Origin of the sequence: Methylobacterium bullatum (assembly GCF_014845095.1) — a bacterium.
In the GTDB taxonomy this organism is placed as follows: Bacteria; Pseudomonadota; Alphaproteobacteria; order Rhizobiales; family Beijerinckiaceae; genus Methylobacterium; species Methylobacterium bullatum.
In genome coordinates this window covers 1-51,525 of record NZ_NKUG01000014.1, presented here as the reverse complement: position 1 = coordinate 51,525, position 51,525 = coordinate 1, and the positions used below count along the sequence as shown (strand labels likewise).

Sequence of the window (51,525 nt, the reverse complement as noted above, 5' to 3'; positions counted from 1 at the left end):
CGTAGTTGATGCTGGCGAGCGGCGAGCGGCCGGAGCCGGCGAAGATCTCCCGCGAGCCGGACAGGACCTGCGTGAGCTTCGGCAGGATACCGTGATCGCCGCGCCAGAAGCCGCGCACGCTGTCCCGGAACTGGTCGTTCCACTCGGCCCAGCCGCGCGGATAGGCGCCGAGCTGGTAGCCGCCCATGCCGATATCCCACGGCTCCGCGATCATCTTGGCGCGGGAGAGGATCGGATCCTGGGCGATGGCCTGGAAGAAGGCGGCTTTGGCGGTGAAATCGTGCGGCGTGCGTCCGAGGCTGGTGGCGAGATCGAAACGGAACCCCGCGACGCCGTAGGCGGTCACCCAGTGCCGCAGGGAATCGAGGACGAGCTGCATCACCCTCGGGTGGTCGAGGTCGAGGGTGTTGCCGCACCCGGTGCAATCGATCTCCTGCCGCCGGTTCTCCGGGTTGAGCTTGTAATAGCTGGCGTTGTCGATGCCCCGGAACGACAGGGTCGGTCCGGTATGATCGGCCTCGCAGGTATGGTTGTAGACGACGTCGAGGATGACCTCGATCCCGGCGGCGGCGAGTTCGCGGATCGCCGCCTTGAGGCCGCCGGTCCCGGCCGCCCCGAGATAGCGCGGCTCCGGCGCGAAATAGCCGAGCGGCGAGTAGCCCCAGAAATTGACGAGCCCCTTCTCCACCAGGAACCGGTCGTCGGCGAAAGCCTGGATCGGGAGGAGCTCGATCGCCGTCACGCCCAGCTTCAGCAGGTGCTCGACGATCGCCGGATGGGCCAGGGCGGCGTAGGTGCCGCGCTCCGCCTCGGGGATCGCCGGATGACGCTGCGTCAGCGCCTTCACGTGGGCCTCGTAGATCACCGTCTGGCCCATGGGCCGGCGGATGGGATTGAGCGCGAGATCCGGCAGGTCGGGCGCCGTCACCACCCCGCGCGGCATGAAGGTCGCGCTGTCGCGCCGGTCGATCTGGTCCTCCCGCTGGAGGCCGCGACGGTGCCCGTAGAGGGAATCGTGCCAGCGTATGCGACCCTGGATCTCGCGCGCATAGGGGTCGAGGACGAGCTTGGCCGGATTGAAGCGATGGCCGTTGGCGGGCTCCCACGGCCCATGGACCCGGTAGCCGTAGAGTTGGCCGGGGAACACGCCGCGCAGGTAGCCGTGCCAGACATCGTCGGTGCGGCAGGGCAGCGGGACGACACGGCTCTCATGGCGCTCGCCCGGCTCGAACAGGCACAGATCGACGCCGGTGGCGTTCTCCGAGAACAGCGCGAAATTGACACCCCGGCCGTCGAAATGCGCCCCGAGAGGCCCGGGCACGCCATCGTCGATGCCGATCATAGATGTCTTTCGCAGGTACATCGGCTCGCCGAACGCGAGCCGGAAATCGGAACGGGGTTAGGCAAGAACGATACCCCGGTCTCCCGCCCGCTGCCTATCCCGTCACGCTGCCGATAGAGACAATCAGGCCCTCCCTGTCGTACCGACGGGGAGGAAACCGCTACTCGGCGGCAGCGGCCGCGCGGGGTGGCTCGCGTTCGATGGTCCGGAAATTCTCGAGGTCGGTGAGGAAATTGCGCGCCCACCAATCCACGTCTTCGCGGGTCATGCGGTCGACCATGGGCTTCCAGCGCTCGATCCGCTCGCCGCGCGGCATGTAGAGCGCCGTGCGGATCGCTTCCGCCACCTCGAACCGGTCGTAGGGATTGACCAGCAGGGCCTCGGGCAATTGCCGGGACGCGCCGGCGAATTTCGACAGGACGAGGACGCCCGGATCGTCCGCCGTCTGGGCGACGATGTATTCCTTGGCGACCAGGTTCATGCCGTCGCGCATGGGCGTCACGAGGCCGACGCGGGCGGCGCGATAGAGACCCGCCAGGACGGGGCGCGGATAGGCCTTCGTCACGTACTGGATCGGCGTCCAGTTGGGCTCACCGAGGGCGCCGTTGATCTCGCCGACGGTCTCGTTCACCTCGCGGCTGAGCTCTTCGTATTCCGGCACCTCGGTGCGGGATTTCGGCGTGATCTGCAGATAGACGACGTTGCCGCGCTGGTCGGGATTCGAGGCGAAGAAGCGGTCCACCGCCTCCATCCGCTCGGGCACGCCCTTGGAATAATCGAGCCGGTCGACGCCGATGAGGAGCTTGCGGGTGCGCAGGCCCGCCATGGTCTCGCGCACAGTCTTGTTGGCGCCGGCATTCTCCGCCGCCTCCTTGAACCCGGCGACATCGATGCCGATGGGGAAGCTGCGGATGCGGGTGCGGCGCCCGTCGACCATCAGCGAGCCGCCGCCGAGGGGGATCGCCCGCAGCTCGTCGATGAGGTTGCGCGAGAGGTTGTGCACGTCCGGGTCGGTCTGCAGGCCGATCAGGTCGTAATCGGCGATGCCGCGCAGAAGATCGTTGCTGGCGGGAAGCGTGTTGAACACGTCCGCGGCCGGCCAGGGGATGTGGTGGAAATAGCCAATGGGGTTGGCGATGCCGAGGCCGCGCAGCTCCGAGGCGAGCGGCAGCAAATGATAGTCGTGGACCCAGATGATGTCGTCGGGCTCGATCAGCTTGGCGAGCGCCCGCGCGAAGATGCGGTTAACGCGCTGGTAGCCGGCATAATCCGAGCGGGAGAACGCACCGAGGCCGAGCCGATAATGCATGATCGGCCAGAGGGCGCGGTTGGCGAACCCGCTGTAATATTCCCGGTGGTCCTGGGGCGAGAGATCGACGACGGCGTACTGGACACGCCCACGATCGATGAGCTCGGGCTCCTCGGACGGGTCCTCGACGACTTTGCCGCTCCACCCGAACCACAGACCCTCATAGGAGGTGAAGGCCTCCTTGACGGCGACCGCCAGGCCTCCGGCGGCAACGGATTTCCCGCTGTCCTCGGGGATGGCCACACGGTTCGATACGATGACAAGGCGTGCCACTCAGCGGGCTCCGGTCCTCAGCGTGCAGCGCACCAGGGGCGCGCCGGACAAGACATTCCGATGTTCAACGCGCGTAACGCGACCGTGATCCGTCCGATACAGCCACGTCTGTTCATATTCCGTCAGTCAACCTAACCGACCGCATCGCCCACGGCCAGGGCAGGCAAGGACGAATGTCGGTTCCGCAGTGGATCACCCGACCCGTCCCCCGCCCGACGATGCCGGTCCGTCGTCGGTTTTGCGACGCCGAACGGTCTTATGGGAAGGCGGCCCGGCGCGCATCGGCGGGGATGTCGCGGCCGGTCCCTCGCCCACCGTTCGACGATGAGCATTCCTTGCGGAACCGCGTCTGTTTCCATGTTGTTGAAGAGCCACAAGTGACACAGCCCACAAGTGATCGAGGAGTATGCGCGTGAACGCAAATCAACCCACTGGCCCGGCATCCGCGGCGAACGCCCCCGGGATCGGCTCCGGCGAGGCTGCTGCTCCGACCGGTGATTGGCGTGCGCTGAAGGGCGATGTCGAGGGCATCGCCGACGTGGCCGTCGAGCGCGGCCGGGGCTTCGTCGCCGCCGCGCGAGCCCAGGCCACCGACTATGCCGATCGCCGCAAGGGCGACGCCGCCCAGTCGGTGAACGATATCGCCCAGGGCTTGCGGGATTCGAGCAAGTCCTTCGAGGAGCAGCCGAACATCAAGGCGTTCTTCGACAGCGCCGCCGAGGGGCTCGAGCAGCTCGGCACCTCCATCGAGAACCGCAGCTTCGCCGAGTTCTACGACGAGGCGGAAGCCTTCGCCCGCCGCGCTCCCGTCGCCGTTGCCGTCGCGACCTTCGTGACCGGCTTCGTCGTCTCGCGCTTCATCAAGTCGTCGAGCATCGCGCCCCACCGCGATGCCCGCGACGCGTTCCGCAGCTAGGCCGGACGTCATGTCGAACGGCCCGCAATCCAGCATTCAAAGCCTCGTCGGCGATGCCCTGCGCGAGACCAGCGAACTCGCGCGCAAGGAAATGGCGCTCTTTCGCACCGAGATGACGAGCAACGTCCGGACGCTGTTCATCGGCCTCGCGCTGATGGTCGGCGCCGGCGTGTTCGGAGTCGTCGCCCTGTTCGTCCTCGTGGACGCCCTGGTGAAGTGGCTCGCCACGGTAGTGCATTCGGAAGCGCTGTCCGCCCTCATCGTCGGCGGCGTGCTTCTGGTGGTCGCCATCGTCTTCGCCCTGATCGGACGGAACGCCATGTCCCTCTCCACCCTGGCGCCGACCCGCACGACACGGCAGATGCGCCAGGACGCGCGCGCATTGTCGGAAAGGGTATCGGGATGAGTGAATCGTTGAACGACCTCGAAAAGGACATCGAGGCGAGCCGTGCCCGCCTCGACCAGACCATCGACCGCATCCAGGACAGGCTCTCCGTCCCCAGCATCGTTGACGACATGCTGGGCAATGTCCGCCGGACACCGTTGAGCGGAGCCTATGACGGCGCCCTCGATGCGATCCGCCGCAACCCCGTTCCCGTCCTGCTCATCGCGGCCGGCATCGGCTGGCTGCTGCATCGCACCGGAAAGGATCGGCAGACGCTGACCAAGCGTTCCCTCATCGATCCCGACGGTGCGCTGCCGGTGACGCCGGGCGCCGCCGCCAAGGCCTACGACCCCGACCAGCCGACACGCCAGCCCGTGAAGGAACTGGCGGAGGAAACACAGATTTAGGCCTGCGAAGGCCGATCGAAACCTGACCGACCCGGCAGCGGCATCGCCGCTCCATCTCCCATCCGACAGGAGTCGCCTCCATGAGCCACAGCAGCATCCCAGGCGAGCCCAAGAGCTCGCTTCCCGACGACATCGCCCTCGCGGCCGGCCTTCCCCATGGCGCCGCCAGCCTTCCGCACGGCGATGAGACCGCTCGTTCGCTCCATGACATCTCCGACCGTGCCCGCAGCGAAACACGGACGACGGCCGGCGACCTTCGCCACCAGGCCGGCGACCTCGCCGACGATGCCCAGGCCAAGGCCGAGGGCTATGCCGACCGAGCCAAGGCGGCCGCACTCGATGCGCGCGACACCGTGAAGGACAAGGCGGAGTCGCTGATCGACCGTGCGTCGGAGACCTATGACGACGCACGCGACTGGGCGGCGGACACTCACCGGTCCACCCGCCGCAGCATCGGCGAGTTCGCCGAGCGCGGCAGCCAGCGCCTCGACCGGGGCAAGACCAATGTGGAGCAGTTCGTCACCGAGAACCCGCTTCTCGTGGGCGTCGTCGGCCTCGCGGCGGGTCTGCTCCTCGGCGCCCTCCTTCCCCGGACGCGCCGCGAGGACGAAACGGTGGGTCCGTGGGCCGACGAGGTGAAGGACCAGGGCATCCGCTACGCCCGCGACTTCGCCGACCGTGGCCGCGAGTTCGTGGAAAGCGCCCTCGACCCCGAGAACCTGAACGCGGCGACCCAGGGCGGTTCCGAGCCGTTCCGCAAGCCCGACGTATCGCCGGGGCGGTCGCACTGAGACCTGGTTTCCCCAAGGGGTTACAGGATGAAAGAGGGGGCGGCGCTCGACAGCGCCGCCCCTTCGTGTTGGGACTGGGGAGACGATCCGACGAGCGAGGCCTTGCGACCCGTGGCAGCCCCTCAGCCCCGCCTGCTCTGGTGCGGCGATACCGCGATCACCGTCGAGTTCGGTGAGACCATCGACCCCGAGGCCAACGCGCTGGTCCTGGCCCTCGACCGCGCCGTGCGGGATGCCGGCATACCGGGGCTCATAGAGGCCGTTCCCACCTACAGGTCGCTCACCGTCCACCTCGATCCCTGCGCGGTCGAGCCCGGCGCGCTTGAATCCGCGCTCCTCGCCCTGGTCGGTACGGTCCCCGCCGGGACGACGCCGCGCCGACTCTGGCGCCTTCCCGTGGTCTATGGCGGTGCGTTCGGCATCGACCTCGCCGATGTCGCCGCCCATCACGGGTTGAGCGCCGACGAGGTCGTATCCCGGCATGCGGCCGCCGATTACCGTGTGGCCATGAACGGCTTTCTGCCGGGCTATGCCTATCTCTCCGGCCTCGACCCGAGCCTCGCTCTCTCGCGCCGGGAGAGCCCAAGGCCGGTGACGCCGGCCGGGACCATCTCCATCGGCGGCGTGCAGGCTCTGGTGGCGAGCATCGCCGCCCCCAGCGGATGGCATCTCCTCGGCCGGACCCCCGTCCGCTCGTTCCTGCCGGGGCGCGACCCGGTCTTCCTGTTCGAGCCCGGCGACGCGATCCGCTTCCTGCCCATCGAGCCGGAAAAATGGGACGAACTCGACCGGGCCGCGGGGGCCGGGGAGCGCATCGTCGACTGCGAGACAACGCCGTGAGCGGGCGTCTCGTCATCGCGCGATGCCACGGCGCGCTCAGCCTTCAGGATGGCGGACGACGGGGCTACCAGCGCTACGGCCTCTCCGGCTCCGGCGCCATGGATCGCCTCGCCATGGCGACCGCGAATGTCCTCGTCGGCAATGCCCCCGACGCGCCGGTCCTCGAACTCGGCTTCGGCGGCGGTCGCTTCGTCGTGGAGGCGGGACGGGGTTGGTTCGCCTGTGCCGGCGCGCCCTGCACCCTGCGTATCGACGGAGCCCCCCTCACCGGCCACCGCACCGCGACTCTGGCGGAAGGCGCCGAACTCATCGTGGACCCGCCCCGTGAGGGAGCGTTCGCCTACCTCGCCGTGGCCGGCGGGTTCGAGGCGGGCGCCGTGCTCGGCAGCGTTTCGCTCCATCTCCGCGCCGGGATCGGGGGTGCCGACGGCCGGCTCTTCCAAGCGGGCGACCATCTGACCTTCGCCACTGCGGAGGGCAACACACCGGGCGACCGGACCACCGATGCCGTTCCCCTCGACCGCGACGCGCCGATCCGCGTCATGCTCGGCCCCCAGGCCGACCGCTTCCCGCAAGGCGGGATCGACACCCTGCTGGGCTCGACCTTCACCGTGTCGCACCGCGCCGACCGGATGGGGTACCAACTCGACGGCCCCGCCATCGCCCATGGCGAGGGGGGCTACAACATCGTCTCGGACGCCACCGTCATGGGTTCGATCCAGGTGCCGGGCAACGGCCTGCCCATCGTGCTGATGGCGGATCGGCAGACCACGGGCGGCTATCCGAAGATCGCCACGGTGATCTCGGCCGATCTGCGCCGCCTCGCCCAAAGCCGGCCGGGCGATCCGATCCGGTTCGAGGCCGTCACCCTGGCAACGGCGCGGGAAGCCGCGCTCCGGCGGCAGCGCGACATCGCCGACCTGCCGGGCCGCATTCGGCCGCTGGGGGGCTTCGACGCCGAACGTCTGCTGGGAGCCAACCTCGCCGGTCACGCCGTCGATGCCCTGCGGGAAGGTCCATAGGGCGCGATCCCTTCTGTCTCGTCCCTCTGCGATGCGAGATGAATACCACCGGCTGCACCGAGCGGTTCACGGTGTGGAGCGGCCCGGGCCTGGTCCATTTCCGGAGGCCCTTCCTCATGGCCGTGTCGGGGCTGGCCGATGGTCTGGGACGGCCGTGGTCGGGCGCAGCTCTAGCCAATGAAAGCCGCGCCGGAATCGAAGGGAGCCGTCGCCCCCTCGTCTCGTTCACGCTTCACGGGGACTGCCATTCGACGCCGGCATGCTCGCGGATATCACCCGGCGCGGACCCGGTATCGGCATCGCTGACCCAGTCGCTCGGCTCGACCACATCGACGATCTCATCGTCGGGATAGGCCGCGGCGAGAAAGACCTTGGCCTCACCTTCGGCGGCAGCCCGGACCGTGACCAGCGGGCGAAAGCCCTTGGCTGTGCGGATATTGGCGATGAAGAGCTTCGTCATGTCCATCCTCCTGGGCACGCCTGAGCGCGCGACACTCGGCTAACGCGGGAAACCGTGATCCGCGCGGGCGCTCGGTGAAAATGATGGGCCGCCGCCTCTCGCAGCCCGGAGGCCCTTCACCCAACGCTGCGATGCCTGCCGAATTCCCCTCACCCGTCTCGACGCCGCGCGAGCGAGCCGCTATCGGGGCAGAATGAAGCTCGCCGATTGCGACATCCTCATCCTCCCCGGCTATGCAGGCTCGGAAGACGGCCATTGGCAGGCCGGCTGGGCCGCCCGCATGGCCAATGCCCGCATCGTCGAGCAGGACGACTGGCACCATCCCGAAGCGGCATCGTGGCGCGCACGCATCGTCGAGGCGGTGGAGGCGGCGACGCGGCCGGTGATGCTCATCGCCCACAGCCTCGGCGTAGTCGCCTCCATCCAGGCCGCGCCTGCCTTTCCCGAGGGCAAGGTGCGGGGCGCCCTGTTGGTGGCGTTCCCGGACGTGGAGCGGACGCCGGACCTGCCCTCCAGCGTCACGGATTTCGCGCCGGTGCCGCGCGATCCCCTGCCCTTCCCGTCACTGCTGGTGGCGAGCCGCAACGACCCCTATTGCGCCTATGACCGGGCCGAGGACTTCGCCTATGCCTGGGGCTCCGCCCTGGTGGACGCTGGCGAATCCGGCCACATCAACGTGGCGAGCGGGCACGGTCCGTGGCCGGAAGGTCTGATGCGCCTGGCGGGGTTCCTCAAGGGGCTCTGAGTCACGCCTTCTCGGCACCGCCCATCGGCTTCAGCAACTCCCCGGCCACGTCCGCCAGGCGCGGAGGTTCCTCCCTGACGAAGGGGAGCGGGCGGCAGACCGCCAGGGCGGCGAGGCCGAACCGGGCGGTCATCAGGCCGTTGAGCACGCCCTCGCCGAGCTTCGCCGAGACCCGCGCGGCGATGCCGAGGCCGAGGACCTGCTGGATCATGCTCTCTCCCACCGCCATCCCGCCCGTGACGGTGAGATGCGCGAAGGCGGCGCGGGCAAGACGCAGGAAGCCGAGGAAACCCGGCCGCCCGCCATAGATCGTCGCGATCTGGCGCAGGAGGCGCACGGCGGCGAAGACCACGAAGGCCACGTCGACGATGGCGCGCGGGCTGAGCGCCGTCACCGCCGAGACCTGCTTGGCGGCCGAGGCGATGGCGTTGCGGGCCTGCCGGTCGAGGGGTTCGAGCAGTTCGTGCTCGGCGAGCCCGATCCGGTCGTCCACGTCGAGGATGGTATCGCCCAGGGCCTTCAGGCGCTGGCGGCCGGCCGCCAGCCCGGTCCGGGTGGCGTAGAGGGTGCAGAGTTCGGCCACCACGGCCTGCGCGCCGGTGTGATCCCGCGTGGCGATGGCCTCGATGGCCTTCGCCCGGAGCTTCTCGATCCGGCGCTCGCGCCAGATGCCCGCGAGCTCGCGCATCACCAGGGCGAGGAAGGCGATGGCCGCGAGGACGAGGAGAGCCAGGGCGACCCCGCCGAGCCAGGGCGCGGCGGAGAACAGGTCGGCGATCATCCGCTCCAGCGACAGGCCGACCCCGAGCGAGACGAGGCCGCCCAAAGCCAGCATCAGCACCGACAGCCAGGGCGCCCGCGATTTCGGAGCCACCGGCACGGCGGTGCCGTCCGCCGCCTCGACGATCTCGAACGGCTCTTCGACGATCCTCACCGCGTTCGGCGGCACCGGCGGCGGAACGATGCCCTCCAGTCCCTCGGCCGGCTCGGCGGCGGGGATGCGGAAGGCGCGGGGGCGGTTCGGAGAGGTCATGGGTGGACCCTGTCTGAGGCGTAATAGGCAAACTGCGAGACCGGCCTTCCCCCATCCGCCCACCTCATCCTGAGGTGCCGGAGCGGAGCGGAGGCCTCGAAGGAGCCCTCCAGTTCGCGCAGCGGAGCCTGGAACCCTCCTTCGAGGCCGCTGGCGCGGCACCTCAGGATGAGGTCGGCGGGCGGGATGGGATGACGGACGGCGGCGCTCACGTCAGCTTGTCGCCGATGAGGAACTGCATCGCACGGTCGAGGCGGATCTGCGGCAGGTGGCCGGGGCGGCCATGGGCGTCGGGTCGGACCAGCGGGGGGCGAAAGCGCGGAAAGCGAAGGGAGCCGGGCGGCACCGCGCCCTCAAGCACGGATTCGGGCCGGGACGGCAACTCACCGGGGAACACCGCCGCCTCGCTCCGACCGTCGAAGACCTCGTCGCCCACGTGTTCGCCCGCCTCGGGCGTTCCCGACACAGCGCGCAGGGTCATGCCGTCATCGTGGACGGTGGTCTCCCGCGTGGCCCGCACGGAAGCCAGCGCAACGGTGCCGACGCGGGCGCCGGCCGCCTCGGTCCGGCGCATGGCGCGGGAGACGAGGAGCCGTAGCAACGCCTCCAGGCGGTCGTGGCTGGTCTGGTGCAGGTGATCCGCCTTGGTGGCGGCGAACATGATGCGGTCCGCTCTCGGCGCGAAGAGACGCGACAGGATGGTGTTGCGGCCGATCCGGAAGCTGAGGAGCACGGTATCGAGCGCCTCTTCCAACTCGGCGAGGGCGGCCGGCCCGGCATCGACGGCGGCGAGCACGTCCACGAGGACGATCTGCCGGTCAACCCGCTGGAAATGGTTGCGGAAGAACGGCTCCACGACCTTGGCCTTGTAGGCCTCGAAACGCCGTTCCATCAGCCCCGCGAGGCTGTTCGGGACGATCGTCTCCGGGAGCGCGTCGAGGGGCGCGAAGGTGAGAGCCGGCGATCCGGCGAGGTCGCCGGGCATGAGGAAACGGCCCGGGGGCGTGGTCGCCACCGATTCCGGCCCGGCGCGCAACGCGGTGAGGTAGGCGGTGAAGGCGATGCTGGCGCGCTCGGCCACGACCTCGTCGAGGGGGCCGGACGGGTCGAGGTCCTTCAGCACCGCCAGCCAGGGCGCCGCGATGGCGGCGCGCCCGGTGCGGCGGGTGCCCGCGATGGTGGCGGCGGACCATTCCGCGTAGCTCTGGTCGATCAGCGCGAGGTCGAGCAGCCATTCGCCGGGATAATCCACCACGTCGAGCATCAGCGTGCCCGGCCCGGAGCGCCAGCCGCCCTTGCGCTCGTACTCGATGGCGAGGCGGAACTGGCTGATCCGGTCGGTGGAGCGAGGCCACAGGCGCTGCTCCGTCAGGGCCGCGAAATGATCCTCGTAGGGGAAGCGCGGAACGTCGTCGTCGGGTTGCGGCACGAGGCGGGCCCGGCGCAGCCGTCCCTCATGCGCGGGCGCGAAGGCCGGCAGCGCATGGGTCTCCACCAGATGATGGATCAGCGCCGTCGTGAACACCGTCTTGCCCGACCGCGCGAGACCGGTGACGCCGAGCCTCAGGGTCGGCTGGATCAGGAGATCGCTCGATGCCTCGGCGAAGGCCTGGATCGCGGAGCCCGCGCGCGAGGCGAAGCTGATCATGAAGCGAGGGTCTCGTTTGGCAGGAGGGGGAGGATGGGTGGCGAATGCAGGGGTGAGGTGGCGCGCGTCTCAGGCGAACGCAAGAACCGGACGCGTCATCGCTCCACCGCGCCGGGATCGACTTGGCCGGGATCGACTTCGCCAGGATCGACCTGGGCGGCGGCGAGCCGTGCGATGGCGGCCTCGACCAGATCCGGTCCTGCCCGCAGCACGCCGAGTTCCACCGCCGACATGGCGAGCATCACCGGGGCGAGACGGGGCGAGGGCCGGCCATCCGCATCGAACAACGCCAGATCGTCCTCGACCTTGAGGCCGACGCTGGCGGCGATACGGGCGGCGTAATTGCGGATGCGGACCTCGTCATTGCCGCAGAGGGGCGCCGGTGCCGCCAAATCCTGCAGCCGAAGGCCCGGCATCCCGGCCGCGAGGGCGGGCAAAGCCGCGGATTCTGCTGCGAACCGGTCCGCCAGCCGGGAGGACGGCGATGTCGCCCCGGTCTCGGACGGACTCGCGATGATCGGCGTGATCGCCGGCCTGCCGATCGTCTCGGCCGCCCCCGCGACACGGATGGGCCGGGGCTTCGGCCCACCCGCCATCCTCGCCAGCGGCGACCAGGGCTGGACCCGCAGCGGACCGCCCCGCGCGACCGTGCGGGGCTTGCGCCCGCCTCCCCGCGCATGGCGGGCGAGGTAGCGGGCGCGAACCGTCTTGCCGAGACCGAGCGGCGCGAGGCCGGTGGAGACCTTTCCGCCCGATCCCCCGCCGCTGGAAACAGCGCATTCCGCCGGCGCCCATCGCCGGACGATGGACAGGGCGTTGCGGCGGCCGAATTCGCGGTAATAGCGCCGGAGCAGGGAGGCCGCCGCATCGGCGCCGTCGCCGGCGGTGGCGAACCCGGTATGCCCCTCGGCATCGCTGCCGATCTCGCCCCGCCAGCGGGCGCTCTTGATGCACCAGTAATTGTTAAGCTTGACGCAGCGCGCGACGAAAGCGGGCGGGACCGGCGCATAGCGGGCCACCAGGGCGAGCGAAGCGGGACGCAAGGTCGTCCCCGCCTCCGCGCGCCAGTTCGACACCGCCCTCTCGCTGGCGAGAAAACTCGGGGTCTCGGAGGGAGGGACTACCATCGCCACGGCCGATTCCGCGCGAGCGAGGCCGGACGTCACGGCGTCGAGGCCGATACCCATGCGCGGTATCAGGGATGTCAGGACGAGAAGCGTGGTGACGAACACGGGATCAGCGGTGGCGGGCCATGGCACTGACCAACGGCCCAGCCGGTGATCCGTTCAATCGATCCACATGGCCTCAGGCGGCGTCGTCGCGGTCGAGGCCCTTGGGCGTGACGAACCGTTCGAGCCGGCCCGCGCCGGGACGGAACCCGGTCCAGGCCTCGCCCTCGATATCGATGATGGCGAGCGCCGCGGTCGGGAATTCCACCGAGAGCCGCGCCCTCGCCTCGCGGGGACCGTCGCCCACGAGATCGAGGGAGAGATCCTGCAGGCCGGGATTGTGCCCGATCATGAGCAGGGTCCGGATGTCGGCGGGCGTCGCCCGGATGACCTCGAGCAGCGCGCTGTCCGGTGCTTCGTAGATCGCGTCGACGATCTCGGTTTCGGGATTGCCGAGGGCGGCGGCCATGCCCTCCCAGGTCTGTCGCGTCCTCAAGGACGGAGAGACGACGACCTTCTGGGGGATCAGATCCCGCGCCGCGAGATAGGCCCCCATCTGCGGTGCGGCCTTGAAGCCGCGCGGGTTCAGCGGACGGTCGATATCGCGCACGCCCGGAGAACGGTCGGACTTGGCGTGGCGCAGGAGCATCAGGCGGCGCATGGACGATGACCCTTACTGGAAGCCGACGACGGGGTGCGGCGTGTAGAGCGCTTCGAGGGCGGACATCTCGTCGGCATCGAGCGCGAGGTCGAGGGCCGCCACGGCATCGGTCAGGTGTGTGGGTTTCGACGCCCCGATGATCGGCGCGGTGACGATCGGCTTCTGGATCACCCAGGCCAAAGCCACCTGCGCCCGCGACACGCCGCGCGCTCGCGCGATCTCCGCCACCTTGCCGACGATGGCCCGGTCCGCCTCCTCCGCGGAGGCATAGAGCCGCTTGCCGACCTCGTCGGAATCCTGGCGGGCGCTGCGCTCGTCCCAGTCGCGGGTCAGGCGCCCGCGCGCCAGCGGGCTCCAGGGCAACACACCGATTCCCTGGTCGGCGCAGAGCGGCAGCATCTCGCGCTCCTCCTCGCGGTGGAGGAGGTTGTAATGGTCCTGCATCGTCGCAAACCGGGTCCAGCCATGGAGATCGGCGGTGAACAGGGCCTTGGCGAATTGCCAGGCGTACATGGAGGACGCGCCGATATAGCGGGCCTTGCCGGCCTTCACCACGTCGTGGAGGGCCTCCATCGTCACCTCGATGGGGGTGCCGTAATCCCAGCGATGGATCTGGAAGAGATCGACATGGTCGGTGCCGAGGCGCTTCAGGCTGGCATCGATGGAGGCGAAGATCGCCTTGCGGGAGAGGCCGCCGGCATTGGGCTGGTCCTTGAGCGGATAATAGCACTTCGTCGCGAGCACGACGCTGTCGCGGTCGGCGAAGTCCTTGAGGGCGCGCCCGACGATCTCCTCGCTGGTCCCGTCGGAATAGTAGTTCGCCGTGTCGAAGAAGTTGATGCCGAGCTCGATCGCCTGCCGGATGAGCGGGCGGCTCTCGTCCTCCCGCATGGTCCAGGGATGGGGGCCGCGCTCGGGAATGCCATAGGTCATGCAGCCGAGGCAGAGCGGCGACACGTCGAGGCCGGTGCGGCCGAGCTTCTTCATCTTCATGGGAGCGGTCCGCTTGCAGGATGGGGACACGAGGTCGGGTTTGAATGGCGCCGGCGAGCGCAGCTCGGCCGAAGGTGGTCCTCAGCAGGTTTTAAAACGCAAAACCGGTGACCACCTTTGCTAAGCTTGCTTAGCCGCCCCGCCCCTCCCGCCGCATCATGAAGGCCAGCTTCTCGAACAGGCCGACATCCTGCTCGTTCTTCAGGAGCGCCCCGTGGAGCGGCGGGATCAGCTTGCGGCCATCGCGCTCTCGCAGGGTCTCTGGCGAGACATCCTCCGAGACGAGGAGCTTGAGCCAATCCAGCAATTCCGAGGTGGAGGGCTTCTTCTTCAGACCCGGCACCTCCCGCGTCTCGAGGAAGACCCGTAGGGCCTCCTCCACGAGGCGGTGCTTGATGCCGGGGTAATGCACCTCGACGATGGCCTTCAGCGTCTCGGCGTCGGGGAACTTGATGTAGTGGAAGAAACAGCGGCGCAGGAACGCGTCCGGCAGTTCCTTCTCGTTGTTCGAGGTGATGATGACGATGGGGCGGCGCTCGGCGCGGATCGTCTCGCCGGTCTCGTAGACGTGGAACTCCATCCGGTCGAGTTCGGTCAACAGGTCGTTGGGGAACTCGATATCGGCCTTGTCGATCTCGTCGATGAGGAGAACCGGCCGCTCGGGATGCGTGAACGCCTCCCACAGCTTGCCACGCCGGATGTAGTTGCCGATCTCCGACACGCGCGGATCGCCGAGCTGGCTGTCGCGCAGGCGCGAGACCGCATCGTATTCGTAGAGGCCCTGCTGCGCCTTGGTGGTGGATTTGACGTTCCAGGTGAGGAGCGGCGCGCCGAGCCCCTTGGCGATCTCTTCCGCCAGCACGGTCTTGCCGGTGCCGGGCTCGCCCTTCACCAGGAGCGGCCGTTCCAGCACGATGGCCGCGTTGACGGCGGTGGTGAGATCCGAGGTGGCGACGTAATCGGCGGTACCGGTAAAGCGCATGAGGCGTCGGCTTTCTGTTGCGGCTTCATCCATTGGGAAGCTTCAGCCTCTGCAGAGCAGCCGATGCGCGCTTCCCCGAAGCGGGATGGCGACTGGTGCCCTCCCACTACCGAAATTCGGCTGAAGCGTAGAGCCCTCAGAGCGACTTCCCGTCGCTCCACACGCAGTTCGAGGCCAGGATCGCGAGGTTCACGTCGGATTTCTGCGGTTGCGGCAGAACCTTGCCGTCCATGGCGAGATCGATCTTCATCTCGACCTGGCCCTTGGCCTCGTTGGTCCGGCGGGAGAAGTAGCAATATTGCTGGAAGGGCACTTCCTCGTTGGCGCGGAAGTTCCAGCCGGTGACGATCTGGCCGTCCATGTAGGGGACCTGTTTGAACACCGTGAAGGTGGTGTTCACCGTGGCCTTGGAGGCGGGGGCGGCGTCCTTGCCGAGCTGGGCCTGGGTCGGCGACGGGGAGGAGCGGACGGGTCCGCCTTCGAGCTTCAGGACGTTGTCGGTGAGCGTCACCTCACCCTTGGTCTTCAAGGTCACGTCGGACAGCGCGGCCTGCATGGCGGCGGCGATCTTCTCGGCGGCCGAGTCGAACTGGTTCATGTAGGCGTAGCCGTAGGACGCCGCGCCGATGCCGATGCCGGCGAGCGCCGCGAAGGCTCCCGCCCCGATGGCCCGGAACAGGAAGGCCCGGGCGGCGGTGATCCGCGTCTCGGCCCGGAGGCGGCCATTGACGCTCTGGGCGAGAACCACGTTCTCCGGCGTCCCCGATGCGTGGATGCTCATGCGCCGGCTCCCGCGCTGGCCACGGGCGGTAAGTTGGCACTGGGCGCGGTCCGGCGATCCAGCGGGATCACCTCACCCGTCGGCGTCACGTCACGCACGGGCTTGGGCGGCGTAAGGCCCATCTCCTGGCGAATGGAATCGGTGATCGAGTCGAGCATGTAGGGCGTCGCCTCGAGATTTACGGCGGCGCCGAGATCGTCTTCGTCCATGAAGGTCTTGCGCACCGAGACCGCGCAGAGCGCCAGGATCGTCGAGGCGAAGGCGGCGCAGAGGGCCGGAACGAACACGAAGATGCGCAGGAAGGCGTGGACCTGCGCGTCGGTCACATCGATCGGGTCGACGCCGTAGACCATGGCGGTGAAGGAGTGGAGCTGCGAGCGGTTCACCGAATTGCGGTAGGCCTGCTCGGCATCGGCGACCTTGCGCTCGGCCATGCCGCGGTCGAGTTCGGCGCGCGCCTTGCGCGCTTCCTCGAGGGATTTCGTCACCACCGCCCGGTCGGCGCCGGCCTTGCCGACACTGGCATTCAGGGTGGCGGTGCGCGGATCGGTGACGCATTTCAGGTTGGAATAGCGCTGGCCCTTGCTGTTGGTGCCCGAGACGCGCTCACATCGCTGGGCGGGCAAGGCCGAAAGCTGGCTCGCGTTCTCGGCGGCGCGCTTCTCGATCTGGTCGAGTTCCGTGGTGTACTGGGCGACGCGGGCATCGGCGGCGGCGATGCGGTTGTCGATGGTCGAGCGGTCGGCCTGCGCGTCCTTGAGGGCGGTCTTGGCCTTGGCCGCATCCATCAGGCGGGGGTGGAACATCATCTCGCCGAGCTGCGACACCGATTTTGTGGTGACGCCTGCGGCGAAGATGATGCCGACGATGGCCAGCGCCCGGATGAAGTAGGAGCGCTGCGTGCGGGCCAGAATGCCCAGCGGCACGCGGCAGAGTTCCACCGCCGCGTAGACCAGCGGCGCGAGGAGCATGAAGTAGAAGGCCTTGTCGTCCCCGTCGCTGTAGACCCCGGCGAACAGCCAGGCGCCCCAAAGGGACGCGCCGATGACCATGAACTCGACGAGATACGCGATCCCGACATAGCCCCACTTGATCCGGTACCCCTTCTCGAGATGGCGCTCGTGCGTCCAGCGCTCGGACTCACGGATCCAGTCACGTCGTTCGCGCTGAACATCCCGGTTGGGCGGCGACTTTCGCATGAGGCACTCGTGTCTTCAAAAAACGCGACGAACGACGCAACAAACCGTGAGGTAGGCTGGGACTTAACCGATCGTTAAGTTCCGCCCTATGCGGCCATTGTGCCGTTTTTGCGCCATTCCGTATCGCAGCGCAAAACCCCGTCCGCGCCAGCGCGTCCCGCATGCATGGCTGAGTACGGCGAAGGATCAAATCCGCATGGGCCGGCAAAAAGCCGGTTGCCCAGGCGGCACATGGGCTTGCATGCTCTCATCGCTGCCGGCGACCCGATGGATTCCCGCGGCCGGAGTTCCCTGTGCAGAACTTCGGCTGCCCCGTCTCGGCCAGCGTCGCGCACCACCCTCGGGAGTTTGCCCAGCTCGATGACGGACGTTCACGCCGGATCCTACAAGGAAGCGATCATCTTTCTCGTCACCGCAGGCGTGGTGGTGCCGCTGTTCCACCGGCTGCGCATCAGTCCGGTTCTGGGCTTCATCGGAGCGGGCGCGATCCTTGGGCCGTTCGGCCTGGGGCGGTTGGCCGACACGGTGCCATGGGTCTCGATCTTCACCATCGGCAACCGGTCCGAGATCGCGCATCTGGCCGAATTCGGCGTGATCTTCCTGATGTTCATGATCGGCGTCGAGCTGTCATGGGAGCGTCTCCGCACCCTGCGCCGCCTCGTCTTCGGGCTCGGTTCGGCGCAGGTGCTCGCCTCCTCCCTCGTCATCGGCATCATCCTCTTCGCCCTCGAAGTGCCGTTGGCCGCCTCCGTCATCGTCGGCCTGGCGCTCGCCCTGTCCTCCACCGCCGTGGTCCTGCCGGTCCTGGCCGAACAGAAGCGCCTGAACACGCCCGCGGGCCGCGCCAGCTTCGCCGTGCTGCTGTTCCAGGATCTCGCCGTGGCGCCGATGCTGTTCGCCATCGCGGTGCTCGGCCGCAGCGACGGGGCGGATGTCGGCGGCGCACTCGCCCTGGCGCTCGGACAGGCGGCCATCGCCCTCGTGCTCATCGTGGTGGCGGGCCGCCTCGCCTTGCGGCCCCTGTTCCAGCTCGTGGCCCGGACGCGTTCGCCGGAACTGTTCATGGCCGCCTGCCTCCTCGTCATCGTGGCGACCGCCCTGACGGCGGCGGCGAGCGGCCTCTCGATGACACTCGGCGCCTTCGTCGCGGGCCTGCTCCTGGCGGAGACGGAGTATCGCCGGGCGATCGAGGCGACGATCGATCCGTTCAAGGGCCTGCTGCTCGGGGTCTTCTTCGTGTCGGTAGGCATGAACCTCGACCCGGCCCAGCTGATGGCGGCGCCGAAGACCATCCTCGGCCTGTCCATCGGGCTGATCCTGATCAAGGGCGCGGTGATCCTCGTGGCGGCCCGGTTCCTGCGCATCCCGCGCGGCGTCGCGCTCGAAGCCGCACTCCTCCTCGGCCCCGGCGGCGAATTCGCCTTCGTCCTCATCGGCGGCGCCATCGCGGGCGGGCTCGTGCCGGATGGCCTCGGCCAGGCGGCGCTGATCGTCACCACGGTGACGATGATCGCGATTCCGGGGCTGGCGAGCCTGGCCCGGCGCCTCGGCAAGCGGATGTCCCGCTCCAATCTCGGCCGCGCCCGCGCCGAGCCGGTGCCGGACAAGCAGCAGAACCGCGTCATCATCGCCGGCTACGGCCGGGTCGGACGTCAGGTCGGGGAGATGCTGGCCCGCCACAAGATCCCGTATCTCGCCCTCGATGCGGACGCGGCCCGCGTCTCCGAGCACCGCCGCCTCGGCAACCCGGTCTATTTCGGCGATTCCTCCAACCCGGAACTGCTGCGCCGCTGCGACATCGCCAATGCCCGCGCCCTCGTCGTTACCCTGGACAATCCCCGGGCCGTTGAGGCCGTCGTGGAGGCGGCGCGCGCGGAGCGCCGCGACATCACCATCGTCGCCCGCGCCCGCGACGCCCGCCACGCCACGGCGCTCTACGAGATGGGCGTCGACGACGCCGTACCCGAGACCATCGAAGCGTCCCTGCAGCTCTCGGAAGCCGTGCTGGTCGATGTGGGCGTCCCCATGGGCCTCGTCATCGCCTCGATCCACGAGCGGCGCGACGAGTACCGCGCCATGCTCAAGCGCAAGGAAACCGAGGTGAGGCCGGCCTTCCGTGCACGCCGCACCGTGGGCAAGAATGTCGACGCGGGCAAGGCGACGGAAGCTCGGGAGACACCTGCCAAAGACGAGCAGCCCGCGAAGAGCGCCTGATCGATCCGGCGTTGTGTCTTATTCCGGACAGAGCGGCGCAGCAACAATGTCGGGGAAGTGGATAACTCGGGAGAGAGCCTGAATTCAGGCACATCGACCAACGAATGCTATTGCGAGTACCGGAGCGCGGTATAATTTCGGGGTGTCGATCGTCTCAAGACGCCGGCATGAAGCCGCGATGATCTTGAAAACATAGATTTGGCCGGACGGTGCTGACCGACCGATCACGGATCGAGACGGATCACGATGAGCGGAAGAAGTTAGAACAGGCGGCCCTGGCCGCGTTCGGGCATGGTGGGGGTCGGTTTGTCCCCCGGCGATGCGGGCGCGGGATCGACGGTCTTGGTACGGGCGGGCGCACGGGCCTTCGGCTCCGATCCCGGCGCGAAGCTGCAGCGGTAGATGATCTCGTCGGGCGGCCCCACGCCGGTATTGAGCGGGACGGCCAGGGTGTCGCCGGAATAGCGCCAGTTCCGCGTGCCCTTGTCCCAATAGAGCCAGACCGTCGTCGGATGGCCCTTGATGGCGAAGACCGCCGCCTTCTTCGAGATCGCCTGGACGGTGCGCGGCTCGTACATGCCCTTCTGGCGATAGGCTTCCTGAAACGAGGCCGGCTGGCGCTCGATGAAGGTGTTCCGCACGATCTGAATCGTCGCGCCCGGCTTCGCCAGAAACCGCTTGAAATCACTCAAGGAGCGCAAGACGAGCGCCATGACGTCCACCCTTACTCTGCCAAATACCCCGGCCCTGACTTGGCGTTCACTCTGTCTCCCAGCTGTTTGATTTCAATGACAATGTTGAAGGTGCGAAGAACACAGTAGGCGGTGATATCAACAGAAAACCGGACTTATACCCAGCTTCGTCGGCGCCGGAGAGGGAAAGTGGCGCCCATGTCTCACTGAATTCAGGATTATTTCCGTTATCCGGCTCACGAGTCCGGCGTCGTCGACCGACCCTTCCGGTGGGCATGACCGGTGCGCGGACACCCTTGACCCGGACGCCCGGTTCGCGCGTTCTCTGCCCCATGCTGCTTCACTTCTTCACGGCCCTGCGCGACGCCAAGATCCCCGTCACGCTGCGGGAACATCTCACGCTGCTCGAGGCCCTGGACCGCGATCTGGCGGGCAAGCGCGTCGAGGAGTTCTATCTCCTCGCCCGCACCGCCCTGGTGAAGGACGAGCGCCATCTCGACCGGTTCGACCGGGTGTTCGGCACCGTGTTCCAGGGAATCGAGACCCTCGGCGAGGCGGCGGAGCCGACGGCGATCCCCGAGGAATGGCTGCGCAAGCTCGCCGAGAAGTACCTCACCGACGCCGAGAAGGACGAGTTGAAGGCGCTCGGGTGGGACAAGCTGTTCGAGACGCTGAAGCAACGGCTCGCCGAGCAGAAGGAACGCCACCAGGGCGGCAACAAGTGGATCGGCACCGGCGGCACCTCACCTTTCGGCGCCTATGGCTACAACCCCGAAGGCATCCGCATCGGCCAGGACGGCAACCGGAACTTTCGCGCGGTGAAGGTCTGGGACAAGCGCGAGTTCAGGGATCTCGACGACGGCGTCGAACTCGGCACCCGCAACATGCGGGTCGCCCTCCGGCGCCTGCGCCGTTTCGCCCGCACGGGCGCCGCCGACGAACTCGATCTCGACGGCACGATCCGCGAGACCGCCAGCAAGGGCTATCTCGACGTGAAGCTGCGCCCGGAGCGTCGCAACGCCGTGAAGGTCCTGCTCTTCCTCGATGTCGGCGGGTCGATGGACTGGCACGTGGCGCTCGCCGAGGAGCTTTTTTCGGCAGCGCGTGCCGAGTTCAAGTATGTGGAGCATTTCTACTTCCACAATTGCCCCTATGAACGCGTCTGGAAAGAGAACCGCCGGCGCCACGACGAGGCGATCCCGCTCCTCGACGTGCTGCGCACCTACCCGCCCGATTACCGTGCCGTCTTCGTCGGAGACGCCTCCATGAGCCCCTACGAGATCGCCATGCAGGGCGGCTCGGTGGAGCATTGGAACGAGGAGCCGGGACAGGTCTGGCTGGAACGGGTGCTCGAACGGTTTCCGAAATCGGTCTGGCTCAACCCGGTCCCCGCCGAGCACTGGGCCTATACCCAGTCGATCGGCATGATCCGCAGAATCGTCTCGGACAGGATGTTTCCGCTCAACATCGAGGGGATCGACGGGGCCATGCGGGCGCTGGTGAGATGACCGGCGACAGGCTGCCCGAGGGCGGGTTCAGCCCCCTCGTTCCGGAACTCGACGTCCACGACTTGGCCGCCAGCCTCGCCTTCTGGTGCGGGACGCTCGGATTTACGGTCGCCTATTCCCGACCGGAGAACGGCTTCGCCTATCTCGAGAGGGGCGGAGCGCAGGTGATGCTCAATGTCGCCAACGGGAACTGGCGGACGGGCCGGCTCGAACCGCCGCTCGGCCGCGGGATCAACCTTCAGATCGCGGTCGATGCCGTCGATCCGATCCTGGCGGCCCTCGATTCCGCGTCCTGGCCCCTGTTCCGGCCCGCGCACGAGGCCTGGTACCGGGTCGGGGAGATGGAAGTCGGCGTCAGGCAATTCCTGGTTCAGGACCCCGACGGGTATCTGCTGCGCTTCGCCGAGAGTCTCGGCCGACGCCCGCTCAGCCCTGGCGAGCCGGCGTGATGACCGTCAGGCCGTCGAGTTCCGGCTTGATCCGGATCTGGCAGCACAGGCGGGACGTCGCACGCACGTCGGACGCGAAATCGAGCATGTCCTGCTCCATCGGTTCGGCCGGTCCCACGGCATCGACCCACTCGGCATCCACATAGACGTGGCAGGTGGCGCAGGCGCAGGCGCCGCCGCATTCGGCGTCGATCCCCGGTACGTTGTTGCGGATCGCCGCTTCCATGACGGTCGATCCTACGTCGGCTTCCACGGTCCTGGCCGTTCCAGCATGGTCGACGTAGGTGATCTTAGGCATCGAAGACTCCAGGCTCGTACAACGCGTCTGCGGCCGGTTGTGCGGCGCGACTGCCTTGAAGGCGCGGCCCGGTGAATGCAAGCGGCACCGGCCTCATCGCCTCACATTCCTGCGCTTACGCCGCAGACGCCGACCCGTTCCGTCCCTGCGGCCGAGATCAGGCGGGTGCGTCGATTTCCGACAGGGTCGCCTCTACCGCATCGGCCAGCGCGCCATAGGCCGGGTCCGGAACGCCGCCCCCCCGCCTCAGGCCATCCTCGATGACGGCGCTGAGTTCGGCGACCCGCGCGGCGCCGACCCCGAGGGCGGAGCCCTTCAACGTGTGGGCGAGGTCGGCGCGGTGGTGGTCGTCGAGGCGCGGATCGGTGATCCCGGGCAGCAGCCGGCGGCATTGGCCGGAAAAGAGCACGAGCAGTTCCAGGGCGAGGTCGACGTCGCCGAAAGTCTGCTCGGCGAGGTAGGCACGATCGATCAGACTGGTCACCCGTCGCCTCGCCTTAACCCAACCGGGCGTTCGAGCGCCCCTCCACCAGTCTATCCACAGGAGCGTCCGAGATCGTTCGCTTCCGTTTAAGCCTTGCGGCATCATGCATAAAGCCGACGGAATGAAACCGGCCACACGCTTGGTAACCATTCCGTTAAGGTTTTTTGGACGGTTCGACCCACTCGGGTATCCGGGTCTCGCGCCGAGGTCTAAAGTTCCTTGGTAAATTGGTAAAAATGTCGTCGATCACCGGATGCGGCCGGTCTCGACGACCTGCGTAACGAGGCGTTGGATGGCCACGGAAAAGAAGCTCAAGGACCCGGCCGAGGCGGCTCTTTCCGCCATCGAGCAGGCCCTCAACCTGGACTTCCCCTCGACGCAGGCGACGGAACCGCGCGTCGAACCGCGGCTTCCCGATGTGGGCGACAACGATCCCCTGAGCGACCCCAGCGGGCGCCTCGCACCCCCGCGCCTCGATCTCGACCAGCCCCTGGCCTCCGACCTGCCGCCGCCGGACCGCAACCGGCCGCGCCGGGAGGGTGGCCTGCTGCCGCCGGACCGCTCCATGGTCGCCAACGACGACCGCCAGAACATCGGCATCCTGCAGCAGACCCTGCGCGTGCGGCCGTCCGGCACGCCCTACATCGTCGCCGCCATCGTCTCCGCTCTCTGGTTCGCCGCCCTCCTCGCGCTGGCCTGGAACCAGTCGGGGGGCGAGCTGAAGAGCTTCATCGCCGGGATGACGGCGCTTCAGGCCGCCGTCGGCGCCACAGCCATCGTCGGCCCCATCGTCCTGTTCGCGATCATGGCGATGCTCGCCGTCCGCGCCCAGGAGATGCGTCTCGTGGCCCGCGCCGTCGGCGAAGTGGCGATCCGCCTCGCCGAGCCCGAGAACTTCTCCACCGATGCCGTCCTCACCATGTCGCAGACGGTCCGGCGCGAGGTGGCGGCCGTGGGCGACGGCGTCGAGCGCGCGCTGGCCCGTGCCGGCGAACTGGAGACCCTGGTGCGCGGCGAGATCGCCACCCTGGAACGCGCCTATTCCGACAACGAGATCCGCATCCGCTCCCTCGTCGACGAGCTCGTCGCCCAGCGTGAATCCATCGTCGCCAATGCCGAGCGCGTTCGCGGCGCGATCACCGGATCGCACCAGAACCTGACGCAGGAGCTCGACGGAGCGGCCGAGCGCATCGTCGCCGCCGTCACCGGCGCCGGCGAACGGGTGACCGGCGCCCTCGACGCCCGCGGCGAGGCCATCACCTCGGCCCTCGGCAACCGCGGCGACGCCATCACGGCAGCCCTCGGAGAAGCCGGCGACCGCGTGGTCGGGCTCGTCACCGACCGTGGCGACGATCTCGTCCAGCGCCTCGCCAGCACCAGCGAAGGCGTGCGCAGCAGCCTCACCGAAGTCGGCAACACCCTGACGCAGTCCCTGGAGAGCCGGGCGGCGGACGTCACTCTCGCCTTCGAGCGCACCGGCGGCATGCTCACCGCGACGCTCGCCGACAATGCCGGCCAGGTCGCCCGCACGCTGGCCCAGACCGGCATGGAGGTGATCGAGAGCCTGAACCGCCAGGGCAGCGAAGTCCGCCAGACCTTCGAGGCCTCTGCGCGCGGGCTCGAGAACACGTTCCTCGCCCGTGGCACCGAACTCACCACGAACTTCTCCCATACCGGCGGCGAGATCACCGCCCGGTTCGCCGAGACCGGCACGGCGCTGCGCGAGCATTTCGCCGCCACGGGGGCCACGCTCACCGATGACATCGCCGCGCGCGGCGCCGCCCTGCGCGCCGAGATCGAGGCCGCCGGCAGCGGCGTGTCCGAGGCGATCGAGATCCGCACCCGCGAAGCCCAGGCGGGCCTGGCCCAGGCCTCCGAAGGGATCGTCGAGACCTTCGCCGCACGGACCGGCGCCCTGCGCGACGACCTCGTCCGCTCCATCGAGACCGCCGGCAACGGCATCCACGATCGCGCCGGTCATCTGGCCGAGCGCATCGATACGGTGGCCACCCGCCTGCACGAGACCCTCACCGTCCAGGGCGGTTCGCTCGAGACCAACCTCGCCTCCGCCGGGGAGCGGATGGGAGACCTCGTCACCCAGCGCGCCGAGGAAGCCGCGCGGGCCATGGATGCGGCGCTCGCCGCCCTCGGCACCCATTTCGAGACCCGGGCCATGGGCACGGTGGAGAACCTCCGGGGCACCGTGGCGGGCCTCAACGGCGAGATCGACGCCCGGTCGGCCGAGGCCGCGACCGCTCTGCGCAACAGCGCCGAGGATACGGCCTCCGTCGTCAACACCAGCATCCGCCGCCTCAACAAGGCCGGCGAGCAGGTCGGCGGCCTCGTGACCCAGCGCGTCGAGGACGCGACCCTCACCCTGACGGGCGCCTTCGGGGTTCTCGGCAGCACCTTCGATTCCCAGTCGGGCAGCGCGATCGAGAGCCTGCGTGCCGTCCTCGACACCCTGGCTGCCGAGATCGGCTCGCGCACCAGCGAGGCCGCCGACATCTTCCGCCGCAGCGCGGAAGAGACCACCGTGGCCCTCGGCGCCAGCACGGCGGAGGCCGCCCAGGCCCTGAGGCGCTCCTCGGCGAGCGCCACCGGCGAACTCGAGGCACGGACCGTGGAGGCGGTGCAGATCTTCGAGCGGCGCCTGTCCGCCACCTCCGCCGAACTCGCCGCCCGCACGCAGGAAGCCGCGCAGCTCCTGCAGCAGGCCGCCAGCGGTCTCAGCGGTGAAGTGGGAGGACGCGCGCAGGACGCGATGGAGGCCCTGCGCCGCACCCTCACCGAGATCGACGAGACCCTGCTCCACCGCGCCAACGAGGCGACGGGCTCCATCGCCCGCGCGGCCGAGAATGTCGGCGGCGAACTCGCCGCCCGGATCAAGGATGTCGAGGCCTCCTTCGGCACGCATAGCCGTGGCCTCACCGACCTCATCGCCACCCATGCCGAAGAGGCGCATGGCCAGCTCGCCAATACCGGCCGCGAGATCGTGCTGGCGGTGACCGCCCAGAGCGCCCGCGTGAGCGACGCCCTCGCCCAGAGCGGCGCCACCTTCGCCGACACCACGGAAAGCCGGGCGAAGGCCATCGACACCGTGCTCAACGACCGCCTCGCGGCCCTGCAGGAGACCATCGCCCGCGGCGACATCCTGGCCGACCGCATCGCCCGCGACACCTCCGCCCTCAGCGAGACCGTCACCGGCCAGCTGCAGGAGATGGACCGCGTCATCACGGTGCAGGGCAAGGCGGTGGCCGACACCATCGCCGAGCGCACCCGCGAAGCGCGTGAGACCGTGGAGAGCCAGCTCGGCGCCCTCGAGGAGCGCTCGGTGAAGCGCTCCGCCGAGATCGGCGAGACCTTCACCCACTTGGTGAGCCAGATCGACGGTCAGCTCGGCTCCCGCGCCACCGCCCTCAACGAAGCCCTGATCCTGCGCACCGGCGAGATGGCGCGCATCATGGTCGAAGGCAGCCGCGACCTCGTCCAGACCCTCGATGCCCGCGCCGACGGCATGGCGCAGGACATCGCCGCCCGCAGCCTGGCCCTGGGCGATACCCTCGGCAGCCGCTCCACCGAGATCGCCGCGCGCTTCGAGCAGCAGGCGACCGACCTGTCACGCCGCATCGAAGAGGGCGTCGGCCGCTTCGACACCAGCGTCGTCGGGCGTCTCGACGCCATCGCCGCCGCGCTGGAGGAGCGCAGCCGCCTGATCGACGAGACCTTCGGCTCCCAGGCTTTCGAGGCGATCCGCCTCATCGAGAGCCGCACCCGCGCGGTGGACGAGGATCTCGCCAACCGGACCCGCGAACTCGTCGAGATGATCGAGAGCCGGACGGGCCATGCCAACGAGGCCCTGGCCGGACAGGCGGAGGCGATCCGCTCGTCCTTCTCGCACCGCGCGGAAGCCTTGGCCGCCCTCATTGACGAGCGCACGGCCGCCATGGGCCAGGAGCTCGACGAGAAGGGACGCGTCGTGTTCGGCGCCCTCGGCACCCGCATCACCGAACTGGCACAGCTGTTCGATCGCGGCGGCTCTTCCCTGGCGGAGCTTCTGGAACAGCGCGGCGACACCATCATCGCCCGCCTGCGCGACGTCGTCGCCGATGCCGACCGGCTGCTCAGCGAGGGCGAAGGCCGCCTCGGCTCCACCCTGCAGACGCGGACCACCGATATCGGCAGCCTGCTCGACGAGGGCGTGCGCACCGTGCACCAGCTCCTGGACAACCGGACCAACGAGATCCGGACCATGCTGGACGATCACTCGCAGGTTCTCACCAGCAGCCTCGACGACCGGTTGGCCCCCCTGCACGATTCGCTCGGCCAGCACGGCCGGACCTTCGTCGACACGATCGAGGCCAGCCTCGGCGGTGCCGCTGGCGCGGTGGAAGCCCGCACCCGCGACCTCGTCGCGCTGTTCGACCAGCGCATCGGAGCCCTGGACGAACTCGTGGACGGTCGCGGCGCCCGGATCGCGGAATCGGTGGAAGCCCGCACCCAAGGGCTGCGGACCCTGTTCGACGACGTCCTCACCGCCCTCGACGGCCTGGTGGACAGCCGCGCCGAAGCGCTCACCGACCGGGTGGATGCGCGCACTCATGCCCTGAGCGCCCTGTTCGACGACCGCCTGCGCGCGATCGATCATCTCATCGAGAACCGTGCGGCCGAACTCGTCCGCACCATCGACACCAAGGGCACCGCCCTGACCCAGACCGTCGACGACCGCACCCAGGCCATGGGCGCGCTGTTCGACGACCGGATGCAGGCCCTAGACACCCTCGTGGCGGACCGTTCGGCCGACTTCGTCCGGACCCTCGATACCAAGGGCTCCGTCCTGACCCACTCGGTCGATGCGGGCACGGCCATGATGAGCACGCTGTTCGACGAGCGCCTGCGCGCCCTCGATCAGCTGGTCGAGAGCCGGACGGCGGACCTCATCCACACGGTGGACGAGCGCGGCGGCAACCTCACCCGGAATCTCGACGACCGCACCGGTTCGCTCCGCGCGCTCTTCGACGAGCGCTTCCATGAGCTCGCCGCCCTCGTGGAGGCCCGGACGGCGGAGTTCGCCCATACCGTGGACGACCGTGGCGGCAGCCTGACCCGGTCCCTCGACGACCGCACCGGTTCGCTCCGCGCGCTCTTCGACGAGCGCCTGCATGAGCTCAACACCCTCGTGGAGACCCGGACGGCGGAGTTCGCCCGGACCATGGAGATGCAGGGCAGCGCCCTGTACCGGTCCGTCGACGAGCGCACGGAATCCATGGGTGCGCTGTTCGACGAGCGCCTGCGCGCCCTCGACCACCTCGTGGACAACCGCGCGGCCGAGTTCGCCCGCACCATCGACGGCCACGGCACGTCGTTGACCCGGGCCGTCGAGGCCGGCGCCCAGTCCATCGGGACCGTCTTCGACGAACGCCTGCGCGCCCTCGACCTTCTCGTGGACAACCGCTCGGCCGACCTCACTCACAGCATCGACAACCGCGGCGCATCGCTGGGCCAGGCCGTGGAGGCCGGAGCCCAGTCGATCGGCAGCATGTTCGACGAGCGCCTGCGCGCCCTCGCCGACCTGGTGGACAACCGGACGGCCCAGGTCACGCACGCCATCGACGGCCGCGGCGCGTCGCTGAGCCGGGCCGTCGAGGCCGGCGCCGAGGCGATCGGCAGCGTGTTCGACCAGCGCCTGCGCGCCCTCGCCGACCTCGTCGACGGGCGGACGACGGAGTTCACCCGCACCGTGGACGACCAGGGCCTGTCGCTGACCCAGTCGGTGGATACCCGTACGCAGGCCATCGCGGCCCTGTTCGACGAGTGCCTGCGCGCCCTCGAGCGGCTGGTGGACGACCGGACCACGGCCTTCGCCCGGACCATCGACAATCAGGGCACGGCCCTGACCCAGGCGGTGGATGCCCGGAGCGAAGCCTTCACGAACCGGATCGACAGCCGGATGAAGGTCTTCGCCGCCCTCGTGGCATCGCGCGGCGATGCCCTCGCCAGCGCCTTCGACGACCGCCAGGACGCCTATGCGGCCCTGGTGGACGAGCACAGCGCCACGATGCTCGCCGCCTTCGACGAGCGCGTGGACCGTCACGCCGCCCTCGCCCAGGCCCATGCCGACGCGCTCGCCACGGCTCTGGACCAGCGCAACGAGGCCGTCGCCGCCCTCATCGACGGTCGCAACCAGGACATGATCGCCGGCTTCGACCGCCGCTCGACGGCCCTGGCCTCGCTGATCGAGGCTCGCGGGCAATCGCTGGCCCGCCGCCTCGCCGAGAGCGCGGAGACCATCACCCGCGCCATCGAGGAGCGGGGAGGATCGATCGTGGAGACCATCGACGGTCGCGGAAACCATATGGTCGAGGCGATGGCGACCCATTCCGAACGCCTCCGCGAGATCGTCGAAGGCCCGGCCTCCCGGCTGGTCGCCTCCCTGGGCGAGCGCAGCCAGGAGATCGCGCGCATCCTCGACGAGAGCGGAACGCCCCTCGCCGAGACCCTGCGCGAGCGGGTCCGTGACCTCGCCGAACAGTCCGACGCGTCGAGGAACGCGCTGCTCGCGGCCATCGACGGCGGCGCCTCCCGCGCCCTGGCGAGCCTCAACGAGGCCAACGACCGGCTCCGCAGTGAGCTCGGCGGCGTCCTGAACCGGGTCGAGGGGGCGAACTCGGCCCTGCGCGAGCTCATCACCGATGCCGGCGAGAATCTCGGCGCCATCGAGCAGGGCCTCTCGGGCCGGGTCGAGCAGGTGCAGGCGACGCTCTCCGCGATTGGAAGCGAGACCGAGCGCGCCAGCCGGAGCGTGGCCGAACAGGTCGATCAGCTGAAGGCGGTCGCCGAGGGCGCCCTGCGCGATGCGGCCGACCTCGCCGCCTCGCTCGATGCCCGCGGAACCTCGCTCACCGAGATCTCCCGCGCCCATTCCGGCACGCTCACCAGCGCGGCGGGCTCGCTCGAAACTGTCGAGACGCGCCTGATCGATCTCCTCACCAGCCGCGACAAGGCGGTGGAGGACGTGCTGACGCGCATCGAGGCACGGTCCGGCGCCCTGGAGGAGCAGACCGCGCGCTTCGACGCGCTGATGGCCGAGACCCTTCGCTCCGCCGAGGAACGGGCGCGCGGCATCGCCGGCAGCCTGTCCGAGGCGGCGCAGAGCGCGGGCGCCAGCGTGACCGGGGCCTTCGAAGGCCTTCGCAAGGACGCCGGCAGCGAGGGCGAGCGGACCGCCACCGCCGTCCGCGCGGCGATCTCCGGCGCGTCCGAGCAGATGATGACGGTGTTCGAGGGCGCGGCCAGTCGCTTCGGCGACTCGGTGGCGGGGATGCGCGAGATGGCGGCCGAGATCCGCCGCGAACTCGAGGCGACGCGGGCGGACCTGCAGCGCGGCGTTCTGGAAATCCCCCGCGAGACCCAGGATGCCACCAGCGAGATGCGTCGGGTCGTGACCGACCAGATCAAGGCGCTGAACGAACTGTCCTCCCTGGTCTCGCGTTCGCGCCGCAGCGTCGACGTGACCGAGGCGGCAGCCCCCGCCCCGCGCAAGGCGGAGGTCCAGCCGGCCAAGCAGCAGGACGTGCAGGTCTCGGAGGCCGCGCCTCCCAAGCCGAAGCAGAATGCGGCCAACCCGGTCGCGGCATCGGCGAGCGCCAAGCCGTCCGAGCCCAAGGCCCGCGACGACAAGCCGACCGATCCGCGCCCGACCCAGCAGATGACCATCGTCTCCGCGCCGGCGGCAGCCGGCCGGGCCAGCAACCAGGCCGCCCTGCGGCCCGGCGAGGCCGCGCGCGGCGCCGTCCCGGCGGCCCGCGACGGTCGCGACAATCGCGGCTGGCTCTCGGATCTCCTGACCCGCGCCTCCCTCGACGACGACACGGACGGGTCCGATCCGGCGAACGCCTCCCCGGCGCCCGCCGGTCAGCCCAAAGCCGCCAAATCCGGAGCCGCGAAGGCGGAGCCGGCCAAGGGAGCGGCCGGTGCCGAGCCGAACAAGGCCGCCGTCGAGCGGAGCCGCACCGCCCTGGAGACGCTCTCCACCGACATCGCCAAGATGATCGAGCATCAGACGGCGGTGGAATTGTGGGAGCGCTACCGCCGCGGTGAGCCGAACCTGTTCGACCGCCGCCTCTACACGGCCCAGGGCCGGCAGACCTTCGAGGAGATCCGGAGGCGCTACGCGGCCGATGCCGAGTTCCGCCGGACGGTGGACCGCTATGTCGGCGAGTTCGAGCGGCTGCTCGGCGAGGTCTCGAAGAACGACCGCGACTCGCGCCGCGCCGATGCCTACCTCACCTCCGAGACGGGCAAGGTCTACACGATGCTCGCCCATGCGAGCGGCCGCTTCGAAGGGGCCTGACATCCTCGGCGACGGGGCGGCATCGCCGCTCCGTCGCCAGGCCATAGCCGAGTCGGGTCAGATCAGGCCGAGGACGGAAAGCTCGCGGCGCAAGGATTCCGGCATGTCGGCGAGGTCGTCGGAACGGCCCATGGCGAGATCGGCCGGTGCCGACCGCGCCGTGAGGTAGCGCCAGCCCTGGAAGGGCCGGCAGGGGCGCGGATTGACCGGCACCACGACGGGATCGAGGACGAGGCGGCAGCGACCGATCCCGTCGCTATCCGTGAACGGCTCGATCGCCGTGATGGCCTGGCGGCAGCACAGGGTGCCCTTGATGACCCAGTAGATCGAGCCCTGCCCGGCGATGGCGGAGGCCCGCTTCGGGACCATCCGGGTGACATGGGTCGTCGACGGTTCGCGCCCGGCCAGCACCGCCTCGTCCCGGTAATGGGCGATGCGCTGTTCGAGGTCCTCGATCGTCGCGGGTCCGACGCAGAGCTTCAGAAGGTGAAGGGCCATGACGGCCCTCTTATCAGCGCCGGCGAGAATGCGCGCGTGACTTTCGTCTCCCTCAGGAGAACAGGGCGAGTTTCTCTTTCTCGCTCAGCCCGTCGATATCGGCGAAGGCCGTGGCGATGTCGGTCTTCTCCGGCGCCGGCTTCGCCTCGTCGGATTCGACGTCCTCGAAGCCGACCTCGTTCAGATCGGTGGCGTCCGTTTCCTCGGGGGCGGATTCCTCGGGGGTGGGAATCTCGAGAACGGACTCGTCCAGAACGGACTCTTCGTGAGCGGATTCTTCGGGATCCGCCTCGGTGAACGCGTCCTCTTCGGCGGCCTCGGCCATCACCTCGAGCGAGGGGAGCTCCGCGGATTGCGGCTCGTCGTCCACGGTTTCCACAGGAACGGTGAACGGCATCGCCGCCTCGGGCTTCACCTCGGACGCCGCCTGGGCCTCCGACCGCAGGGAATCCATGCCGATGAACCGGTCCACGTCGCTCTGGTCGAGATCCTGGGCGACATCCGACGCGGTGGAGCCCGGTGCCGGCGGGATCGGCTCGACCTCGCCGCCCCAGATCGCGATCATCGCCGCGAGGCGTTCTTCCAGATAGCGCAGGGTATGGATGATGCGCGCGGTCCGCTGCGCCGTCAGATCCTGGAACGAGCAGGCCGTGTAGATTTCCGTGGCCCGGCGGTCGAGCACATCGCAGATCTCGGCGTCCGCACCCGATTCGCGCATGGTCCAGGCGGTCTCCTGGACCTCTTCCGCTGCGCCGAGGATATCGGAGGTCGCGCGTTCGGTGGCCCGGACGATGGCGTCGAGGGCGACGGAGGCGATGCCCAGGCGGCTATGGTCCTGATCCACGGTGCTGATCGCCGCGATCTCGGCCTTGGTGCGGGCGATGGCATGGGCCATGTCCATCAGGTCGCCGCGCATGCGTCCGACCCGCTCGGTCTCCCGGTCGGAGGGGCGGTCCGCCGTCACCGCGCTTTCCAGGCGCGCGATGGCGCCGAGCAGCATGTCCGTATCGGCGCTGCGGTTGCGCCTCGTATATTCGGCGAGGAACCAGCGGCCGCGTTCGCTCTCGCTCATCGCCGCTTCGATCCGGTCGTATTCCGACTCATCGACCGAGGTGAGCGAACGCATGACAGACATAGAACTCGTGTCCTCGATGGTGCCTCGCGCCATTGCGCGAAGTCGCGGGTACCAGCACCGGTAGATTGACACGATGGTTTTAACGCCGCCTTTACGGGTCGAATCGTCATCAGCGGCCGGCAGCGCTTCGCCTTCAGGCCGCTTCGCCCCTCGATCGAGCGGTCCATCCGGTGTCCCAAACCTCTCCGACGGAGCCGAACGCGACGCGCCTGTCGCTGCTCTATGCCGTCGTCTTCGTCGAGATCGGCATCGCCATGCCGTTCATGCCGGTCTGGCTGAAAGCGCTCGGCCTCGATGCGCGGATCATCGGCGCCCTGCTGGCGCTGCCCATCGCCATGAAGATCATCGCCACGGCGCCCCTGGTGGGGCTGATCGACAGGGGCGTGGCCGCGCGCCGTCTCCTGCTGGTCGGCAGCGTGGCGGTGGCCGCGACCTACGCGCTGATGCCCGCCGGTGCCGCCATCGGCTGGCCCATCCTCGCTGTGCTCGTCGCCGTGAACGCGGCGGCCGGAGCGCCGCTGGTGCCGACCATCGACTACCTCACCCTCGCCGCCGTGCGGCACAGCAAGCGGCTCGACTACGCCCGCATCCGCATGGCCGGGTCCATCGGCTTTCTCATCGCCAGCCTGCTCGGAGGCGCGGCCCTCGGCGCCATGGGCGAGCGTCTGGCCGTGCCGGTCCTCCTCACCGGCCTCGCCCTGGTCGCCGCCATCACCATCTTCGCCAGCCCGGTGGACGCTCATGCGGCGCAGCCGCGCATCGCGCCGGGTACACGCCCGAAGCTGCCCCGCGTGCTCTGGCTCTGCATCGGCGCGCAGGCGACGATCCAGGCGAGCCACGCGGCGACCTACGCCTTCGGCAGCATCCACTGGCAGGCCAGCGGCATCTCGGCCTCGTGGATCGGCGTCCTCTGGGCGACGGGTGTCGCCGCCGAGATCGTGTTCTTCGCCACCGTGGGGCGCTGGCCCGCCCATTGGCGCACGCCCTTCCGCCTCATCGGGCTCGGCGCCGTGGCGTCCCTGATCCGCGTGGTCGGCCTCTCCCAGGTGGGAGGCGACCTCGTCCCGGCCCTGCTCCTGCAGACCCTGCACGCGTTCAGCTTCGGCGCGACGCAGCTCGGGGCGATGACGGCGATCTCGGCCTTCGCGCCCGATGGGGCGCGGGGACGCGCCCAGGGCCTGTCGAGCGCCGTCAATGCCTGCGCCTCGGCGAGCGCGACCATCCTCTGCGGTGTCGCCTACGAGGCCGGCGGGGGGAGCCTCGCCTTCGCGCTGATGGCGCCGCTCGCCCTGTCCGGCCTGTGCCTCGTGTCACTTTCCGCGCGCATGGCGGCCGGTGAGCCCTTCACACGGCCTCGTTTGTAGGTCAGCACTCCGCCGTCGGTGGCGGACCTTGACCATTCCGTAACCTTGATCTGCTTTTTCTCAAGCATGAACCGGGAGTCGCGCTTCGTGCGCCACGCTGCTGCCAAGCCGAACCCTGACGCCGCCGAAGCCGCGATTCTCGGTGAGGGCGGACGCGTGGTCCTGAGCGGCCGCTGGACGGCGGATCAGGGCTCGTCCGTGGAGAAGGCCGCAGCACAGATCGCGGCACGCACCAACGGCGCTTCCATCCTCGTCGATCTCTCCAACGTCGCCCGCCTCGATACGCTCGGCGCCTGGGTCCTGGAGCGGACCCGCGGCGAGATCGAGGCATCCGGCGGGACTCTCGCCTATGCGGGCGCCTCGGCCGAGCACCGCATCCTGCTCGGCGAGATGAAGCTGCCGGACGACGGCTATGCCGGCAAGCCGAAGCGCGGACGCCTCGTCGGTTTCCTGCACGATCTCGGGGTCCGGGTCGTCGGCGCGAAATCGGACATGGTGAGCGGCCTCGCCTTCCTCGGCGAGGTGGTGACGGCCTGTATCCGCGTCGCCTCGCGGCCGAGCACGTTCCGCGGCACGGCCCTGGTCAACCAGCTCGAACAGGTCGCCTTCCGGGGCGTGCCGATCATCATGCTGATCTCGTTCCTGGTGGGCGGCATCGTGGCGCAGCAGGGCATCTTCCAGCTGCAGCGCTTCGGGGCGCAGAGCTTCGTCGTCAACCTGATCGGCCTGCTCATCCTGCGCGAACTCGGCGTGCTCCTCACCTCGATCATGGTGGCGGGGCGCTCGGGCTCGGCCTTCACCGCCGAGATCGGCTCCATGCGCATGCGCGAGGAAGTCGACGCCCTGCGGGTGATGGGCCTCGATCCCATCGAGATCCTCATCGTCCCGCGCATCCTCGCGCTGGTGATCGGCCTGCCGATCCTCGCCTTCCTCGCCTCGCTGGCGGCCCTGGCGGGGGGCGGCCTCACCGCCTCGCTCTATGGCGGCATGACCATCGACGCGTTCCTGGCCCGGCTCCAGGCGGCGGTCTCGTTCCACCACGTGGCGGTCGGCCTGATCAAGGCGCCGTTCATGGCGCTGATCATCGGCATCATCGCCACGATCGAAGGTTTCGCGGTCGAAGGATCGGCGGAATCGCTCGGGCGTCACGTCACGGCCTCAGTCGTGAAGTCTATCTTCATGGTCATCGTACTGGATGGACTTTTCGCCGTGTTCTTCGCGGCCATCGATTTCTGACGCCCGTGAATCACATGTCCTCCCCCCCTGCGCGGTTCGACAGCGCCCCGGCCCGCGACGTCATCATCGGCGTCCGCGATCTCGTGGTCGGCTTCGGCGACAAGATCGTGATGAAGGGACTCAACCTCGACATCTATCGCGGCGAGATCCTCGGCTTCGTCGGTCCGTCCGGACAGGGCAAGTCGGTCCTCACACGGACCATCCTCGGCCTCGTGCCGAAGCGCTCGGGCACGATCGAGGTGTTCGGCGAGGACGTCGACGGGATGACGATGACCCGCCGTCGGCAGATCGAGCAGCGCTGGGGCGTGCTGTTCCAGCAGGGTGCGCTGTTCTCGGCGCTCACGGTCAAGCAGAACATCCAGATGCCCATGCGCGAGCACCTGAACCTGTCCGAGCGCCTGCTCGACGAGTTCGCCCGCCTCAAGATCGAGATGGTGGGCCTGAAGCCCGATGCCGCCGACAAGCTCCCCTCGGAACTCTCCGGCGGCATGATCAAGCGCGCGGCCCTGGCCCGCTCCCTCGCCCTCGACCCGGAAATCCTGTTCCTCGACGAGCCGACCTCGGGGCTCGACCCCATCGGCGCGGGCGAGTTCGACGAACTCGTCGCCACGTTGAAGCAGACGCTGGGCCTCACCGTCTTCATGGTGACCCACGACCTCGACAGCCTCTACACCGCCTGCGACCGCATCGCGGCGCTCGGCGACGGGCAGATCATCGCGCAGGGTCCCATCGAGGCCATGCTGGCGAGCGACCACCCCTGGCTGCGCTCCTACTTCCACGGCAAGCGCGCGCGGGCCATCGTCCCGCAGGGAGGCCGGCATGCAGCCGCCTGACGCCGTCGTGACGATGCGGGCGCCGGTCGGTCGGACCGAAGCCTGTGTCATGCTGATCCGGGTCCGGACACGATTCGAGGGCATCGCGGGTCCCCCCTCATGGAAGGGGAGCCTCGTCGTGCTCCCCGCCGATACATCCGAGCCTTCGGAAAGACCTTTGAACCGATCGGCCGGAATGCCTTCCATCCCATCCGCGCGGCGCCCGGGCGGAGCCGTGCGCCACATCGCCCAGCGATCGATCGGGGCTCGCGCACCGCGTGCGTCCCCGCACCGCACTCGCCCCGCCACGCCGAGGTATCGCTGATCCAATGGAGACCCGTGCGAACTACGCCCTCGTGGGCGCCTTCACTCTCGCGGTCGTCGTGGCTGCCTTCGGCTTCGTGTTCTGGCTTCAGGGCGGATCGCGCAGCCAGGAACGGCAGGGCGTGCGCATCGTCTTCTCCGGCAGCGTCGGCGGCCTCGCCAAGGGCTCGACCGTGGCCTTCAACGGCATCAAGGTCGGCGAGGTGATGGACGTGCGCCTTCTCCCGCAGGACCCGCGCCGCGTCGTCGCCATGGTGGAGGTGGACCGCACCACGCCCCTGCGCGCCGACACCCGCGCCCGCCTCGATTCGGCGATGCTCACTGGCGTGTCGACGATCTCGCTCTCGGGCGGCAACGCGGATGCCCCGGCGCTGACGCCGGGCTCGGGCGATCAGACACCCACCATCTTCGCCGACAGTTCCGACATCCAGGACATGATGACGGCGGCCAAGCAGATCGCACAGCGCGCCGACGACATGCTCCAGCGCCTCGACAAGCTGGTGGCCGGCAACGAAGGCGCCATCACCCGCACCCTCGCCAATGTGGAATCGTTCTCCAAGACCCTCAGCGATGCGGGCCCCGCCGTGAGTTCGCTGGTGAAGGCCATCGACGGGCAGAAGCTCAACCGCGTCATCGACAATGCCGAGCGCTTCTCGGCGGCGCTCAGCACGGCCAGCCCGGACATCGAGGGCGCGGTCAAGGATGCGCGCTCGCTGGCGGCCAAGCTCAACGCCTCGGCCGACCGGGTGGACAACGTGCTGAAGGGGGCCGAGAGCTTCCTCGGCTCCGCCTCGGGCCAGACCGGCAGCAGCACCTTCGCCGAAGTGCGCGACGCGGCGATCTCCGTGCGCGACGCCGGCAAGGCCTTCCGCACCCTCTCCGAGAACCTCGACAAGCGCACCTCCACCATCGCGTCGAGCTTCAGCAAGCTCAGCGGGACCGGACGGCGCGAAGTCGAAGCCCTGTCGTCGGACGGCCAGCGCACCCTCAACACCCTCAACCGGACGGTGAAGAGCCTGGAGCGCGACCCGTCCCAGGTCATCTTCGGCGGCAAGCCATCGTTGCCGGAATACAACGGTGGCCGCTGAACCCGGCAAAGCCTAGCCGCATGTGTCCGGCGTCACGGCACGGAAACCGCTATGGCGTAGTTTATGGTTGCGCGCTCGTCCGCGCTGCACAGGTTTCCAGGCTCTTCGGATGACGTTTCGCTCGCATGCCCTGGCGCTCGCCTGCCTCTCCGCCCTGCTCGGCGGTTGCGGCGGCGGCGCGCCCATGACCTTCGACCTCGCCGCCCTGCCGAGTTCCGGCCGGCCGAGCGTGGCGGCACGGTCGATCTCGGTGGCCGAGCCGGTGGGCCTCCAGCCCTTCGAGCAGGATCGCATCATCGTGCGTCAGGCCGGCGGCGCCCTGTCGTTCCTCGGCGGCGGCCAATGGGCCGACCGCCTGCCGCGCCTCGTCCAGACGCGGCTGATCCAGAGCCTCGAGAATTCCGGGCGCCTGAAATCCGTGAGCCGTCCGGGCGACAAGATCGTCGCCGATTACGCGCTGATCAGCGAGATCCGCGCCTTCGACATCGCCTCGAATTCGGGCGAAGCGGTGGTGGACGTCTCGGCCAAGCTCATCGCCGACGGCACCGGCAAGGTGGTCGCCGCCCGCATCTTCACCGCGCGGGTGCCCGTGGCCAAGATCGAGGCGGGCAGCGCCGCGGTCGGTCTCGACGCTGCGCTCAGCATCGTGCTCGCCGACATGGTCCGCTGGGTGAATTCCGGGCATTGAGCCCGGTCGGGCGATCGGTAAACCTCATACGATCAGGAAGTCCTGAGCGGTCAGGGCCGGATGGTCCTTCACGACGGCGAACAGGACGGCCGCAGCGCCGTTGACCCCGTCGGGATCGTAGAGAAGCCGGCCCGTATCGGTTTCGTAGACGATCCGGTCGTCGCTCTGCGTGGCCGTCCCCGTGGTATTCGCCGCGAACAGTCCAGCGGAGAGAACACCGGTCTTCACCAGGGCCGTGAAGATCGCATTGTCGAGCTTGATCGTATCGTTGTTGCCCGGAGCATTGGCGAAATCGTTGATCGTGTCGACATTCGTGGCGCCGAGCTTGGTGTCGAACACGAAGCTGTCGTTGCCCATGCCCCCAAAGAGCGAGTCTTTGCCGAGACCGCCCTCGATCGTATCGGTGCCCGCCCCGCCCGAGAGCGTGTTGGCCGCAGCATTGCCGACGATCTTGTTGGACGATTCGTTGCCTGTGGCCGAGATCGCGCCCGTGCCTGTCAGAAGGATCGTTTCCGCGTAGGTTCCCGCCAGCGAATAACTCACGGAAGAGACGACGACGTCCTTTCCCGTTTCCTTCAACTCGACGATACGGTCGTCCCGCGAATCCACGTAGTAGCGGTCGTTCCCGCTACCGCCGACCATCGTATCCGCGCCTGCTCCTCCATCGAGGAGGTCGTCGCCTTCTCCGCCATACAGGGCATCCGCACCGTTGAGGCCGTAAAGCCTGTCGGCCCCGTCGCCGCCATTGATTTCGTCATTGACGAAATCGTGCCCGTAGAGGAGGTCGTCGCCGCCGGCGCCGTACACGAGGCCGTCGCGCGGATCGATGATCTGCATCTTGATGGAGGAGCCCGACGCATCGCCTCCGGCCCCGCTGTAATCTGTCCAGGTCACCATGACGCGACCGTCACGAAGCGCGGTGACGGAGGGGTCGAACTGCGAGTTCGACGTCGTCGTGTTGACGATGGCCTCGCCGCCCATCTTCGCGCCGGACCCGTCGAACGCCTGGAGATGGATCGACGAGCCGGATGTGTCGGGTCCGCTGCCGCCGAAGTAGTTTGTTTCCGACCAGGATACGACGAAGCCACCGTTATGCAGCGGCGTGAGGGTAGGATCGCCGCCAAAGGTGGTCGAGTTCACGAAGATCTCGCTGGCGATCGGCTGCGCGATGCCGCCATAGACCCCGTAGAGCCGCGCATGGATACCGCCGCCGCTGCCCTGGTTGAACGACGTCCACGTCACCACGAACCGACCGGCACCGATATACGCGACATCGGGCTCCATCGGGATGTCGCCGGTCGGGATGTTGACCTGGAATTCGGACCCGTAGGTTCCGTCGGGTCCAAGCAGCGAACCCTTGATGCTGTTTCCGCTCTGCCAGACGGCCACGGGAAGGATGCTCAGTGGCCCGGCCGAGATGGCGGGGTGCGATTGCACCCCGTCGACCACGCTGTTGACGATGAAGGAGGGCTTGAGCGTTCCGTCCGCGTTGTAGGTCGCGGCGCGGATGTCCCCGTTCGTCGATTCGAGATCCTGCCAGACCAGGATCGATTCCGAGCCGTTTCTCAATTGGGCGACATCGGGCTGATATTGATTGGCAAAGGACGTCGAGACGATCCGGCTCTGATACTTACCGGCCGCATCGAAGACAGAAGCGTAGAGATCCTGGTTCTCGGGCGAGGCGTAGTGCTGGTAGGTGACGATGAAGCCGCCATTCTCCAGCGGCGCGATGCTCGGCAGCGTGTCGCCGATCGTCGTCTCGTCGACCAGGAACTCGCGGCCGATCCGCGCTCCCGTCGTGTCGAACGTCTGTCCGCGTAGAACCGCAGTGGAACCGCTGCCATCTTGCCAGACGGCCACGACGTTTCCGTTGTTCAAGACCGTGACGACCGCCGATGTCTGGTCACCCGCAGTCCTGGTATTGACCAGCGTCTCCCCGCCCCATTTGCGAACAGGCATGGCACGATCCATCGATTGGCAGCTGAACTACCATCGTTGAATATTCAATCGGCAATTTCGTCAATACGACTCGACTTAGACTACTACCCAATTGCGATCACGTTTCCGTGATCAGTCATAGATTGGATAATCTCAGTTTTGGTATCCTCTCAGGCATCCAATATCAGTCGGATTATTTAGCCTACTCCATCACGGCGGCCTTCATGATCACCACCATGATCGCCTTGGCCGGCTCGGTGCCGACGCAGCGCACGGTGTGCGGCCTGTCGCAGCGGTAGCGCAGCGTCTCGCCCACCCGCGCGCGCTGGAACGTGCCGGCCACCTCGACTTCGAGGGCGCCCTCGGTGACGGTGAGGGATTCCACCGAGCCGCGCTGGTGCGGATCGGAATCGAGCACGCCGCCGGGATCGGCCGTGACCTCGTACCATTGCAGCCATTCCACCGTCTTGATCCAGCCGACGATGGCAAGGCGTATCTTGCCGTCGTCGGAGAGCAGGATCGGCGTGTCGGCGCGGGAGGTCTTCTCGATGAAGGGCTCTTCGTCGCTGGTGGCCAGCACCCGCTCGATGGAGACGTCGAGGGCCTGGCTCAGGCGCCAGATCGTCGCCAGGGTCGGGTTGGTCTCGTTGCGCTCGATCTGGCTGATGATCGATTTCGCGACACCGGACTGCTCGGCGAGTTCGGAGAGCGAGAGATTGTAGGCCTTGCGCAGCCTCTGGATGGTCTTGCCGAGCTGGCCCGAGAGAACCTGTGCCCCGTTCAGGATGTCCCGCTGCCGCCCCCGCTCGGGCGTCGTCGCCTGATCTTGCATTGTCCCAGAACCTATCGCGCCGTTCCGTACATCGAACGATCGTGCGGTACTTCAAACGCAATCAGGCATCCGATGCAAGGCGAAGGAGGCCAACTTCTCCGTCGTCTCAGTGCCAAAGGGCGTGGAAATGATGGACCGGTCCGTGTCCTCGTCCCACGTTCACGGAGCCGGATGCGGCGATGGCGGCGGTGACGTAGCGTTTGGCCTGGGCGACGGCCTCCGTCAGGGGCAGGCCGCGGGCGAGGCCCGCCGCCACGGCCGAGGACAGGGTGCAGCCGGTGCCGTGCGTGTTGCGGGTGTCGACGCGCGCCGACGCGAAGCGCCGCAGCGTCCCGTCGGCGCTCATGAGGTGATCGACGCTCTCGGTGCCCTCCGCATGGCCGCCCTTGATGAGGACGGCGCGGGCGCCCAGGGCCAGGAGCTTGCGCCCCTGCACCACCGCCTCGTTCTCGCTCTTGGCCACGGGAGACTCGATCAGGGTGGCGGCCTCGGGGAGGTTCGGCGTCACCAGATCGGCCAGGGGCAGGAGGTGGTGGCGCATGGCCTCCACCGCCTCGTCGGAGATGAGGCGGTCTCCGCTCGTGGCCACCATGACCGGGTCGAGGACGATGGGGATGCGGGAGGCATGACGGCCGAGCCCGGCGGCCACGGCCTCGATCACCGCGGGCTTCGACAGCATGCCGATCTTCACCGCCTTGACGTCGAGATCGGAGAACACGCTGTCGATCTGGGCCGCGATGAAATCGGCCGGCACGTCGTGGATGGCCTGGACGCCCAGGGTGTTCTGCGCCGTGAGCGCGGTGATGATGCTGGCGCCGTAGACCTTGAGCGCCGCGAAGGTCTTGAGATCGGCCTGGATACCGGCGCCGCCGCTGGAATCGGAGCCCGCTATGGTGACGGCGATGGGTGTCATGGCGTGTCTCGTCCCTTGCGTTGCAGCAACCCTAAGCAGGTTTAGCAAAAGTGGTCACCGGTTTTGCGTCCTCGAACCTGCGACACTTCAAAGGCCTAAGCGAGGTAAAGCGTTGGCTTGCCAATGCGAACCTGCTTAGACCATCGACCGGAACGAGGGAATCCGGCCCGATTGAAAATGATTTTAGAACAGGGACTTAGAGAATTTCACCGGCGACCCGCTCAGGCCGGGGCCTAACGGCCCGCGCCCCTCGCCGCGAGGGCCGAATCCACCCGGAAGCGCAGGTCCCTGGCGCGGGCCTCCACCTCCTCGGTGGAAAACAGCGCGGAGATCAGGGCGATGCCGTCGGCGCCCGCTGCGATGATGGACGCGGCGTTGCTGCCGTCGATGCCCGCGATGGCTCCCACGGGAAAGCCGGTGCCCCGGGCGAGGCGCGCCCGGAAGGCGATGCGCGTGAACCCGTCGAGCCCGACCGGCGGATCGGGATTGTCCTTGCTGGTGGTGGCGAAGACGCCGCCGATGCAGGCGTAATCCACGGGCAGGCGATAGAGCTCGTCCGCCTGGGCCGCCGATTTCAGGGTCAGGCCGATGATGGCGCTTGAGCCGAGAATGCGCCGCGCCTCCGCCGGGTGCAGGTCCGACTGGCCGAGATGCACGCCCTCGGCCTCGGCCGCCAGAGCGAGATCGCAGCGGTCGTTGACGAGGAGCGGCACGCCGGTGCCCGTGATGGCCGCGCGGATGGCGCGGATGCGCGCCAGCGCCTCGCGGGCGTTCTCGATGGATTTTTCGCGGTATTGAAGAAGGGTGCACCCGCCCGCGACGGCCTCGGCCGCCATCTCGGCGAGATCGGCGCCGTCATCGCCGCAGACGCCCACGTCCAGAATGCCGTAGAGCCTCACGTCGACCGGCACGGTCGAGCCCAAGGCGGTGTCGCGTCCGATCACATCGTTCCTCCGGTAAGCCGCAGCGGCGGCATCCTAGTGGCAAACCTCCGGCGTTTGGTACCCGCTTCGAACGTCCGAATCGGGGGAAGGCCGCTATTGGTCCTGTCGGCCGCCCTCCGTCCCGCGCGGACGGATGCCCCGACGCGGCATGACGATCCCGGATTCCTTTTCAGGGCTTCGGTGGAAACTATACAAGGCACGGTACCGGCCCTCGAGATCGACGGGCGGAGGGAGCGTGATCCCCATGAGGCCGATGCCGTCGCCGCTCAGTCCCGAACTCCAGGCCGCTCTGGCGAGGGGGCTGGAGCGACGCGCGGACCATGGGGTGGCCGGCCCGGACCTGGATCGGATCGTCGACCTCCTGGGCGAGGTGCCACCCGAGCGGATCACCACCGCCGACGGGGCTATCGCCTACGCGGCGGGGCTCCACCGGGAGCCGCTCCCGTCCCGCCGGCGGTGGTTCGGCAAGCCGCGCACCGATTCGGAACTGCTCGCCCGGTCACCGGACCTCGCCCTCCTGTTTCTGTTCCACCGGGACGGACGCATGCGCGAGTCCGCCCTGGCGCGCCTCTCCGACGGCCTGCCCTCGCCGTTCCTGTTCGCGGCGGTGGCATGGCGGCTGAACGACTGGTCCGCGCCGGTGCGCGCGGCCGCCATGGCCTGCGCGCGGCGCTGCTTTCCGCGCACGCCCCCCGAGGTGGTGGCGCGCTGCGCGGCCGCCCTCCACCTTCAACGGCTCGGCTGGTCCCGGTGGAGCGGCGAGCGCGCGGTTCTCGACGAGGCCTTCGGCCGCCCGGACGTCACTGCGCGTCTGGCGGACCTGTTGATCGGGCAGATGACGGGACCGGTCGCGCGGGTGCTGCGCGCCGTCTCGCGAACACCCGCGCTCGACCCGTACCTCCTGAGGGTGGCCGCCGAGGCGGTGCAGCCTGCCGCACGCGCGGCGGCGCTCTCGCTGCTGGTCGAGGGCAAGGCCTCCTGGCCGGTGGGCCGCGACTGGCAATGGGTGGACAAGTCGATAGGCCGGCGCCGTCTCGTGTTCGTCTACGACGCGCGGCCCCTCACGGTGGAGCCCGGACTCGACGCCGTGATCGCCCAGGGCATCGCCGATCGCTCCGCCGCCGTGCGGCGTGTGGCCCTCGAGGGTGCCATGTATCGCCTGAAGGGGCGTCCAGAGGCCCGTACCTACGCCACGCGGCTCCTCGGGGACCACTCGCCCTCGGTGCGGGAGCGGGCCGAGTTCATCCTGCGGACCGACACGGGCGAGGCGCCGCAGGCACCTGCGAGCGAAAACGGATGCGGGTGAAGGCCATGTACGGCATCGTCGCGCACGGAGAGGTCATCGGTCATTCCGAACTGGAAAGCGGCGATCCGCCGATGGGCGTCGCGTTCGGCCGCTTCTTCCCCGCCGCCGGCTTCGACGCTTTCGTGCGGACCGTTCCGCCGGACGAGGCGGAGGGCGACGAAGTTCTCATTTGGAACGCGCTGTCGGCCACGAGCCCCGAAGGAGTCGTGATCGATTGCGCCGGGGTTGCGGTGTTCTGCTACGCTCTCGGCGACGAGGTCGACCTTGAGGTGACCGTACTCGGCATCTCCTCGCTGCCCTACGGTAAGCTGTTCCCGAACCGTGTCGACGCCTCCGGCGACCGTGCCACGCAGGACCGATCCAACTGGACCTCGCTTGCCGGCCTCGGCCCATCGGCCTACTCCCCGCATCCACGAAGCACGGAGACTGGCATGACCACCGAAGCCGGGCGCACGCCGAAGCAGAAGATGATCGCGGGGGAACTCTATCACCCCGACGACGCGGAACTCGGTGCCGACCTGCGCGCCTGCCAGGTCTGGCTCGCGCGCTACAACGCCATGCTCGGGCGTCCCGCCGACGAGCGCCGGGTGCTGCTGCGCGAGATTTTGGCGGGGGTCGGCGACGGGGCGGTGATCCGGCCGCCGTTCCATTGCGATTACGGCTTCAACATCCGCATCGGCGCTCACGTCTTCCTGAACTTCAACTGCGTCATCCTCGATTGCACCACGGTGACGATCGGCGACCGGACGCAGATCGGGCCGGGTGTCCAGATCCTCACGGCGGACCATCCCCGCGAGGCGGAGGCGCGCGAGGCCGGGCTGGAATTCGCCCGCCCCATCGCGATCGGCCGCAACGTCTGGATCGGCGGCGGCGCGCTGATCTTGCCCGGCGTCACGGTGGGCGACCATGCGATCATCGGGGCCGGCGCCGTCGTCACCCGCGACGTGGCGCCCGGCGCGACGGTGGTCGGCAACCCGGCCCGGCTGGTGCCCGCCAAGGCGTGAGGCGACGCGCGCACCCTGTCGCGCGTTGATTCCGGCACACAATCTGCCATGAGACCCATTCACGGACCGGGGGGCGGGACAGGTGACGAGGGCGCAGGACGGGTTTGCGGTGGAGGCGACCGGCGCGCTTCCCAATCCGTCGGCGGTCGGGCTCGTCGCCGTCATCGTCGCGGCGACGGACGGTGAGCCACGCGCCCTCACGGTGCGGGTTCCGGGCCAGGCCACGGGCCGTGAGACCGGGTTGCCGGCAGGCCCCCTCGTGCCGGAGCACCCCACGCTGGAGCGCGGCCTGCGCGCCTGGGTGGAACGCCAGACGCAGCAGCGCCTCGGCTATGTGGAGCAGCTCTACACCTTCGGCGACCGCGACCGGCAGGGCGACGATTCGGCCGGCCTCCACTCCCTGTCCGTGGCCTACCTCGCCCTCGTGCGGGAGATGCGCTCGGCCTCCCTCCCCGACGCGTCGTGGCACAATTGGTATGCGTTCCTGCCCTGGGAGGATTGGCGCGCCGGCCGGCCCGAGACCCTGGACGGCATCGAGGCCAAGCTCCTGGCCTGGGCCGCCGGGGCGGTGGATTCCAAGATCAGGCGCCGGCGCGAGGACAGGCTCGGGCTCACCTTCGGCATCGGCGGCGGAGCCTGGAACGAGGAGCGCGTGCTCGAACGCTACGAACTCCTGTTCGAGGCCGGGCTGATTCCCGAAGCGCAGGGGCAGGCCGGCGAGGCACACGCCACGGATATCGCCACGACGGGGCGCCCCATGACCTTCGATCATCGCCGCGTGCTCGCCACGGCGATCGGGCGGCTGCGCGGCAAGATCAAGTATCGCCCCGTGGTGTTCGAGCTGATGCCGCCGACCTTCACCCTGTTCCAGCTGCAGCGCACCGTGGAGGCCCTGTCCGGCGCCAATCTCCACAAGCAGAACTTTCGTCGGCTCGTGGCCCAGCAGGGGCTGGTGGAGGAGACCGACGAAGTCACGAGCGGCGCCGCAGGGCGGCCCGCCCGCCTCGTCCGTTTCCGCCGCGAGGTGCTGCTGGAGCGCCCGGCGCCGGGGTTCCGGCTGACCCCGTCGCGGCGGTCGTCCTGACGCAGCGCGTGCCGGGGCGCGGGTCGGCCTCGGCGACGCGGCAATGGCCCGGCGGGACTACATCGTGGCCAGGATCGATTCCAGCAGGCTGCGGCTCTTCGCCAGTTCGGTGATGCGCTCGTCCACCTGCGCGATGTGCCGGCGCAACGTCTGCCGAAGCTCGTCGCAGGGTTCGAATGCGCCGCGCCCGGCCAGCGCACAGGGCAAGAACTCGCGGATGACCGGCAACGTCATCCCGGCCGCGCCGAGTGTCCTGATCCGCCGGACAATGTCCTCGTCCAGCGGCGTGTAATCGCGATACCCGGCGCCGGTGCGCTCCGGCGTGAGCAGCCCCTCCCCTTCGTAATAGCGCAGCATGCGCACGCTGACGCCCGTGCGCTTCGATAGCGTCCCGATCCGCATTGGCCGTTGACCCTGACAGTGCTGTCACGGATTAAGGCTGCGGCTCTTCGATGGAAACCGATCGGGAGCGTGTTTCATGACAGACGTCTTCGGTAGCCACGCCTGGATCGACGGGCGGACCGCCACCGCCTCCGACCTCGCCCCCCTCGCCTTCGCCGGGTTCGCGCATTTTACTGCCATGCAGGTCCGTGACCGCCGCGTGAGGGGGTTGGACCTTCATCTGGATCGCCTTCACGACGGGTCGCAGGCGCTGTTCGGCCGCATCATGGCGGAGGAGCGCATGAGAGACGCGCTTCGGATCGCCGTGGCGGACGCACCCGGTGACCTGTCGCTCACCGCGACAGTGTTTTCGCGTAGCGGAGAATTCCGCACCGGCGATGCAACCGATGAGTGCTCGATCCTGGTCCGGACCTTTCCGCCGAATGACGGCCCCGCCGGCCCGCTGAAACTGGCCCTCACGCCGCATGAGCGCTGGCGCCCGGAGGTCAAGCATGTGGGCGAGTCGGCCAAGACCCATCTCCTGCGCGAGGCCGCCCGGCAGGGCTTCGACGATGCCGCCTTCGTCGATCGTCAGGGGAGGATCGGCGAAGCGACGATCTGGAACCTGGCATTCTGGGACGGAGTGTCGGTGACATGGCCGCAGGCCGGCATCCTCGCCGGGGTCACGATGGGGATCCTCCGCCGTCGATTGTCCGCCCTCGGTGTCCCCCAGCGCGAGGCGGTCGTAGCGGCGGACGGACTCGGCGAGTTTTCCGGAGCCGTCGCGATGAATTCGTGGACGCCGGGAGTCGCCGTCGCGTCCATCGGCACCGCCAGCCTGCCGCGATCCGGCGACCTCGCCGCCCTGCTGCATCGTGCCTATCGGACCGAACCGGGGCTCGACGTCTGATCGTCCCTGCATGCGATCAGGAACTATCGCGCTCGACCATGCAGGAAGGGACGGCGGTGGCTGAGGATGACGTTTGCACAATATCGCACTGCAAAATGAATATGCTCAGGCTCAGCATATCTAGACAAGCGTATCTCGCGCGCCTACGTTAGTCGGCACAATGCTCAGATTGAGCATATATGAGGACGCGTCCATGGCGGCCACGAGTTTTCCGATCGACCGGGTTTCGACCCTGCCTCTTCCCGAGATCTACGCCCGCGTGAGCCGGCACGTCCCGGCCATCGAATGGCCGGCCCTGGCCGACGACGTCGCGGCGATCCTGGAGCTGAAGAAGACCCGCAACGCGGTGATTCTCGCCCATAACTACCAGGCGCCCGAGATCTTCCACACGGTGTCGGACATCGTCGGCGACAGCCTGGCGCTGGCCCGCGAGGCGATCAACGTGGATGCCGACGTGATCGTGCTGGCCGGCGTCCATTTCATGGCGGAGACGGCCAAGCTGCTCAATCCGGGCAAGACCGTCCTGATCCCCGACATGCGGGCCGGGTGTTCGCTCGCCGACTCGATCACCGCCGCCGACGTGCGGGGCTTGCGCGAAAAGTATCCCGGCGTGCCGATCGTGACCTACGTCAACACCTCCGCCGCCGTGAAGGCGGAATCGGACGTGTGCTGCACCTCCGGCAACGCGGTGGACGTGGTGCGCTCGCTCAATGCGCCGCGCGTCCTGATGATCCCCGACGAGTTCCTGGCGCAGAACGTCCAGGTTCTGGTGCCCGAGGTCGAGATCCTCACCTGGGCCGGCCATTGCGAGGTCCACGAGCAGTTCACCCCCGCCGACATCGACGAGGTGCGCGAGAGCTATCCCGGCGTCACCGTCATCGCCCATCCGGAATGCCCGCCCGACGTGGTGGCGGCCTCGGACTTCTCGGGTTCGACCGCGATGATGATGAACTTCGTCACCGAGAAGCGGCCGCGTCAGGTGGTGCTCGTCACCGAGTGCTCCATGGGCGACAACATCGCCGCCGCCAACCCGGATATCGAGTTCATCAAGCCCTGCAACCTGTGCCCGCACATGAAGCGGATGTCGCTGCGGAACATCCGGCATGCGCTGGAGACCCTCACCCACGAGGTGACGGTGGAGCCGGAACTCGCCGAGCGCGCCCGCGCGGCGGTGGAGCGCATGCTCGCGGTGCGTCCGCGATGAACGCGCATTCCCCGTTCTCCTTCACCCTCCCCGGCTCGGACCGTGTGATCGTCGTCGGCGCCGGCGTCGCCGGCCTCGCCACGGCCTTGCGGCTCAGCCCCCGCCCGGTCACCCTCGTCACCGCTTCTCCCCTGGGAAGCGGCACGGCGACCGGCTGGGCGCAGGGCGGCATCGCCGCCGCCATGGCGGAGGACGATGCCGCCGCACTGCATGCGGCGGACACGGAGGCCGCAGGCGCCGGCCTCACCGACCCGGCCGTCGCCCTGCGGGTGGCGCAAGCCGGCCCGGGCCTGATCGAGTGGCTCGTCGGCCTCGGCGCGCCCTTCGACCGGGACGCCGCCGACACCCTGGCGCTCGGCCTCGAAGCGGCGCATTCACGCCGCCGCATCGTCCGGGCTGGCGGGGATTCCACCGGGCGGATGGTGCTCGACACGCTGCTGAAGGCCGTGGCGCTGACGCCGTCCATCGAGATCCTGGTCGCCGATGTCCGCGGCCTGCTGCAGGACGGGAGCGGCGCCGTCGCCGGCCTCGTCTGTGAGCGCGACGGTGCCTCGGTGCGGCTCGCCGCGCGGTCGGTGGTGCTCGCCACCGGAGGGCTCGGCTCCCTCTACGCCTCCACCACAAACCCGCGCGGCGCCACCGGCCGGGGGCTTGCATTCGCGGCCCGCGCCGGGGCGACCCTGCGCGACATGGAGTTCGTGCAGTTCCACCCCACCGCCATCTCGGTGGGGCTGGACCCGATGCCGCTCGCCACCGAAGCCCTGCGCGGCGAGGGCGCGCGGCTGATCGATGCGAATAGCGAGCCGGTGATGGCGGGCATCGCCGGGGGCGATCTCGCGCCTCGCGACGTGGTCGCCCGCGCGATCTTCCAGGCGCGGCGGCGCGGCACCGAGGTCTTCCTCGATTGTCGCGGTGCCCTCGGCGCGCGCATGGCAACGCGGTTCCCCACCGTGGCGGGCCTCTGCGCCGCCTCCGGCATCGATCCGCAGCGCCAGCCGATCCCCGTGCGCCCGGCGGCGCATTACCATATGGGCGGCATCAAGGTGGACGGCACCGGCGCCAGCACCGTGCCCGGCCTATTCGCCTGCGGCGAGGTCGCCTCCACCGGCCTGCACGGCGCGAACCGCCTCGCCAGCAACTCCCTCCTCGAGGCGATGGCTTTCGCCCCCTGGATCGCCGAGGCCGTCGCCTCCGTGCCCGCCCCCGGTCCGGCGGTGATGGCCGAGCCACGCCGGCACGACGAGGCCGATCACGACGCGATCCGCCAAGTCATGGAAGCCGATGTCGGGGTGGTGCGTGACGCCGATGGTCTCACCGATGCTGTGCGCGACCTCGCGCCGGCGGCGAGGCAGGGCTCCGACGCGGCCCTCACCGGGTTGATGGTCGCGACCTCGGCGCTGTCTCGCCACGAAAGCCGGGGTGCCCATTGGCGCAGCGACTACCCGGAGCAGGCACCGGCCCGCCATAGCGACGTGACCCTGGCCGAGGTCTGGCGGATCGCGGAGACCGTCTCGGCCGATACGGTCGCTCCGGTTTAGATCGGACGACCGAGACCGTCGGCCCCCTTCCAGCGACCATCTTACGAGCGACCCCATGAGCGATGCCCGTCTCGTCCCCCTCCCCCGCCTCCTCGTGGAGCCGATCGTCCGCGCGGCTTTGCTGGAAGATCTCGGCCGGGCCGGCGACATCACCACCGACGCGATCGTGCCCGCCGATGCCCGCCTCTCCGGCGTCATCGCGGCCCGGCAGGACGGGGTGATCTCCGGCGTCGACGCGGCCATCATCGCCTTCGCGCTCATCGACCCGGCCGTGTCGGTCGTGGTCGAACGGGGCGACGGCGCGCGGGTCTCGCCCGGTGACGTGGTGATCCGTCTCGACGGTCCGGCGCGCGCCATCCTCACCGCCGAGCGCGTGGCTTTGAACCTCCTGTGCCGCATGTCCGGCGTGGCCACCGCCACGGCAGGGCTCGTGGAGGCGGCCCGGCCGCACGGCAAGGCGCGGATCGTCTGCACCCGCAAGACCACGCCCGGCCTGCGCTCCCTGGAGAAACACGCGGTCCGGGCCGGGGGCGGCTCCAACCACCGCTACGGCCTCGACGATGCCGTGCTCATCAAGGACAACCACGTCGCCGTGGCCGGCGGGATCGTTCCCGCCATCGAGCGGGCGAGGGCCTATTCCGGCCACCTCGTGAAGATCGAGATCGAGGTCGACACGCTGGATCAGCTGGCCGAGGCTCTGTCGGTCCGCGCCGATGCGGTGCTCCTCGACAACATGAGCCCGGACCAGCTGCGCGAGGCCGTGCGGATGATCGACGGGCGCGCCATCGCGGAGGCCTCGGGCCGCATCAACCGCGAGACGGTGGGCGCCATCGCCGCCTCCGGCGTCGACCTGATCTCCAGCGGCTGGATCACCCATAGCGCGCCGATCATCGACCTCGGCCTCGACGCGGTCTGATCCGGAGGACCACGACGTCCGGCGCGGATCGGGTTCCGCCGCGTCGGAGATTGTTCCCGGCCGACCTGGCCCCCGGATAATAATCCCTGCGAATACGGCTAAGCCGCCACACTGTGGCCACGGAGTCACGACCCCGGCGCAACCATCGCTTCATCGCGAATTCAGCTTGGCTTTGGGGCGGCAGCGTTTACGTCTTGGCGATCGGAAAACGGTATCCTGCGTCGCGTTACCGACCGTGTTTCCCCCACGTTTCGCCTGCCTTCGAGAGGCTTTGATGCGCCGTATCGCCCCCGCCCTGTCCGGGCTCGCCTGCATGGTTGGTGTCTGGGCCTCGCCCGCCGCCGCCTATGAGATCGACCCCCTCACCCGCCAGCCCCTGGACAACGCGCTGGTGCTGCGCGTGCGTCCGCAGGCGGAGCCCGCCCCCGCCGCCGTGGTGGCGGTGCCCACCGCCAA

44 protein-coding genes and 1 pseudogene are annotated in these 51,525 nt (G+C 68.9%); 24 read left to right on the top strand and 21 right to left on the bottom strand.

Going from position 1 to position 51,525, the window contains the following annotated elements; all coding sequences use genetic code 11:
• Together glgX and MBTS_RS01895 are read right to left on the bottom strand one after the other, a co-directional pair.
• A partial coding sequence (gene glgX / locus MBTS_RS01900; RefSeq protein ID WP_192214970.1) for a glycogen debranching protein GlgX occupies positions 1-1,342 on the bottom strand: 1,342 nt, incomplete at its 3' end.
• A gap of 160 nt (positions 1,343-1,502) precedes the next feature.
• Complete coding sequence (locus MBTS_RS01895; protein ID WP_026175661.1) at positions 1,503-2,924, bottom strand: alpha,alpha-trehalose-phosphate synthase (UDP-forming); 1,422 nt, start codon at positions 2,922-2,924, stop codon at positions 1,503-1,505.
• Between the two features lie 406 nt (positions 2,925-3,330).
• Here MBTS_RS01895 and MBTS_RS01890 point away from each other — a divergent pair, with 406 nt between their 5' ends.
• From MBTS_RS01890 to MBTS_RS01865, 6 genes are all read left to right on the top strand, one after another.
• A complete protein-coding gene (locus tag MBTS_RS01890; protein WP_018042239.1) occupies positions 3,331-3,840 on the top strand; it encodes a hypothetical protein in 510 nt (169 codons plus the stop codon).
• Positions 3,841-3,850: 10 nt separating this feature from the next.
• Entirely contained in the window at positions 3,851-4,246 is a 396-nt protein-coding gene (locus tag MBTS_RS01885) for a phage holin family protein (RefSeq protein WP_018042238.1), read from the top strand.
• Positions 4,243-4,632, top strand: a complete 390-nt coding sequence (locus MBTS_RS01880) for a DUF3618 domain-containing protein (protein ID WP_056149916.1) — start codon at positions 4,243-4,245, stop codon at positions 4,630-4,632. Before MBTS_RS01885 ends, MBTS_RS01880 begins: the two co-directional genes overlap by 4 nt.
• A gap of 80 nt (positions 4,633-4,712) precedes the next feature.
• The gene (locus MBTS_RS01875) at positions 4,713-5,423 is read left to right on the top strand and encodes a CsbD family protein (protein WP_056149919.1); all 711 of its coding nucleotides are present in this window, start codon (positions 4,713-4,715) and stop codon (positions 5,421-5,423) included.
• 111 nt (positions 5,424-5,534) lie between these two features.
• Positions 5,535-6,263: a 5-oxoprolinase subunit PxpB gene (pxpB, locus tag MBTS_RS01870; protein ID WP_056250034.1), complete on the top strand. Its 729-nt coding sequence runs from the start codon at positions 5,535-5,537 to the stop codon at positions 6,261-6,263.
• On the top strand, positions 6,260-7,285 hold the full coding sequence (locus MBTS_RS01865; RefSeq protein ID WP_192214969.1) for a 5-oxoprolinase subunit C family protein: 1,026 nt from the start codon (positions 6,260-6,262) through the stop codon (positions 7,283-7,285). The genes pxpB and MBTS_RS01865 overlap by 4 nt, the downstream gene beginning before the upstream one ends.
• A 232-nt stretch (positions 7,286-7,517) precedes the next feature.
• Here MBTS_RS01865 and MBTS_RS01860 read toward each other — a convergent pair whose 3' ends face one another.
• Positions 7,518-7,745 (bottom strand): hypothetical protein, encoded by a 228-nt coding sequence (locus MBTS_RS01860; RefSeq protein ID WP_026175660.1) that lies wholly within the window; start codon positions 7,743-7,745, stop codon positions 7,518-7,520.
• Positions 7,746-7,938: 193 nt separating this feature from the next.
• Between MBTS_RS01860 and MBTS_RS01855 the strand changes: the two genes are divergently transcribed.
• Positions 7,939-8,490: an RBBP9/YdeN family alpha/beta hydrolase gene (locus tag MBTS_RS01855; protein WP_192214968.1), complete on the top strand. Its 552-nt coding sequence runs from the start codon at positions 7,939-7,941 to the stop codon at positions 8,488-8,490.
• A gap of 1 nt (position 8,491) precedes the next feature.
• Here the strand turns inward: MBTS_RS01855 and MBTS_RS01850 are convergent, their stop codons facing one another.
• The 8 genes from MBTS_RS01850 to MBTS_RS01815 all read right to left on the bottom strand — a co-directional run bounded on the left by MBTS_RS01850 (position 8,492) and on the right by MBTS_RS01815 (position 16,956).
• Complete coding sequence (locus MBTS_RS01850) at positions 8,492-9,523, bottom strand: YcjF family protein (protein WP_192214967.1); 1,032 nt, start codon at positions 9,521-9,523, stop codon at positions 8,492-8,494.
• 208 nt (positions 9,524-9,731) lie between these two features.
• Complete coding sequence (locus MBTS_RS01845) at positions 9,732-11,171, bottom strand: YcjX family GTP-binding protein (protein ID WP_056149938.1); 1,440 nt, start codon at positions 11,169-11,171, stop codon at positions 9,732-9,734.
• 95 nt (positions 11,172-11,266) lie between these two features.
• A complete protein-coding gene (locus tag MBTS_RS01840; RefSeq protein WP_192214966.1) occupies positions 11,267-12,403 on the bottom strand; it encodes a hypothetical protein in 1,137 nt (378 codons plus the stop codon).
• A gap of 73 nt (positions 12,404-12,476) precedes the next feature.
• Positions 12,477-13,001, bottom strand: a complete 525-nt coding sequence (locus tag MBTS_RS01835; RefSeq protein ID WP_192214965.1) for a SixA phosphatase family protein — start codon at positions 12,999-13,001, stop codon at positions 12,477-12,479.
• Between the two features lie 12 nt (positions 13,002-13,013).
• The gene (locus MBTS_RS01830) at positions 13,014-13,994 is read right to left on the bottom strand and encodes an aldo/keto reductase (RefSeq protein ID WP_192214964.1); all 981 of its coding nucleotides are present in this window, start codon (positions 13,992-13,994) and stop codon (positions 13,014-13,016) included.
• A 130-nt stretch (positions 13,995-14,124) separates the two neighbouring features.
• Positions 14,125-14,976 (bottom strand): AAA family ATPase, encoded by an 852-nt coding sequence (locus MBTS_RS01825; RefSeq protein ID WP_147832624.1) that lies wholly within the window; start codon positions 14,974-14,976, stop codon positions 14,125-14,127.
• 136 nt (positions 14,977-15,112) lie between these two features.
• Positions 15,113-15,757, bottom strand: a complete 645-nt coding sequence (locus tag MBTS_RS01820) for a hypothetical protein (protein WP_056149950.1) — start codon at positions 15,755-15,757, stop codon at positions 15,113-15,115.
• Positions 15,754-16,956: a hypothetical protein gene (locus MBTS_RS01815; protein WP_056149954.1), complete on the bottom strand. Its 1,203-nt coding sequence runs from the start codon at positions 16,954-16,956 to the stop codon at positions 15,754-15,756. The genes MBTS_RS01820 and MBTS_RS01815 overlap by 4 nt, the downstream gene beginning before the upstream one ends.
• 360 nt (positions 16,957-17,316) lie before the next feature.
• Between MBTS_RS01815 and MBTS_RS01810 the strand changes: the two genes are divergently transcribed.
• Positions 17,317-19,170: a cation:proton antiporter domain-containing protein gene (locus MBTS_RS01810; protein ID WP_147832625.1), complete on the top strand. Its 1,854-nt coding sequence runs from the start codon at positions 17,317-17,319 to the stop codon at positions 19,168-19,170.
• A gap of 260 nt (positions 19,171-19,430) precedes the next feature.
• Here the strand turns inward: MBTS_RS01810 and MBTS_RS01805 are convergent, their stop codons facing one another.
• Positions 19,431-19,883, bottom strand: coding sequence for a hypothetical protein (locus tag MBTS_RS01805; protein ID WP_056149959.1), 453 nt, complete (start codon positions 19,881-19,883; stop codon positions 19,431-19,433).
• 311 nt (positions 19,884-20,194) lie between these two features.
• Between MBTS_RS01805 and MBTS_RS01800 the strand changes: the two genes are divergently transcribed.
• A complete protein-coding gene (locus tag MBTS_RS01800) occupies positions 20,195-21,370 on the top strand; it encodes a vWA domain-containing protein (protein ID WP_147832629.1) in 1,176 nt (391 codons plus the stop codon).
• Positions 21,367-21,819: a bleomycin resistance protein gene (locus tag MBTS_RS01795; protein WP_147832626.1), complete on the top strand. Its 453-nt coding sequence runs from the start codon at positions 21,367-21,369 to the stop codon at positions 21,817-21,819. The genes MBTS_RS01800 and MBTS_RS01795 overlap by 4 nt, the downstream gene beginning before the upstream one ends.
• Here the strand turns inward: MBTS_RS01795 and MBTS_RS01790 are convergent.
• Together MBTS_RS01790 and MBTS_RS01785 are read right to left on the bottom strand one after the other, a co-directional pair.
• Positions 21,797-22,117: a 2Fe-2S iron-sulfur cluster-binding protein gene (locus MBTS_RS01790; RefSeq protein ID WP_018042218.1), complete on the bottom strand. Its 321-nt coding sequence runs from the start codon at positions 22,115-22,117 to the stop codon at positions 21,797-21,799. The two genes, MBTS_RS01795 and MBTS_RS01790, sit on opposite strands and share 23 nt — an antisense overlap.
• 157 nt (positions 22,118-22,274) lie before the next feature.
• A complete protein-coding gene (locus tag MBTS_RS01785) occupies positions 22,275-22,601 on the bottom strand; it encodes an Hpt domain-containing protein (protein WP_147832627.1) in 327 nt (108 codons plus the stop codon).
• 292 nt (positions 22,602-22,893) lie between these two features.
• Between MBTS_RS01785 and MBTS_RS01780 the strand changes: the two genes are divergently transcribed.
• Positions 22,894-30,954 carry an apolipoprotein A-IV repeat region-like domain-containing protein gene (locus tag MBTS_RS01780; protein ID WP_192214963.1) on the top strand — a complete coding sequence of 2,687 codons (8,061 nt, stop codon included), beginning with the start codon at positions 22,894-22,896 and terminating at the stop codon, positions 30,952-30,954.
• A 57-nt stretch (positions 30,955-31,011) separates the two neighbouring features.
• On the opposite strand, the gene MBTS_RS01775 is transcribed toward MBTS_RS01780, so the two are convergent.
• Both MBTS_RS01775 and MBTS_RS01770 read right to left on the bottom strand, forming a co-directional pair.
• On the bottom strand, positions 31,012-31,452 hold the full coding sequence (locus MBTS_RS01775; RefSeq protein WP_147832650.1) for a DUF1489 family protein: 441 nt from the start codon (positions 31,450-31,452) through the stop codon (positions 31,012-31,014).
• Positions 31,453-31,504: 52 nt separating this feature from the next.
• Positions 31,505-32,587: a hypothetical protein gene (locus MBTS_RS01770; RefSeq protein WP_147832651.1), complete on the bottom strand. Its 1,083-nt coding sequence runs from the start codon at positions 32,585-32,587 to the stop codon at positions 31,505-31,507.
• Positions 32,588-32,757: 170 nt separating this feature from the next.
• Between MBTS_RS01770 and MBTS_RS01765 the strand changes: the two genes are divergently transcribed.
• From MBTS_RS01765 to MBTS_RS01745, 5 genes are all read left to right on the top strand, one after another.
• Entirely contained in the window at positions 32,758-33,951 is a 1,194-nt protein-coding gene (locus MBTS_RS01765; protein ID WP_147832652.1) for an MFS transporter, read from the top strand.
• A gap of 66 nt (positions 33,952-34,017) precedes the next feature.
• Positions 34,018-35,187 carry an ABC transporter permease gene (locus tag MBTS_RS01760; RefSeq protein WP_056149984.1) on the top strand — a complete coding sequence of 390 codons (1,170 nt, stop codon included), beginning with the start codon at positions 34,018-34,020 and terminating at the stop codon, positions 35,185-35,187.
• Positions 35,188-35,201: 14 nt separating this feature from the next.
• Complete coding sequence (locus MBTS_RS01755; protein ID WP_056149987.1) at positions 35,202-36,020, top strand: ABC transporter ATP-binding protein; 819 nt, start codon at positions 35,202-35,204, stop codon at positions 36,018-36,020.
• Between the two features lie 308 nt (positions 36,021-36,328).
• On the top strand, positions 36,329-37,411 hold the full coding sequence (locus tag MBTS_RS01750; RefSeq protein ID WP_018042210.1) for an MlaD family protein: 1,083 nt from the start codon (positions 36,329-36,331) through the stop codon (positions 37,409-37,411).
• A 109-nt stretch (positions 37,412-37,520) separates the two neighbouring features.
• The gene (locus MBTS_RS01745; protein ID WP_018042209.1) at positions 37,521-38,099 is read left to right on the top strand and encodes an ABC-type transport auxiliary lipoprotein family protein; all 579 of its coding nucleotides are present in this window, start codon (positions 37,521-37,523) and stop codon (positions 38,097-38,099) included.
• 24 nt (positions 38,100-38,123) lie between these two features.
• On the opposite strand, the gene MBTS_RS23950 is transcribed toward MBTS_RS01745, so the two are convergent.
• The 4 genes from MBTS_RS23950 to thiE form a co-directional block, all read right to left on the bottom strand.
• On the bottom strand, positions 38,124-40,058 hold the full coding sequence (locus MBTS_RS23950; protein WP_280529905.1) for a calcium-binding protein: 1,935 nt from the start codon (positions 40,056-40,058) through the stop codon (positions 38,124-38,126).
• Between the two features lie 181 nt (positions 40,059-40,239).
• Entirely contained in the window at positions 40,240-40,869 is a 630-nt protein-coding gene (locus tag MBTS_RS01735) for a helix-turn-helix domain-containing protein (protein ID WP_018042207.1), read from the bottom strand.
• 106 nt (positions 40,870-40,975) lie between these two features.
• Positions 40,976-41,782, bottom strand: a complete 807-nt coding sequence (gene thiD / locus MBTS_RS01730) for a bifunctional hydroxymethylpyrimidine kinase/phosphomethylpyrimidine kinase (RefSeq protein ID WP_192214962.1) — start codon at positions 41,780-41,782, stop codon at positions 40,976-40,978.
• A gap of 233 nt (positions 41,783-42,015) precedes the next feature.
• Positions 42,016-42,726 carry a thiamine phosphate synthase gene (thiE, locus tag MBTS_RS01725; RefSeq protein ID WP_192214961.1) on the bottom strand — a complete coding sequence of 237 codons (711 nt, stop codon included), beginning with the start codon at positions 42,724-42,726 and terminating at the stop codon, positions 42,016-42,018.
• Positions 42,727-42,970: 244 nt separating this feature from the next.
• Between thiE and MBTS_RS01720 the strand changes: the two genes are divergently transcribed.
• From MBTS_RS01720 to MBTS_RS01710, 3 genes are all read left to right on the top strand, one after another.
• A complete protein-coding gene (locus MBTS_RS01720) occupies positions 42,971-44,032 on the top strand; it encodes a hypothetical protein (protein WP_192214960.1) in 1,062 nt (353 codons plus the stop codon).
• 431 nt (positions 44,033-44,463) lie between these two features.
• Positions 44,464-45,036, top strand: coding sequence for a sugar O-acetyltransferase (locus tag MBTS_RS01715; RefSeq protein ID WP_192214971.1), 573 nt, complete (start codon positions 44,464-44,466; stop codon positions 45,034-45,036).
• Positions 45,037-45,118: 82 nt separating this feature from the next.
• Positions 45,119-46,120, top strand: coding sequence for an NUDIX hydrolase (locus MBTS_RS01710; RefSeq protein WP_056150000.1), 1,002 nt, complete (start codon positions 45,119-45,121; stop codon positions 46,118-46,120).
• Between the two features lie 57 nt (positions 46,121-46,177).
• On the opposite strand, the gene MBTS_RS01705 is transcribed toward MBTS_RS01710, so the two are convergent.
• Positions 46,178-46,522, bottom strand: coding sequence for a MerR family transcriptional regulator (locus tag MBTS_RS01705; RefSeq protein ID WP_056150002.1), 345 nt, complete (start codon positions 46,520-46,522; stop codon positions 46,178-46,180).
• Between the two features lie 76 nt (positions 46,523-46,598).
• Between MBTS_RS01705 and MBTS_RS01700 the strand changes: the two genes are divergently transcribed.
• The 5 genes and pseudogenes from MBTS_RS01700 to MBTS_RS01680 form a co-directional block, all read left to right on the top strand.
• On the top strand, positions 46,599-47,411 hold the full coding sequence (locus MBTS_RS01700) for an aminotransferase class IV family protein (protein ID WP_192214959.1): 813 nt from the start codon (positions 46,599-46,601) through the stop codon (positions 47,409-47,411).
• Between the two features lie 193 nt (positions 47,412-47,604).
• Positions 47,605-48,615 carry a quinolinate synthase NadA gene (gene nadA, locus MBTS_RS01695; RefSeq protein WP_018042201.1) on the top strand — a complete coding sequence of 337 codons (1,011 nt, stop codon included), beginning with the start codon at positions 47,605-47,607 and terminating at the stop codon, positions 48,613-48,615.
• Complete coding sequence (locus MBTS_RS01690; RefSeq protein WP_192214958.1) at positions 48,612-50,153, top strand: L-aspartate oxidase; 1,542 nt, start codon at positions 48,612-48,614, stop codon at positions 50,151-50,153. Before nadA ends, MBTS_RS01690 begins: the two co-directional genes overlap by 4 nt.
• Before the next feature lie 55 nt (positions 50,154-50,208).
• Positions 50,209-51,069, top strand: a complete 861-nt coding sequence (nadC, locus tag MBTS_RS01685; protein WP_018042199.1) for a carboxylating nicotinate-nucleotide diphosphorylase — start codon at positions 50,209-50,211, stop codon at positions 51,067-51,069.
• A gap of 274 nt (positions 51,070-51,343) precedes the next feature.
• Positions 51,344-51,525: pseudogene (locus MBTS_RS01680) on the top strand (L,D-transpeptidase); the annotation flags it as partial.

What these genes read in the sequence shown, in the direction of transcription:
- MBTS_RS01890 (WP_018042239.1), top strand. Translation starts at nt 3,331, where the DNA reads ATGCGCGTGAACGCAAATCAACCCACTGGCCCGGCATCCGCGGCGAAC.
- MBTS_RS01885 (WP_018042238.1), top strand. Translation starts at nt 3,851, where the DNA reads ATGTCGAACGGCCCGCAATCCAGCATTCAAAGCCTCGTCGGCGATGCC.
- MBTS_RS01880 (WP_056149916.1), top strand. Translation starts at nt 4,243, where the DNA reads ATGAGTGAATCGTTGAACGACCTCGAAAAGGACATCGAGGCGAGCCGT.
- MBTS_RS01875 (WP_056149919.1), top strand. Translation starts at nt 4,713, where the DNA reads ATGAGCCACAGCAGCATCCCAGGCGAGCCCAAGAGCTCGCTTCCCGAC.
- MBTS_RS01860 (WP_026175660.1), bottom strand. Translation starts at nt 7,745, where the DNA reads ATGACGAAGCTCTTCATCGCCAATATCCGCACAGCCAAGGGCTTTCGC.
- MBTS_RS01855 (WP_192214968.1), top strand. Translation starts at nt 7,939, where the DNA reads ATGAAGCTCGCCGATTGCGACATCCTCATCCTCCCCGGCTATGCAGGC.
- MBTS_RS01850 (WP_192214967.1), bottom strand. Translation starts at nt 9,523, where the DNA reads ATGACCTCTCCGAACCGCCCCCGCGCCTTCCGCATCCCCGCCGCCGAG.
- MBTS_RS01845 (WP_056149938.1), bottom strand. Translation starts at nt 11,171, where the DNA reads ATGATCAGCTTCGCCTCGCGCGCGGGCTCCGCGATCCAGGCCTTCGCC.
- MBTS_RS01835 (WP_192214965.1), bottom strand. Translation starts at nt 13,001, where the DNA reads ATGCGCCGCCTGATGCTCCTGCGCCACGCCAAGTCCGACCGTTCTCCG.
- MBTS_RS01830 (WP_192214964.1), bottom strand. Translation starts at nt 13,994, where the DNA reads ATGAAGATGAAGAAGCTCGGCCGCACCGGCCTCGACGTGTCGCCGCTC.
- MBTS_RS01825 (WP_147832624.1), bottom strand. Translation starts at nt 14,976, where the DNA reads ATGCGCTTTACCGGTACCGCCGATTACGTCGCCACCTCGGATCTCACC.
- MBTS_RS01820 (WP_056149950.1), bottom strand. Translation starts at nt 15,757, where the DNA reads ATGAGCATCCACGCATCGGGGACGCCGGAGAACGTGGTTCTCGCCCAG.
- MBTS_RS01815 (WP_056149954.1), bottom strand. Translation starts at nt 16,956, where the DNA reads ATGCGAAAGTCGCCGCCCAACCGGGATGTTCAGCGCGAACGACGTGAC.
- MBTS_RS01810 (WP_147832625.1), top strand. Translation starts at nt 17,317, where the DNA reads ATGACGGACGTTCACGCCGGATCCTACAAGGAAGCGATCATCTTTCTC.
- MBTS_RS01805 (WP_056149959.1), bottom strand. Translation starts at nt 19,883, where the DNA reads ATGGCGCTCGTCTTGCGCTCCTTGAGTGATTTCAAGCGGTTTCTGGCG.
- MBTS_RS01800 (WP_147832629.1), top strand. Translation starts at nt 20,195, where the DNA reads ATGCTGCTTCACTTCTTCACGGCCCTGCGCGACGCCAAGATCCCCGTC.
- MBTS_RS01795 (WP_147832626.1), top strand. Translation starts at nt 21,367, where the DNA reads ATGACCGGCGACAGGCTGCCCGAGGGCGGGTTCAGCCCCCTCGTTCCG.
- MBTS_RS01790 (WP_018042218.1), bottom strand. Translation starts at nt 22,117, where the DNA reads ATGCCTAAGATCACCTACGTCGACCATGCTGGAACGGCCAGGACCGTG.
- MBTS_RS01780 (WP_192214963.1), top strand. Translation starts at nt 22,894, where the DNA reads ATGGCCACGGAAAAGAAGCTCAAGGACCCGGCCGAGGCGGCTCTTTCC.
- MBTS_RS01775 (WP_147832650.1), bottom strand. Translation starts at nt 31,452, where the DNA reads ATGGCCCTTCACCTTCTGAAGCTCTGCGTCGGACCCGCGACGATCGAG.
- MBTS_RS01770 (WP_147832651.1), bottom strand. Translation starts at nt 32,587, where the DNA reads ATGTCTGTCATGCGTTCGCTCACCTCGGTCGATGAGTCGGAATACGAC.
- MBTS_RS01760 (WP_056149984.1), top strand. Translation starts at nt 34,018, where the DNA reads ATGAACCGGGAGTCGCGCTTCGTGCGCCACGCTGCTGCCAAGCCGAAC.
- MBTS_RS01755 (WP_056149987.1), top strand. Translation starts at nt 35,202, where the DNA reads ATGTCCTCCCCCCCTGCGCGGTTCGACAGCGCCCCGGCCCGCGACGTC.
- MBTS_RS01750 (WP_018042210.1), top strand. Translation starts at nt 36,329, where the DNA reads ATGGAGACCCGTGCGAACTACGCCCTCGTGGGCGCCTTCACTCTCGCG.
- MBTS_RS01745 (WP_018042209.1), top strand. Translation starts at nt 37,521, where the DNA reads ATGACGTTTCGCTCGCATGCCCTGGCGCTCGCCTGCCTCTCCGCCCTG.
- MBTS_RS23950 (WP_280529905.1), bottom strand. Translation starts at nt 40,058, where the DNA reads ATGCCTGTTCGCAAATGGGGCGGGGAGACGCTGGTCAATACCAGGACT.
- MBTS_RS01735 (WP_018042207.1), bottom strand. Translation starts at nt 40,869, where the DNA reads ATGCAAGATCAGGCGACGACGCCCGAGCGGGGGCGGCAGCGGGACATC.
- thiD (WP_192214962.1), bottom strand. Translation starts at nt 41,782, where the DNA reads ATGACACCCATCGCCGTCACCATAGCGGGCTCCGATTCCAGCGGCGGC.
- MBTS_RS01720 (WP_192214960.1), top strand. Translation starts at nt 42,971, where the DNA reads ATGAGGCCGATGCCGTCGCCGCTCAGTCCCGAACTCCAGGCCGCTCTG.
- MBTS_RS01715 (WP_192214971.1), top strand. Translation starts at nt 44,464, where the DNA reads ATGACCACCGAAGCCGGGCGCACGCCGAAGCAGAAGATGATCGCGGGG.
- MBTS_RS01705 (WP_056150002.1), bottom strand. Translation starts at nt 46,522, where the DNA reads ATGCGGATCGGGACGCTATCGAAGCGCACGGGCGTCAGCGTGCGCATG.
- MBTS_RS01700 (WP_192214959.1), top strand. Translation starts at nt 46,599, where the DNA reads ATGACAGACGTCTTCGGTAGCCACGCCTGGATCGACGGGCGGACCGCC.
- nadA (WP_018042201.1), top strand. Translation starts at nt 47,605, where the DNA reads ATGGCGGCCACGAGTTTTCCGATCGACCGGGTTTCGACCCTGCCTCTT.
- MBTS_RS01690 (WP_192214958.1), top strand. Translation starts at nt 48,612, where the DNA reads ATGAACGCGCATTCCCCGTTCTCCTTCACCCTCCCCGGCTCGGACCGT.
- nadC (WP_018042199.1), top strand. Translation starts at nt 50,209, where the DNA reads ATGAGCGATGCCCGTCTCGTCCCCCTCCCCCGCCTCCTCGTGGAGCCG.